Annotated in this window: 60 protein-coding genes, 2 riboswitches and 1 other annotated feature (1 of these 63 running past the window's edge); of the genes, 23 read left to right on the top strand and 37 right to left on the bottom strand. The window is 40.0% G+C overall.

Annotated features, from left to right (window positions below; all coding sequences use genetic code 11):
* The 5 genes from I6751_RS10180 to I6751_RS10160 all read left to right on the top strand — a co-directional run.
* Positions 1-540 carry the 3' portion of a BglG family transcription antiterminator gene (locus tag I6751_RS10180; protein ID WP_196591229.1) on the top strand. 1566 nt of this gene lie to the left of the window's left edge, so the window shows 540 of its 2106 coding nt (coding positions 1567-2106); its start codon lies beyond the left edge, outside the window; it ends in the stop codon at positions 538-540.
* 83 nt (positions 541-623) lie between these two features.
* Positions 624-2513, top strand: coding sequence for a PTS mannitol transporter subunit IICBA (locus tag I6751_RS10175; protein ID WP_196591230.1), 1890 nt, complete (start codon positions 624-626; stop codon positions 2511-2513).
* A gap of 77 nt (positions 2514-2590) precedes the next feature.
* Entirely contained in the window at positions 2591-3745 is a 1155-nt protein-coding gene (locus I6751_RS10170; protein WP_196591231.1) for a mannitol-1-phosphate 5-dehydrogenase, read from the top strand.
* Positions 3746-3910: 165 nt separating this feature from the next.
* Positions 3911-4213: a hypothetical protein gene (locus tag I6751_RS10165; protein ID WP_196591232.1), complete on the top strand. Its 303-nt coding sequence runs from the start codon at positions 3911-3913 to the stop codon at positions 4211-4213.
* A gap of 122 nt (positions 4214-4335) precedes the next feature.
* The gene (locus I6751_RS10160; protein ID WP_196591233.1) at positions 4336-5178 is read left to right on the top strand and encodes an aldo/keto reductase; all 843 of its coding nucleotides are present in this window, start codon (positions 4336-4338) and stop codon (positions 5176-5178) included.
* Between the two features lie 75 nt (positions 5179-5253).
* On the opposite strand, the gene queA is transcribed toward I6751_RS10160, so the two are convergent.
* From queA to tsaE, 6 genes are read right to left on the bottom strand one after another with little or no spacing between them, the layout of a single operon-like run.
* On the bottom strand, positions 5254-6276 hold the full coding sequence (gene queA / locus I6751_RS10155; RefSeq protein WP_182187642.1) for a tRNA preQ1(34) S-adenosylmethionine ribosyltransferase-isomerase QueA: 1023 nt from the start codon (positions 6274-6276) through the stop codon (positions 5254-5256).
* A gap of 22 nt (positions 6277-6298) precedes the next feature.
* Entirely contained in the window at positions 6299-7588 is a 1290-nt protein-coding gene (locus I6751_RS10150) for a SpoIID/LytB domain-containing protein (RefSeq protein ID WP_196591234.1), read from the bottom strand.
* A gap of 51 nt (positions 7589-7639) precedes the next feature.
* On the bottom strand, positions 7640-8461 hold the full coding sequence (gene lgt / locus I6751_RS10145; RefSeq protein WP_196591235.1) for a prolipoprotein diacylglyceryl transferase: 822 nt from the start codon (positions 8459-8461) through the stop codon (positions 7640-7642).
* Positions 8462-8502: 41 nt separating this feature from the next.
* On the bottom strand, positions 8503-8958 hold the full coding sequence (gene rimI, locus I6751_RS10140) for a ribosomal protein S18-alanine N-acetyltransferase (protein ID WP_196591236.1): 456 nt from the start codon (positions 8956-8958) through the stop codon (positions 8503-8505).
* A complete protein-coding gene (gene tsaB, locus I6751_RS10135; protein ID WP_196591237.1) occupies positions 8955-9662 on the bottom strand; it encodes a tRNA (adenosine(37)-N6)-threonylcarbamoyltransferase complex dimerization subunit type 1 TsaB in 708 nt (235 codons plus the stop codon). The genes rimI and tsaB overlap by 4 nt, the downstream gene beginning before the upstream one ends.
* Positions 9644-10129 carry a tRNA (adenosine(37)-N6)-threonylcarbamoyltransferase complex ATPase subunit type 1 TsaE gene (tsaE, locus tag I6751_RS10130; RefSeq protein WP_196591238.1) on the bottom strand — a complete coding sequence of 162 codons (486 nt, stop codon included), beginning with the start codon at positions 10127-10129 and terminating at the stop codon, positions 9644-9646. Before tsaE ends, tsaB begins: the two co-directional genes overlap by 19 nt.
* A 334-nt stretch (positions 10130-10463) precedes the next feature.
* Here tsaE and I6751_RS10125 point away from each other — a divergent pair, with 334 nt between their 5' ends.
* Positions 10464-11708 carry a pyridoxal phosphate-dependent aminotransferase gene (locus tag I6751_RS10125; protein ID WP_196599095.1) on the top strand — a complete coding sequence of 415 codons (1245 nt, stop codon included), beginning with the start codon at positions 10464-10466 and terminating at the stop codon, positions 11706-11708.
* Positions 11709-11760: 52 nt separating this feature from the next.
* Here the strand turns inward: I6751_RS10125 and I6751_RS10120 are convergent, their stop codons facing one another.
* From I6751_RS10120 to pyrF, 5 genes are all read right to left on the bottom strand, one after another.
* Positions 11761-12444 (bottom strand): hypothetical protein, encoded by a 684-nt coding sequence (locus I6751_RS10120; protein ID WP_196591239.1) that lies wholly within the window; start codon positions 12442-12444, stop codon positions 11761-11763.
* Between the two features lie 18 nt (positions 12445-12462).
* Entirely contained in the window at positions 12463-13038 is a 576-nt protein-coding gene (pyrE, locus tag I6751_RS10115; RefSeq protein WP_196591240.1) for an orotate phosphoribosyltransferase, read from the bottom strand.
* A 96-nt stretch (positions 13039-13134) separates the two neighbouring features.
* On the bottom strand, positions 13135-14454 hold the full coding sequence (locus tag I6751_RS10110; protein ID WP_196591241.1) for a PepSY-associated TM helix domain-containing protein: 1320 nt from the start codon (positions 14452-14454) through the stop codon (positions 13135-13137).
* Between the two features lie 106 nt (positions 14455-14560).
* Positions 14561-14729, bottom strand: a riboswitch (cobalamin riboswitch).
* Between the two features lie 19 nt (positions 14730-14748).
* Positions 14749-15312 carry a Maf family protein gene (locus I6751_RS10105; protein ID WP_196591242.1) on the bottom strand — a complete coding sequence of 188 codons (564 nt, stop codon included), beginning with the start codon at positions 15310-15312 and terminating at the stop codon, positions 14749-14751.
* A 39-nt stretch (positions 15313-15351) separates the two neighbouring features.
* On the bottom strand, positions 15352-16065 hold the full coding sequence (gene pyrF / locus I6751_RS10100; RefSeq protein WP_196591243.1) for an orotidine-5'-phosphate decarboxylase: 714 nt from the start codon (positions 16063-16065) through the stop codon (positions 15352-15354).
* Between the two features lie 133 nt (positions 16066-16198).
* Between pyrF and I6751_RS10095 the strand changes: the two genes are divergently transcribed.
* Both I6751_RS10095 and I6751_RS10090 read left to right on the top strand, forming a co-directional pair.
* Positions 16199-16666 carry a YbaK/EbsC family protein gene (locus tag I6751_RS10095; RefSeq protein WP_196591244.1) on the top strand — a complete coding sequence of 156 codons (468 nt, stop codon included), beginning with the start codon at positions 16199-16201 and terminating at the stop codon, positions 16664-16666.
* A 119-nt stretch (positions 16667-16785) separates the two neighbouring features.
* A complete protein-coding gene (locus tag I6751_RS10090; protein WP_196591245.1) occupies positions 16786-17541 on the top strand; it encodes a sulfite exporter TauE/SafE family protein in 756 nt (251 codons plus the stop codon).
* A gap of 179 nt (positions 17542-17720) precedes the next feature.
* On the opposite strand, the gene trpA is transcribed toward I6751_RS10090, so the two are convergent.
* Genes trpA through I6751_RS10060 form a run of 6 tightly spaced genes read right to left on the bottom strand, consistent with a single transcriptional unit; the run spans position 17721 to position 24153 of the window.
* The gene (gene trpA, locus I6751_RS10085) at positions 17721-18503 is read right to left on the bottom strand and encodes a tryptophan synthase subunit alpha (protein WP_196591246.1); all 783 of its coding nucleotides are present in this window, start codon (positions 18501-18503) and stop codon (positions 17721-17723) included.
* Entirely contained in the window at positions 18496-19683 is a 1188-nt protein-coding gene (gene trpB / locus I6751_RS10080; protein WP_196591247.1) for a tryptophan synthase subunit beta, read from the bottom strand. Before trpB ends, trpA begins: the two co-directional genes overlap by 8 nt.
* Positions 19684-21081, bottom strand: a complete 1398-nt coding sequence (gene trpCF / locus I6751_RS10075; protein ID WP_196591248.1) for a bifunctional indole-3-glycerol-phosphate synthase TrpC/phosphoribosylanthranilate isomerase TrpF — start codon at positions 21079-21081, stop codon at positions 19684-19686.
* Between the two features lie 5 nt (positions 21082-21086).
* Complete coding sequence (gene trpD / locus I6751_RS10070) at positions 21087-22097, bottom strand: anthranilate phosphoribosyltransferase (RefSeq protein ID WP_196591249.1); 1011 nt, start codon at positions 22095-22097, stop codon at positions 21087-21089.
* Positions 22097-22675 carry an anthranilate synthase component II gene (locus I6751_RS10065; RefSeq protein ID WP_196591250.1) on the bottom strand — a complete coding sequence of 193 codons (579 nt, stop codon included), beginning with the start codon at positions 22673-22675 and terminating at the stop codon, positions 22097-22099. The genes trpD and I6751_RS10065 overlap by 1 nt, the downstream gene beginning before the upstream one ends.
* Positions 22675-24153, bottom strand: coding sequence for an anthranilate synthase component I family protein (locus tag I6751_RS10060; RefSeq protein ID WP_196591251.1), 1479 nt, complete (start codon positions 24151-24153; stop codon positions 22675-22677). The genes I6751_RS10065 and I6751_RS10060 overlap by 1 nt, the downstream gene beginning before the upstream one ends.
* Before the next feature lie 62 nt (positions 24154-24215).
* Positions 24216-24462 (bottom strand) — a binding site (T-box leader).
* 208 nt (positions 24463-24670) lie between these two features.
* Here I6751_RS10060 and I6751_RS10055 point away from each other — a divergent pair.
* Both I6751_RS10055 and I6751_RS10050 read left to right on the top strand, forming a co-directional pair.
* Complete coding sequence (locus tag I6751_RS10055; RefSeq protein ID WP_414153175.1) at positions 24671-24982, top strand: ArsR/SmtB family transcription factor; 312 nt, start codon at positions 24671-24673, stop codon at positions 24980-24982.
* 19 nt (positions 24983-25001) lie between these two features.
* Positions 25002-25853 (top strand): C40 family peptidase, encoded by an 852-nt coding sequence (locus I6751_RS10050; RefSeq protein ID WP_196591253.1) that lies wholly within the window; start codon positions 25002-25004, stop codon positions 25851-25853.
* 135 nt (positions 25854-25988) lie between these two features.
* On the opposite strand, the gene I6751_RS10045 is transcribed toward I6751_RS10050, so the two are convergent.
* The 3 genes from I6751_RS10045 to I6751_RS10035 form a co-directional block, all read right to left on the bottom strand.
* Positions 25989-26225 (bottom strand): hypothetical protein, encoded by a 237-nt coding sequence (locus I6751_RS10045; protein ID WP_182187611.1) that lies wholly within the window; start codon positions 26223-26225, stop codon positions 25989-25991.
* 484 nt (positions 26226-26709) lie between these two features.
* A riboswitch (cobalamin riboswitch) is annotated at positions 26710-26885 on the bottom strand.
* A 151-nt stretch (positions 26886-27036) separates the two neighbouring features.
* Positions 27037-28218 carry an iron-containing alcohol dehydrogenase gene (locus I6751_RS10040; protein WP_196591254.1) on the bottom strand — a complete coding sequence of 394 codons (1182 nt, stop codon included), beginning with the start codon at positions 28216-28218 and terminating at the stop codon, positions 27037-27039.
* A 189-nt stretch (positions 28219-28407) separates the two neighbouring features.
* Positions 28408-29100: an SDR family NAD(P)-dependent oxidoreductase gene (locus I6751_RS10035; RefSeq protein WP_196591255.1), complete on the bottom strand. Its 693-nt coding sequence runs from the start codon at positions 29098-29100 to the stop codon at positions 28408-28410.
* A 277-nt stretch (positions 29101-29377) separates the two neighbouring features.
* Here I6751_RS10035 and I6751_RS10030 point away from each other — a divergent pair, with 277 nt between their 5' ends.
* Together I6751_RS10030 and I6751_RS10025 are read left to right on the top strand one after the other, a co-directional pair.
* Positions 29378-29800 carry a MerR family transcriptional regulator gene (locus tag I6751_RS10030; protein ID WP_196591256.1) on the top strand — a complete coding sequence of 141 codons (423 nt, stop codon included), beginning with the start codon at positions 29378-29380 and terminating at the stop codon, positions 29798-29800.
* The gene (locus I6751_RS10025) at positions 29781-30308 is read left to right on the top strand and encodes a nitroreductase family protein (protein WP_196591257.1); all 528 of its coding nucleotides are present in this window, start codon (positions 29781-29783) and stop codon (positions 30306-30308) included. Before I6751_RS10030 ends, I6751_RS10025 begins: the two co-directional genes overlap by 20 nt.
* Before the next feature lie 102 nt (positions 30309-30410).
* On the opposite strand, the gene hydF is transcribed toward I6751_RS10025, so the two are convergent.
* The 6 genes from hydF to ahpC all read right to left on the bottom strand — a co-directional run bounded on the left by hydF (position 30411) and on the right by ahpC (position 37533).
* A complete protein-coding gene (gene hydF, locus I6751_RS10020) occupies positions 30411-31622 on the bottom strand; it encodes a [FeFe] hydrogenase H-cluster maturation GTPase HydF (protein ID WP_196591258.1) in 1212 nt (403 codons plus the stop codon).
* Positions 31623-31634: 12 nt separating this feature from the next.
* Positions 31635-33053, bottom strand: coding sequence for a [FeFe] hydrogenase H-cluster radical SAM maturase HydG (gene hydG / locus I6751_RS10015; protein WP_196591259.1), 1419 nt, complete (start codon positions 33051-33053; stop codon positions 31635-31637).
* Positions 33054-33175: 122 nt separating this feature from the next.
* Positions 33176-34912: an NADH-dependent [FeFe] hydrogenase, group A6 gene (locus I6751_RS10010; protein WP_196591260.1), complete on the bottom strand. Its 1737-nt coding sequence runs from the start codon at positions 34910-34912 to the stop codon at positions 33176-33178.
* A 2-nt stretch (positions 34913-34914) separates the two neighbouring features.
* The gene (locus I6751_RS10005; RefSeq protein WP_196591261.1) at positions 34915-36168 is read right to left on the bottom strand and encodes a complex I 51 kDa subunit family protein; all 1254 of its coding nucleotides are present in this window, start codon (positions 36166-36168) and stop codon (positions 34915-34917) included.
* 13 nt (positions 36169-36181) lie between these two features.
* Positions 36182-36679, bottom strand: a complete 498-nt coding sequence (locus I6751_RS10000) for an NADH-quinone oxidoreductase subunit NuoE family protein (RefSeq protein WP_196591262.1) — start codon at positions 36677-36679, stop codon at positions 36182-36184.
* A gap of 290 nt (positions 36680-36969) precedes the next feature.
* Positions 36970-37533 carry an alkyl hydroperoxide reductase subunit C gene (gene ahpC / locus I6751_RS09995; RefSeq protein ID WP_196591263.1) on the bottom strand — a complete coding sequence of 188 codons (564 nt, stop codon included), beginning with the start codon at positions 37531-37533 and terminating at the stop codon, positions 36970-36972.
* Positions 37534-37858: 325 nt separating this feature from the next.
* Here ahpC and I6751_RS09990 point away from each other — a divergent pair, with 325 nt between their 5' ends.
* From I6751_RS09990 to I6751_RS09960, 7 genes are all read left to right on the top strand, one after another.
* Positions 37859-39076, top strand: coding sequence for an NRAMP family divalent metal transporter (locus I6751_RS09990; protein ID WP_182187601.1), 1218 nt, complete (start codon positions 37859-37861; stop codon positions 39074-39076).
* 203 nt (positions 39077-39279) lie between these two features.
* Positions 39280-40038: a LamB/YcsF family protein gene (locus tag I6751_RS09985; RefSeq protein WP_196591264.1), complete on the top strand. Its 759-nt coding sequence runs from the start codon at positions 39280-39282 to the stop codon at positions 40036-40038.
* Positions 40039-40063: 25 nt separating this feature from the next.
* Positions 40064-40792, top strand: coding sequence for a 5-oxoprolinase subunit PxpB (gene pxpB / locus I6751_RS09980; protein ID WP_231037896.1), 729 nt, complete (start codon positions 40064-40066; stop codon positions 40790-40792).
* On the top strand, positions 40789-41793 hold the full coding sequence (locus I6751_RS09975; protein WP_196591265.1) for a 5-oxoprolinase subunit C family protein: 1005 nt from the start codon (positions 40789-40791) through the stop codon (positions 41791-41793). The genes pxpB and I6751_RS09975 overlap by 4 nt, the downstream gene beginning before the upstream one ends.
* Before the next feature lie 15 nt (positions 41794-41808).
* Positions 41809-42240, top strand: a complete 432-nt coding sequence (accB, locus tag I6751_RS09970) for an acetyl-CoA carboxylase biotin carboxyl carrier protein (protein ID WP_229711390.1) — start codon at positions 41809-41811, stop codon at positions 42238-42240.
* A gap of 14 nt (positions 42241-42254) precedes the next feature.
* The gene (accC, locus tag I6751_RS09965; RefSeq protein WP_196591266.1) at positions 42255-43616 is read left to right on the top strand and encodes an acetyl-CoA carboxylase biotin carboxylase subunit; all 1362 of its coding nucleotides are present in this window, start codon (positions 42255-42257) and stop codon (positions 43614-43616) included.
* Between the two features lie 20 nt (positions 43617-43636).
* On the top strand, positions 43637-44425 hold the full coding sequence (locus I6751_RS09960) for a putative hydro-lyase (protein ID WP_196591267.1): 789 nt from the start codon (positions 43637-43639) through the stop codon (positions 44423-44425).
* A 229-nt stretch (positions 44426-44654) separates the two neighbouring features.
* Here I6751_RS09960 and I6751_RS09955 read toward each other — a convergent pair whose 3' ends face one another.
* The 8 genes from I6751_RS09955 to I6751_RS09920 all read right to left on the bottom strand — a co-directional run bounded on the left by I6751_RS09955 (position 44655) and on the right by I6751_RS09920 (position 50797).
* Complete coding sequence (locus tag I6751_RS09955; protein ID WP_182188576.1) at positions 44655-44831, bottom strand: M20/M25/M40 family metallo-hydrolase; 177 nt, start codon at positions 44829-44831, stop codon at positions 44655-44657.
* A gap of 98 nt (positions 44832-44929) precedes the next feature.
* Positions 44930-45868: an NAD(P)-dependent oxidoreductase gene (locus I6751_RS09950; protein WP_196591268.1), complete on the bottom strand. Its 939-nt coding sequence runs from the start codon at positions 45866-45868 to the stop codon at positions 44930-44932.
* An 11-nt stretch (positions 45869-45879) separates the two neighbouring features.
* Complete coding sequence (locus I6751_RS09945; RefSeq protein ID WP_231038036.1) at positions 45880-46116, bottom strand: hypothetical protein; 237 nt, start codon at positions 46114-46116, stop codon at positions 45880-45882.
* A gap of 2 nt (positions 46117-46118) precedes the next feature.
* On the bottom strand, positions 46119-46454 hold the full coding sequence (locus tag I6751_RS09940; protein WP_196591270.1) for a hypothetical protein: 336 nt from the start codon (positions 46452-46454) through the stop codon (positions 46119-46121).
* Positions 46455-46926: 472 nt separating this feature from the next.
* Entirely contained in the window at positions 46927-48270 is a 1344-nt protein-coding gene (bioA, locus tag I6751_RS09935) for an adenosylmethionine--8-amino-7-oxononanoate transaminase (protein WP_196591271.1), read from the bottom strand.
* Between the two features lie 33 nt (positions 48271-48303).
* Positions 48304-48981 (bottom strand): dethiobiotin synthase, encoded by a 678-nt coding sequence (gene bioD, locus I6751_RS09930; protein ID WP_196591272.1) that lies wholly within the window; start codon positions 48979-48981, stop codon positions 48304-48306.
* 23 nt (positions 48982-49004) lie between these two features.
* Entirely contained in the window at positions 49005-49562 is a 558-nt protein-coding gene (locus tag I6751_RS09925; protein WP_231037897.1) for a biotin transporter BioY, read from the bottom strand.
* A gap of 122 nt (positions 49563-49684) precedes the next feature.
* The gene (locus I6751_RS09920; RefSeq protein ID WP_196591273.1) at positions 49685-50797 is read right to left on the bottom strand and encodes an aminopeptidase; all 1113 of its coding nucleotides are present in this window, start codon (positions 50795-50797) and stop codon (positions 49685-49687) included.
* Between the two features lie 232 nt (positions 50798-51029).
* On the opposite strand from I6751_RS09920, the gene murA reads away from it, so the two are divergent.
* Positions 51030-52295 (top strand): UDP-N-acetylglucosamine 1-carboxyvinyltransferase, encoded by a 1266-nt coding sequence (gene murA / locus I6751_RS09915; protein WP_182187589.1) that lies wholly within the window; start codon positions 51030-51032, stop codon positions 52293-52295.
* A 120-nt stretch (positions 52296-52415) separates the two neighbouring features.
* Entirely contained in the window at positions 52416-53489 is a 1074-nt protein-coding gene (locus tag I6751_RS09910; protein ID WP_196591274.1) for an oxidoreductase, read from the top strand.
* Positions 53490-53558: 69 nt separating this feature from the next.
* Here I6751_RS09910 and I6751_RS09905 read toward each other — a convergent pair whose 3' ends face one another.
* Positions 53559-54659 carry a threonine synthase gene (locus I6751_RS09905; protein WP_196591275.1) on the bottom strand — a complete coding sequence of 367 codons (1101 nt, stop codon included), beginning with the start codon at positions 54657-54659 and terminating at the stop codon, positions 53559-53561.
* 197 nt (positions 54660-54856) lie between these two features.
* Here I6751_RS09905 and I6751_RS09900 point away from each other — a divergent pair, with 197 nt between their 5' ends.
* The gene (locus tag I6751_RS09900) at positions 54857-55516 is read left to right on the top strand and encodes an RsiV family protein (protein ID WP_196591276.1); all 660 of its coding nucleotides are present in this window, start codon (positions 54857-54859) and stop codon (positions 55514-55516) included.
* 103 nt (positions 55517-55619) lie between these two features.
* On the opposite strand, the gene I6751_RS09895 is transcribed toward I6751_RS09900, so the two are convergent.
* Together I6751_RS09895 and I6751_RS09890 are read right to left on the bottom strand one after the other, a co-directional pair.
* A complete protein-coding gene (locus I6751_RS09895) occupies positions 55620-55874 on the bottom strand; it encodes a methyl-accepting chemotaxis protein (protein WP_196591277.1) in 255 nt (84 codons plus the stop codon).
* Between the two features lie 235 nt (positions 55875-56109).
* The gene (locus I6751_RS09890) at positions 56110-56568 is read right to left on the bottom strand and encodes a PrpR N-terminal domain-containing protein (RefSeq protein WP_196591278.1); all 459 of its coding nucleotides are present in this window, start codon (positions 56566-56568) and stop codon (positions 56110-56112) included.
* A gap of 206 nt (positions 56569-56774) precedes the next feature.
* Between I6751_RS09890 and I6751_RS14040 the strand changes: the two genes are divergently transcribed.
* A complete protein-coding gene (locus I6751_RS14040) occupies positions 56775-57614 on the top strand; it encodes a methyl-accepting chemotaxis protein (protein ID WP_182187583.1) in 840 nt (279 codons plus the stop codon).
* The last annotated feature ends 57 nt before the right edge of the window (positions 57615-57671 follow it).

Here is a 57671-nt window from a genome sequence, read left to right as displayed (position 1 = left end):
ATAGGCTCCTGCAGTCGACAGTTTTCACTCACCGAAATTATAAATCACATGATGCATTATCAGCAGGCCATACTAAATATATTAAATACATTTGTTTTCCTTGATGATTTCACCAGTATCAATACTGCGCATATTATCAACCGAATAAGTTTTGCTATAAAAGACAGTAAAGCTACTCCACAGACGATTATGCAGGCACTTTTCGAGCGAGAAAAATACGGCAGCACTTATCTGCATGAACAAAAAATCATATTGCTGCATTGTCGTACTAATGTCAGTTATCCACATTTTGCTATCGTGAAAATAAAACCTGAACTCGTCAAGAATTCTGACCAATTTGTTGCTTCTATTATAATGATCATTCCCGATGATGATAAAAAAGAAAATGCTGAAACAATGGGAGCAATAACTGAGGCATTAGTTGAAAATTGGCTGTTTGCTTCTGTTATAACCAATAATAGCAAACCAGAAATCAAACTGACTTTGGAAAACATCCTTAAGAATTTCCTGCGGAAAAAAATCAATTCGTTACTGAAATAATCAATTTATGTTCATAAAAACTATATATAACTTATACATTTCCCGAAAATATCAGTTATATAATTAATACGGAGGTTTAAACTATGTCTGAAACTACAAACAGCAATCCCCTGCAAGAAAAAGTTCAGGTATTTGGCCGTTTTTTAAGTGGCATGGTAATGCCAAACATCGGCGCATTCATCGCCTGGGGGTTATTAACTGCATTATTCATTCCTACTGGTTGGACACCTAATGCTTACCTTGCCAAAGCCAGTGGTCCAATGGTACAATGGCTGATTCCACTATTGATCGGTTATAGCGGTGGTCGCGCCATTTATGGTCACCGTGGCGGTGTTGTCGGTGCAATAGCCACAGCCGGTGTAATAGCCGGTGCCGATATCCCAATGTTTTTAGGAGCCATGATAATGGGTCCCTTTGGCGGCTGGTGCATCAAAAAATTTGATGACGCCTTTGAAGAAAGTATTCCTGCCGGTTTTGAAATGCTTGTCAATAACTTCTCTGCCGGTATCCTGGGAGCTATATTAGCAGTAATTGCTTACATGGTCATCGGACCCGTAGTACTTGCCCTTAACAATGTTCTGCGGACTGCAGTAGAATTTCTTGTCAATGTCAATCTCATTCCTCTGGTTTCCATTCTTGTGGAACCGGGCAAAATACTATTTCTAAATAATGCTATCAATCACGGTATTTTCACTCCTATCGGAGTTCAGGAATCACAGACTTTTGGCAAATCATTATTCTTCCTGATTGAAGCCAATCCCGGTCCAGGTTTTGGCATGCTGCTTGCTTTTTGTTTATTTGGTAAGGGTGCAGCTAAAGGTTCCGCACCCGGTGCCATAATTATTCACTTTCTCGGTGGTATTCACGAAATATATTTTCCATATGTATTAATGAAGCCGCTTCTCCTTATCGCTTTGATTCCTGCTGGTATGACAGGAGTATTCACTCTTCATCTTTTAAATGGCGGCCTTATTGCTCCTGCATCTCCTGGAAGCATCTTTGCCGTATTGGCAATGACACCTAAAGGTGCCTACTTTGCTAATATAGCGGCTGTTACAGCTGCTACAGTCGTTTCTTTTATAATTTCATCAATAATCTTAAAATCATCCAAAGATACCGACAGCGAGGGTTCACTGGAAACTGCCCAAACCAGTATGCAGGCCATGAAAAATCGCGGCAAAGTATTCGAAAATGAAACTATTATCAATGGAGCCCAAATTAAAAAAATTATTTATGCCTGTGACGCCGGAATGGGTTCTTCCGCAATGGGTGCCAGCGCTTTGAGAAATAAATTTAAAAAGGCCGGCTATCCTCAAATCTCAATTACTAATTGTGCTATTGAAAACATACCGGCTGATGCCCAAATAGTAGTATCACACGAAAAACTTGCTGAACGCGCAAAAAAAGCCTCACCGCAAGCTGAACATATTTTTGTAACTGATTTTCTACAGAATAATGTTTTTGATATTTTAATCGACAGAATAAAAAGTGCCGGAATAACCCAAAGTAATATATCTGCCGACACTCCTAAATCCTCTAATTTTAATAAAAATTTGCTTAAACTCAGCAATATCAAAATTGGATTGACTAGCGTGTCACGCGATGAAGCTATAAAAATGGCCGGTCAAATTCTTGTCGATGGAGGATATGTAGATAAAGCATACGTCAAAGCTATGCTGCACCGTGAAGAACAAGTGAGCACATACATTGGCAAGGGTGTTGCCATTCCACATGGTGAAAACTCCGCTAAAAGTGATATAAAAGCTTCCGGCCTTTCTGTCCTGCAGTTTCCGCAGGGTGTCAAATTTGATGACGAAACAGCCTATATTGTCATTGGTATTGCCGGTATAGGTAATGAACATCTGACAATCCTTGCCAATATCGCCACAATGCTTGATGAAAATGAACACGCGGCCGACATGCTAAAAAATGCAAAAACCGCTCAAGAAATCTTTGATTTATTTACAAAATAATTAAACCGGTTTAAACTTAAATTCAGGCAGTATGTCCACCGCCTGAATTTAAGCATAACCATCAGGAGGAGTTCACAATGAAAGCAGTACATTTTGGTGCTGGTAATATTGGCCGCGGATTTATAGGAGAACTACTCCACAATTCCGGCTTTGACATCACTTTTATCGAAGTGGACAAGCATACAGTTGATTATATAAATAAGGCCCATACTTATGACATTTATATAATAAATGATAATTATCGTAAAGAAGTTATTGACAAAGTATGTGCCGTCTCACCTATAACCGATGAAGATAAAGCTATCGCCTCCATCGTTGATGCAGATATCATCACTACTTCTGTCTGTGTAGATAATTTACCAAAAATCGCCGGTACTTTAGCTAAAGGTCTCAAGCAGCGCATTATCCAGCACAAGGAAAAAGTAAACATTTTATCATGTGAAAATGCTTTTTATGCTACTGATATACTCAAAAAAGCTCTAATGGAATGTAAAACGCCTTTATCGGAACAAGCATTGGATTCCATTGGTTGTTTTCCCAATGTAGCTGTTGACCGCATCGCTCTCAGCACTGAACAGGACGGCATTCGCATTCCCCAAATAGAAACATCCTTTGAACTGGTCATCGAAAAAAATAAACTCAAGGATCCGTCCAGCCAGCCAATAAAGGGTGCTGAATACGCTGATAATCTAGGCATGTATTTAGAAAGAAAACTTTATGTGTTCAATTGCGGACATGCCACTGCAGCATATCTTGGCTATTATCATAAGCTGCCTACTATATATGATGCGTTAAATAATAAAGAAATTCACACCGATGTCTTAGCAGTAATGCGTGAATCAGCTTTGATGATGACTAAAAAGTTTCCTTTCAAGATGGATGAACTAGAATCATTTATCCAAAAAATCCTGAAACGTATTTCTCTTAAAGACTTACACGATGAAGTGACGCGTGTTGGCCGTTCACCGATAAGAAAACTCAGTAGGAATGACCGCCTAATAGGTCCGGCAATGCTGACTGAAAACTACGGCCTGAAAAACGACCATTTGGTAAAGGCTGTTGCTGCCGCTTATTTATTCGATTATGCTGAAGATGAACAAGCTGTCGAAATACAATCTTTTATTAAAAACAATGATATTAAACAAGCCATACAAAAATACTCTGAAATTACACCTAATGATACGCTGTTCAATAAAATAGTTATTGCTTATAATAAAATGAACAAAAACTAATAAAAAAAGCTGTTTTGCTGCTAACAGCAAAGCTGCTATTTTATTGTATTAAACTTTTGTCATGCAATAATTATCATCTGATGCAAAATCTAATAACTATTGCACCTGCAAAAATAGCGCAGTATAATTAATGTATTAAGTAATAAAGAGGAGTTTGATATAGCTATGATGAGTGATTCTATGCGTGAAATGCTCGATTTAAAGGAAACGGCAGCAATAGTAAACGGCGTTCACAATCCTAACGCTGATGCCTATCGTGATCGTTTGCACAAAAAAATGGATGCCATCCCTGAGTACGCTTATCTAAATTCATTGCGAATGGAAGATTTTAAAACACTTGATGATTTATATGCTGCCGTTCGTCCAATAAAAACTGCTGAAGAATTAGAAAAGAAAATCATACGCACGCCGGAAGCACAAAAAGGTGCCTTCCGCCGTCTTTGGAATCAATTACCCAAAACCGCGTAATATTTTATCTCATACGTCCTTACTCAACACTTGATACCCGCTGCTTTCAGGCTATTAACTTGAAATACAGCGGGTTTATTTAGACATCAGAAAAACACTAAAAAATGAAAGAGGTGTGCATTATGTCCAACACTGTTCCCACCATTCTTTTAAATGATGGCCTGCAGATACCGGCAATAGGTTTTGGTACCTATAAATTAGAAGGAGCCTCAGGTGTCACAGCCATAAAAGATGCCATTGACGTTGGTTATCGTCTGCTTGATTCTGCCTTTAATTATGAAAATGAAGGAACTCTTGGCCGCGCTGTCAGGGAAAGTTCTGTTCCCCGCGACCAATTATTTCTTTGTTCCAAACTACCCGGGCGCCACCATGAATATCATGAAGCCTTGTCAACCATCGAAGAATCACTATACCGCACCGGTGTTGATTACTATGATTTATATTTAATCCACTGGCCAAATCCCCGTGTCAATAAATATGTTGATGCTTGGCGTGCACTAATTGAAGCAAAAAAAAGAGGTTATATCCGCTCCATCGGTGTCTGCAATTTTTTACCGGAACATATTAATCAATTAATAGCCGAAACAGATGTATGCCCCAGCATCAATCAAATCGAACTACACCCTTATTTTAATCAGGCTCCCCAACGTACCTGGGATGAAACCCACAATATTGTGACACAATCCTGGAGTCCGCTTGGTCGGGGCATAGCATTAGTGAAGAATGATATCATCGCAGACATTGCACAAAACCATAACAAGTCAGCCTCACAAATTATCTTGCGCTGGCATATTCAGCTAAAGGCCCTGCCTATTCCCAAAGCCACAAGTCAGATTCACCAAATTGAAAATCTCACCATATTTGATTTTCAACTGACTGATGATGAAATGACGCGTATATCCAGCCTTACCAAACCCAATGGCCGCAATTTCAACCAAAATCCGGCAGTTTATGAAGAATTTTAAATACATAACCTGATATATACTAATGGCCGGTAATCAATAAATTACCGGCCATTAGTATTTTTATTTTTCAAATTTTCATAGAATCAACATTGCATCACCAAAGCTAAAAAAACGATACCGTTTCTGCACAGCAACATTATATGCCCTCAAAGTAAATTCTCTGCCGGCAAAAGCACTGATAAGCATTATAAGTGTGGATTTAGGCAAATGAAAATTCGTTATAATTCCATCCACTATTTTAAACTTATAACCTGGATAAATAAATATCCCCGTTTCTCCACTTTTAGCTGGTAATATACCGTCCGCCGAAGCCGCTGACTCCAATGTCCTAATAGAAGTAGTTCCTACTGCAATTATTCTGCCGCCAAGTTTTCTGGCTGCATTTATCCGTTCAGCAGTATCCTTGTCAATATGAAAATATTCCGTATGCATCACATGATCTTCAATATTTTCCTCATTGACCGGACGAAAAGTTCCTAATCCAACATGCAGTGTTATAAACTCAAGATTAACACCCATATCTTTAATTTCTCCCATCAGTTTCTTCGTAAAATGCAACCCTGCAGTGGGAGCCGCCGCCGAGCCGTTTTCCTTAGCATAAACTGTTTGATAACGTTCTTTATCAGCAAGTTTTTCATGTATATACGGAGGCAATGGTGTTTGTCCCAATCTGTCAAGTATTTCCTCCCATATGCCATCATAAAAAAATTCTACTACACGTCCGCCAAAATCCGTATGTTCCAATATTCTGCAGGTAAGTTCTGCACCAAATTTAATAACATCACCTATTTTAGCCTTTTTACCGGGTTTCACCAACACTTCCCATTTATTGCCTTCAGTGCGTCGTAATAGGAAAACTTCTACCTTACCACCAGTTTCATCGCGATGCCCAATAAGTCGTGCCGGTATTACCCGAGTATTATTAAACACCAGAGTATCCCCTGGTCTGAGATATTTCTTTACATCAAAAAAATACTCATGCTGAACAGCTCCATCATGTCTATCAAGTACCATTAAACGGGAATGATCGCGCTTTTCACATGGTGTCTGCGCTATAAGTTCTTCCGGTAAATCATAATCAAAATCTGTCAATAACATAAGCCAGTATCTGTCTCCTTTATCAGTACCAATTTTCTATTGATACTTCTGTATAGTACGTATATAAGATGCTTTGATAATCATAGCCTTGTTCAGCAAGAGCCTTAGCCCCCCACTGAGACATGCCGACACGATGTCCTGAACCATATCCCTCTACTTTAATTATCTCTTCATTACTATCGGTAATAAGATGAATATTTTTTGAACCAGTCATCATTTTTGGTACTTGATAATCCGGCAAATTCACATCAATAGACTTATTGTATCCTGAATTGCGGGCAATGGCAACATCGATCTTTTTAGGCAACGGTACAAACACGCCAATAGCAAATTTCGTACTCTTTAATCCCAAAATACTGCGCACCTTACTGCCGGTCAATTCCACTGTGTTTTGGGAACCGCTGAAAACCACTTCTTTTACTGCACCACCAACACTGCGATCTGACTGTCCACTGTTAAAATCCGATAATGTAATCGACTGCAGTGTTCCGATATTATAACCATACTGACTGAGCAATTGGCTTAAATCAGCTGGTGTGAACTGTACCATCCAGTGATAATCAGGCGAATTTTGATCATAATCAGTAACTGACCGCAGATATGGTATAAATGTTCCCCATACGTCCTCACTATTTTCCGTACTGCCGCCTGAGCTGGCATGAAATGCTGCAAATATTGGTTTATGATCATAAAGCAGTACCTGTCCTCTCGTCGCATCGACTGCTTTTGCAGCTATCTCATTTTCCACATTACTCCCGCCATAAACCTGGCAATGTGTCAACGCACAAACATCGTACCCCTCCGCTTCATGACGGTTCATACTATAAATGGCATAACTTCTCGCTGCAACCGCTTGTGCTTTCAATGCCTCTATCGGCCACGAAGAAGGCATTTCTTCAGGCACTACACTATATAAATATTGCTCTAATGGCAGATCATTTATCACAGTCATCCCATTGTCCATTTTTTTTATCAGTATCTTACCGCGATAAGCTTTATTATTCACTTCGACACGTCCATTTTCGTCAATTGCCTGCACAGATAATACAATACTTTTTACCGGAAGATCATTCACATACAAACGGTTATTTTTCTGTGTTATTAATACCCTCGTTCCTGTTGTGAATTTACCAAATCGATCATTTGTTCCCGGGTCTCTTATTTCAAAGACTTCGTTTGCTGAGACTGTCACATTGGTTTGCTGAGTCCATAAACCAACGCGGATATTCGGTTGAGCTGCAAATGTCCTTGACTGTATTCCCATCAGCAAAACCAGTATCAGCCCCATAATCAAATGCTTTTTCCAACCCATACTTTCGCCTCCCTTGCTTTATCATACCTGCATTATTATGCAAAATAATCTTTATTTTGCCTTTTTACCATGTTTACTGGACGATATTCTATTTTTCATGTTCACGGTCTTATCACGCCAGCCGAAATAAATAAAACCGGTAAAGGCCAGTAAAAATGCTATCACGCTGGTCATTTGAGCCGATGTACACAAGCCAAAAACCAATTGACTATAGTCACCACGCAAATATTCCAAGAAAAATCGCGCTGCTGAATAAAGCATTATATACAGTGTAAAGGCCTGTCCACGCCCATGTTTAAAAGAACGAAAAATTAATAATAACGCAAAAATGACAATATCCAATTGTCCTTCCCAAACTTCTGCCGGCCACAAAGGCTGACTGCCATATACGCGATGAGCCAGAGTGGTAACCGGATAAATAATTCCGTAGCTGGTACCAGTAGGAGCTCCGAAAGCATCACCATTAAGTAAATTGGCACACCTTCCCAGTGCCTGCCCCAAAATCATTGCCGGAGCAAGAATATCAGCCATTGCTAATACATCTATATTATGCTTTTTGGCGTATATTATACCGACAATAGTCCCTAAAAAAATACCACCTTGTATTGCCATTCCACCTTGCCAAACATTAAATATTTCTGTGATATGATTGCCATAATAATCCCAATCAAAGAAAAAAACATCCCATAACCGTGCCCCAATGATTCCTGCCATACCACAATAAATGCCCATGTCAACAACATATTTATGCCATCTGCCATCCTGCTTCGCCAGAAAATAACCAACCCCAACTGCCAGAATAATACTCAATGATAAAACCAATCCATAGGAACGTACCGGAAAACTTCCTATATAAAACAAATACTGATGCATTTATTGTCTCATCTCCACCCATTATCAAATATATTAGCTGCTTATTTAAATATCAACCACATTATCTCTGCATCCTCATTATTGTCGAGATAGTAATGCGGCCGCCGTCCCACACTTTTAAATCCAAATTTCTGATACAGTCTCAAAGCTTTGCTATTAGAAGGACGAACTTCCAATGTCATGGAATTTATTCCCATAGAACGTATAATCATAATTATTTTTTTTATCATCGCCGATGCTATTCCCCGACCTTGATAATGTGGCATCAAGGCAACATTGGTTATATGCCCCTCACCAAAGATAAGCCATACTCCAATGTAACCGATGACCACTTCTATATCAGTCGAGCAGTCAACTGCCAAAAGATAATATGCATCTTTTTTAACTGCCTCTTCCCAAAATGATTGTCTGGACCATGGCATAGAAAAACAACTTTTCTCCACCACTTCCACAGCGGCTGCATCTGACGGAAGCATCTTTCTATATTCCACTTTCATTTATTACAATCCTTCTGTCGCTTTTCCCAGAGTACTTCCGCCTCCGAACGTCTGATATAGAGTGGTTCCATAGTCATTATATTATCGGGTAAATTTCTGTCCAGTTTCGCCAAACCAGCAAAAGCAACGTTAGCTGCCCGCGGCATTATAAGATAAGGCGGTGCCAGATGAATATTGGCGCGTTCAGCAAATAACGATTGTTTTTTCTGTGCTATATCTCCCAAGGCAATAACAGGATAATCCATTTTTCTGCATATCTCCAGCGCCGCTTCCAATTTCATCACCGTCATCGACTTCACTGTAACAAGCTGCCTATTCTGCCAATTATAGACAGCAAAATACACATTTTCTTTCTGAGCATCAATAAATACTGCCGAATAGATGTTTTCCACAGGAAAATGATAAGCTAGTATCGTCCCTGCATCAATTCCAACTATAGGAATCTTCAACGCATACGCCATCATCTTTGCTGCTGCCATCCCGATCCTAAGACCTGTAAATGAACCAGGTCCGATATTAACAGCGATTGCTGTTAAATCATTTTTCCCCGTCTGAGCTATAGTCAAAGCATCTATTATATGATCCATAAGTACTTCTGATTGAGGCTTTTTTAACTGCATAGTAACCTCCGACAACAGTCTGTCATGTGTTGCTACCGCTGCGCTTGAAACCATAGTAGCTGTATCTATTGCCAGGATTGGCATATTTTTTTCAACTCCTCATAAATTCTGCTGTACTTCTCACCATTTAATTTTATCTGTATCATCCGTCTGCCATTTTCAGCAGGCTGCAAATACAGCTGTAAATTATCTTCTGGAACTGCCCGCCAAAATTTATCCGGCCATTCAATAACAATCATATCGCCATCTTCCTGTGCATATTCATAAAAACCCATTTCATAAAGTTCTTCTTCTGATTCCAATCGATACAAGTCAAAATGATATATTGTCACATCGCCTTTATAAACATTCATCAGATTAAATGTCGGACTTAGTGCCCCGCCGGCATGCAAAAACTCAACCAGCCCTTGTGTCAGTGTAGTCTTTCCGGCACCGAGGCCGCCTTGTAGGCAAATCACAACCCCTGTTCGACCGGTTTTACCTAAAAAAGCTCCCAGCTGCTTCGTTTGAGCGGGAGTATCCGTATATATAGTAAACTCTTTTTCATCCATAATAAGACACCTGTTATTTATAAATTTTACTTAACAATTCAATCCGGTTTAATTTACTAATTATATCATATTCTAGTTATAAAGTGAAAATCATCCGCTTGTGTCACGTTATACTTTTATCCTTTTATTATAGGATATTACATCATTATTAAGTATAAATTCCACATCGATATTCCCTTTTTTATCTGCATATAAATCAACCACTAAAATAATTTTATATGGCAGTATTATTCCAAGTATACATGAATACAGTCCATACAGCAGCAGGAAATTATTACTATATAGAGAAGTTTATAAAGTCATATTAATTTACATTGACCATTAGGGGGTATTTATTTTGGTAAGTATGGCTGCTTCCCATTCAGTGGGAAAGATAGCAAAAGACGTTATTTTTGGTGCAAGCGCTGCCTGCAAAGAAGCTGTAAACAAACATGGCAGTGAAAAAGTTACCAATGCGACAATTGGTGCCATTATGGATGATACCGGGGAATTAGCCTGCATTCCTATTGTAGAAAAAGTGCTGAGGACTTTGCCAACAAATGACTTGATTTCTTATGCACCGATTTCTGGTATACCGGAATATCTCGACATGGCAACTGAACTCACGTTTGGTAATCACCGTCCCGACGGATATACTTCTGCCGTAGCAACTGCCGGTGGTACAGGCGGTATTCATCATACCATCTGGAATTATACCGAAATGGGTGACAGTGTTCTGACTTCCGATTGGTTTTGGGGTACATATAACATGCTATGCCGTGAATCAGGCCGAAAACTTGTAACCTATCCTCTATTTGACGACAAACAGAATTTCAATACTGCTGCATTCGCCGTTAAAGTCGATGAACTCATGGCTAAGCAGGATTCACTTTTAATTATCATAAATACTCCTGCACATAATCCTACCGGCTACAGTCTCAGCGACTCCGATTGGTCTAACGTACTTGATGTATGCAGGAAACATGCCAAAACACCGGGGAAAAAACTTACCATTATGGTTGATATTGCCTATATTGATTATGCCGGAGAAAAAGATGAAACTCGCAAATTTATGGAGCAATTCACTAATCTGCCTGATAACATCCTGACAATTTTCACTTTCAGCATGTCAAAAGGTTACACCGTATACGGCCAACGCTGCGGTGCGATGATTGGTCTTTCTTCTTCCCAAGAGGTAATAACAGAATTTGCTGCTATAAATAAATACACCAGCCGTGCCACTTGGTCAAATGTCAATCACGGTGCCATGGCTCTGCTTGTTGCCATTAATAAGGATAAAAACTTACAGCAGCAGTTTGAATTTGAACGGGATGCACTTTACCAAATGATTCGCCGCCGTGGCAGCAAATTTATGCAGGAAGCGCGCGACTGCCAGCTCAATGCTCTTCCTTATAAGGCTGGTTTCTTTTTATCTATCCCTGCCAGAGATTCTGCCGCGGTGTGCAATAAGCTGCATGAAGATCTTATATTTGCCGTACCACTTAAAGCCGGTGTACGTATTGCTGTATGCTCCGTACCACTAAAAAAAATTACGGGAATAGCCCAAAAACTTCTAAAAGCATTAAAAGCTGTTGAATAGTCTGTCTAATGTAAAACAGGGCCGATGCATAATATGCATCGGCCCTGTTTTATTATTTCGCATCTATACGAGTCCGCATTTTTTGTAAATGCGGCAACAGCCGGATTTCCAACTTATTCATCAACTCCGACAGTTCATGTGAATCAAAATCATAACTAACTTCCGGAATATTAAACACTCGACTTTCCCCAAAAAATTCATCACGAAAAACATTATAATAAATTATAAAATTACTTTGATCGACAAAATCACTATAATCAAAAATGATATATGAACCGTTAATCACCCGTACCGGTTTATCAGGTGTAATAAAAAGGTGAAACCCAGCAAAACTTTCCGGTAGTTTTTCCCTGTAGTTCCACTGCATGATTTTCTTATCATGTATAATTGAAGTTATATGGTCCGGATTAAATACCGCCATATCAGCCAGCAAATTATCACAGCGCTCTTCCAGCATTTTTTGAAAATCAGCCAATTCCGCATAAATATACTCAATTACACAAAATTCAGTCAGCCCAATCCGCATACGCAGTTTATATTCCCTTGTTTCTTCATGATAATATGCTGTTATGCTGCGATGTGCCGCTTTATTTTCATAGCTGTATATATCAAGCATGTCACCATTTTCCCGCATTAATAATTCAAAAACAAACCCATGTGCTGTCTTAGGCAGCTTTTTCAAATACTCCCATGTCTCCACCTGCGCCGTGATTTTTTCTTTTATTGCTTCTTTCACATTATCACCGTTCTAACATTATTTACCGGTGCGGCCGCGCCTAGTCATCGGCACATTATTCTTACAAAGCGGACAATCTTCCGGTTTATATGTTTTCACTTCAAGGTTGAGCAACGCTTTATGAGGAACATCACCAAAATCAGCTTTACCGCCGCTTCTGTCCACCAGCAGACCCACACCGACCGGTACTGCGCCTTCACTTTTAACAACATCTATAACTTCTTTAACTGAACCACCGGTAGTAACTATATCTTCAACAACAAGTACACGTTCACCCTTTTGTAATGAAAATCCTCGGCGAAAAGCCATCCTGCCATCGACGCGTTCTGTAAAAATAGCTCGTGTTCCCAAAGCTTTGCCAACTTCATGCGCTAATAAAATTCCGCCTGTCATCGGTCCCACTACCGTTTGTATATTTTTATCAGCAAATTGCGCCGCAATCTCCCGGCATAAGGCTTCCGTATATTCAGGATGCTGCAATACATTGAACTTTTCTACATATATAGGACTATGCAGCCCCGATGTCAGCAAAAAATGCCCTTCCATTATGGCATTGGTTTTCAAAAGTAAATTTTTTACTTCCTGTTCAGTCATTAGCATATCTCTCCCATACTTCATTTATGCCATTATATCATTCTGCCCTATTTTTGTCATGCTATAAGCAGATGTTATCGCTGACCACCAAAAGTTTTAAAGATTATTTTGTTTATACCATTGATACAAGCAAAGTAATCCTGCAGCCAACCATGCAATTATACCAGGCATATCGTATTCAGACCCATATAATGGCAGCACCATTCCCATTGCACTCAAAACAAACAATGCTATCGGCATTTTCCAAACAATATATTTTGTCATATCTGTTCTTCTGCTTTTATTGTTTTTCTTTGACATTTTTCGTCTGCGTTTCCACCAACCGATAATTCCCGATATAATCACTATAATAGTTGCGATATCTAAAATTGCCCAAATTATTTTCAAATAAAAATTATCATGATTGTGAATATGAAGATCCAATGCTGCGGCAGCAACAGATAAATATATTGGCAGCGGTCTCGTAAAATATTGCAGTCTTCCTTGTTCATCAGTCCCAACAAAAACCATCTGTCCCATAAAATCAGCAGGCATCTTCTTAGCCTGTGTTAAATAAAAAACGTAGCGTGAATGATTTGTCAGCCAATCCGGAGTATCCACCGATAAAATATATTTTTGGGGAAACTGTTGCTGCACATAATTCACAGTTGCGGTAAATTCTACATTTTGTCCCTGCACCGTTTTTGGTAAATTCTGTAATGCTTCAGCTCGTGTATCACTTATATATGTCCCATATCCCAGCGAAAAAACTACTATCATGACACCACTGAAACAAAGCACTCCTGCCCACACACCAGTTACTATTCCCAAAAATTTATGCCAGCCGAACCACTTTACCGTAGCATTGTCGTCATCTATCCGGCCAAATTTTATTTTTTTCGTAAATGGTGCATAAATAATTACTCCCGATATAACCGAGAACAGGCTCATCAGACACATCATTCCCAAAAATATCATGCCGCCCTTGCCCAGTCCCATATACATATGAAGTCTATGCATTATATGCATGAATTTACTTATAAACGAATACCGTACCGACTCGCCATGCCAGTTTTGCAGTGATTTAGTATCGGGATAATAACTGATTTGTTCTCCACCCATACTAAGCCGTGCATCAACAACTTTAGTACTATTTTTATCTTGAATACGATACAATAACCGGCCTTTATCCGGCATAACTGAAACAGCTTTTATCGTCTTATCAGGATACTTATCCTTTACCAGTCGAAATCCATCTGCTGCATCATTCCATATTGACTGATATTCCAAAGTGCGATGTTCCATTGGTTTATGTAAAAGATTATAATTATATATTTCCGCCTTAAATAATAACGGCAATCCCGTCACACAAAGCAGCAGAAAAAATATCATGCAAATCAAACTTATCCATCGGTGCAGCTTATACCAATACCGCAATATTTCATCTCCCTTATTTTTATAAAAAACAAACCAATTCCCGAAAGAATTGGCTATTATCCCTTAATAAGCAAGACAATCCCCTCCCCATCGCTCGCGGGTAATAATGGTGATTTTTAAACAGGCAGTTCTCCTGACTCAGGTTCATAGCTACGACACTCCTTCCCGGTAAAACCAGTGGTATTTGTGCCAGCTCCCCTTACAGTGGCGGGACCGTGCCGGCTTTTACCGGCTTCTCTATTAAGTCTTGCAACACCTGTCCATAGATATGCATTTTTTGTTATCTGCTATTAATTAACCTTCACTTAATAATAACCCAGCCTTAGCACTCAATTCATACAATTTCTGCAAAGGCAACCCAACTACATTAGAATACGAACCATTTATGCCTTTAATGAAAACAGCACATTTACCTTGAATAGCATAAGCTCCTGCCTTATCCAACGGTTCGCCGGTCAACACATATTTATGTATTTCATTGTTTGTCATGGCCGCCATTTCCACTTGAGTAACCGCCATATCCTGCCAGCATTCATCATTATATACTAAAGCAATCCCAGTATAAACCTCATGCGTTCTGCCCGCTATTTTCCCAAGCATGGCAGCAGCTTCTTCAGTATCTGCCGGTTTGCCGTAAATTCTATTATCCAATGCAACGATCGTATCTGCCCCGATTATCCATGTGTCTTTATGTTTTGCCGCAATATTTGCAGCTTTCATTCTTGCATTTACCATTACCAATTCTTCTGGTGCACCGGTTTTCACTTCATCTGTATCAGAAGATTCACAAATAAATCTACAGCCTATCTGTTTTAATAATTCCCGCCGCCGCGGCGATTTTGATGCTAATATAATCATTTTTCCCTCTCAATCCTAAATTATTATACCAATAACCTGTTAAACAGCAGCTATTTCTGCCAAAATACTATCAACCGCTGCCTTGGGATTTGGTGCAGCATAAATAGGTCTGCCGATTACCAGCTGGCTGGCTCCATTTCTTAAAGCTTCAGCCGGAGCAGCGACACGGCTTTGATCATTATTTGCCGTTCCCCGCGGCCTGACTCCTGGTGTGACAATCATAAAATCCCTGCCACAAGCTTTTCGTATCATCGCCGCTTCCCGCGGTGAAGCTACAACGCCATCCAGTCCTGCCCGCTGCGATAATTTTGCCAGATTGACAACCTGTTCGGCAATTGGCATCGTCATGCCGAGGCTACGCCAGTCGGTCTCGTTCATACTCGTCAGAACAGTTATAGCTATCAGTTTTGGCGGCCTGACTCCCGCAGCATGGGCAGCTTCTTTTATCCGCTGCGCCGCCTGACTCAGCATTGTAAATCCTCCAGAGGCATGAACATTAAAAATATCGACTCCAAATTTCATTAAAGAAATCAATCCTTCAGCAACAGTGTTGGGAATATCATGCAATTTCAAATCAAGAAAAATCCGCTTATTTTTACTCTTCAAGTAAGTTATTACCTGCGGACCAACAGCATAAAAAAGTTCCATACCGACTTTATAAAAAATTATACTGTCCCCTAATTGCCCGACCAGCGCCTTAACTTCATCCAATGTACGCACATCAAGCGCTGCAATGATTCTTTCGTCAGCCATACTATTCTCCTTTAAAACAAATCCATTAATACCGTCATTTATTATAGCACAGCTGCACTACTCTGCCCAACCTTTACACTTAAACATTTTCGCACTATAATAGTTAACATATTTAATTTTAGGAGGCAGTATAATGTCTATTGATAAGGTAAAAAACTATTTTTCCCAATATGATAAAGAAAATGATATCAAAGAATTTCCCGTGTCAAGTGCAACCGTACCTGAAGCGGCTCAAGCATTAGCCTGTGAAGAAGCCCGCATCGCCAAAACCCTCTCGTTAAAATTAAATGACGCTGCTATATTAATCGTCATGGCTGGTGATGCTAAAATTGACAATCACAAATACAAACAAGCTTTCGGCAAAAAAGCCATCATGTTGAAATTTGATGAAGTAGAAACAATGACAGGCCATCCAGTCGGTGGTGTATGTCCATTTGCCGTCAATCCCGATGTAAAAACCTACCTTGACGAATCACTTAAACGGTTTTCTACTGTTTTTCCTGCCTGCGGCAGTGCCAACAGCGCAATTGAACTCACCATTGATGAATTGTCCAAGTATTCTAATGCCGTCCGCTGGGTCGATGTAGCAAAGATATTATAGCCCATAAATACATCACTTAACCACCAAATAGTTAAAATTTGCTTAAAAAGTAACTAAATTTACAAAATGCTATTAATTCAGTACAAAACATTACATATATTATATGAAGGGATTTATTTATGTTATTTATTGCGATGCTGCTTTTAGGAATGACGATTGGGTTCGTCGGTGCAGGTGGAGCCGGTGTCACTATTACTCTGCTCACTGTCGGATTCGGCGTACAAATTCACGCAGCTTTGGGGATAGCTCTATCAACAATGATGTTTACTACATTTTCCGGAGCCGTAAGTCATCTTCGCGAGGGCAATATCAACCTGAAAACAGGATGCACCGTCGGTATCGGCGGTGCAATCGGTGCTTTTATCGGAGCCAATATTTCCAATTATATGCCTTCAGCCGATCTAAAAACAGCGACAGCAGTAATGATGCTGCTATCGGCATTATTATTATACTTGCGGTTGTTCCACGCCCAATACATCAATATTTTTCATCTGCGCACAACTTTTTTAACCGGCTGGCACTTCTGGCTGCTGGCCATCATAACCGGCATATCCAATGGAGTTTTATCCGGAGCCTTCGGCATTGGTGCCGCAGCTTTTATCCAGCTTAGCTTGTTATTGATATTTGGGCTGTCTTTATATCAGTCGGTCGGTACAACAATGTTGGTAATCATTCCGATATCAGCTTTCGGCGGCCTTGGTTACTTAATTGCCGGCCATCTCGATTTCAATTTATTTATTCAGACACTGCTGGGATTAATGATTGGTTCTTTCATCGGTGCCAAGTTCACGCGCTTGGTTCCACCTTCCCTGTTAAAAATATTCATGGTCCTGATGCCGGTTCTCGGTGGACTTATTCTAATGCTTTGCAATTAATTTTTAAAAATATTTTACCATTAGAACCGAATTTATTCAATTCGGTTAATTTTACTATTTTTAGTCACAAATTTCTATACAGCTGGAAATGCGGATAAAAAGCCATTGCCAAACGGCGGTGTACCTTATAAAGTAAGGTACACCGCCGTTATGCCATTCTCCTATTCCATTCATAACAACTATTGAGCCGCTTTCACCACTGCTTTCTTCATCTTCCTTACATATTCCCCGACCGGTCCTGGTGCGTTCTTACCATACTTAGCAACAAGCTTGACAATTGCACTGCCAACAATGGCAGCATCGGCCGTTGCCGCTGCTTTTTGCGCCTGGTCAGGTGTAGAAATACCAAAACCAATACCGATTGGCAGATTTGTATTTTCCCTGATGATTTTTACAATATCATCAAGATTGGTCGTAATTTCACTCCTTACTCCAGTAACACCCAACGATGAAACCAGATAAATAAATCCTTGCGCTTTCCTTGCAATCATCCCGACCCTTTGTGCAGAAGTAGGTGCTATCAGTGAAATCACCTCTACCCCTTCCTTATTGGCATACTCGAAGAATTCATCCTTTTCTTCATATGGAATATCAGGAATTATTACTGCACTCACATTTACTTCATTACATCTGGCAAAAAATTTTTCTTTGCCATAAGCAAATAATAAATTAGCATATGTCATAAATGCGATCGGTGTATTGACCCGCTGGCGTACGGTTTTCAACATGGCAAAAATGCCATCTGTTGTCGTTCCATTATCCAAAGAACGCTTGCTGGCCTGTTGTATAACCGGACCTTCAGCCACCGGATCGGAAAAAGGAATTCCCACTTCTATAAGGTCAGCACCATTTTGTGCCATTGCTGCAATCAATTTTTCTGTTGTTGCTAAATCAGGATCTCCCGCTGTTATAAAAGCAATAAATGCTTTTTCATTTTTGAATGCATCTTGTATTTTAGTCATGTATATCGATCCCCCTATAACGTGCTATTGCTGCCACATCTTTATCCCCGCGTCCCGACAGACAAACAATGACTATTTTATCTTTGTCAAGCTGCGGCGCCAACTTGATTGCATGAGCTACGGCGTGAGCGCTCTCAATTGCCGGAATTATTCCTTCAACCTGTGACAGATACTCAAAAGCCTCTACGGCTTCATCATCAGTCACCGCAACATATTCAGCACGTCCGGTATCATGCAGGTATGCATGTTCCGGCCCTATGCCCGGATAATCAAGTCCTGCCGAAATGGAATAAACCGGTGCTATCTGTCCATATTCATCCTGACAGAAATATGATTTCATTCCATGGAAAATACCTTCAGTTCCTGTTGTCAGTGTTGCGGCATGTTTTCCGGTTTCTATGCCCCGACCGGCAGCCTCACAGCCGATAAGCCGTACACTTTTATCGTTGATAAAATTATAAAACATTCCCATGGCATTGCTGCCGCCGCCTACACAAGCCATGACCACATCCGGCAGACGTCCTGCCGCTTCTAATATCTGCTGTCTGGCTTCTTTACTTATCACACTTTGAAAATCTCTTACAATAGTCGGAAAAGGATGCGGTCCCATCACCGACCCCAGCACATAATGAGTATCATCAATGCGCCTGGTCCATTCCCGCATCGTTTCATTGACAGCATCCTTAAGTGTTTGAGTGCCGCTTGTCACCGCATGGACTTTAGCCCCCAAAAGCTTCATGCGGTAGACGTTAAGCCGCTGTCGGTCAGTATCTTCTTTACCCATGAATATCTCGCATTCCATCCCCATGAAAGCTGCTGCCGTGGCTGTGGCTACACCATGTTGTCCGGCTCCGGTTTCGGCAATAACCCTTTTTTTGCCCATTTTTTTTGCCAACAATATTTGTCCCAGTGCGTTATTTATTTTATGCGAACCTGTATGATTGAGATCTTCACGTTTAAGATAAATTTGTGCACCGCCAAGATCTTTTGTCATGCGTTCAGCATAGTATAACAGTGATGGTCGGCCGGCATAAGTTTTCAGCAGGTCATCCAATTCCTCTATAAACGCTGGATCGTTCTTATATTTTTTATAGGTTTCTTCCAATTCTATTACAGCATTCATCAGGGTTTCCGGTATATACTGGCCGCCGTGGATGCCAAATCTTCCTTTTGTTCCCATTTATTTCAATCTCCTTATAATCGCCATTATTTCTTTGATCTTTGCAGTGTCCTTAATGCCATCTATCTCTACGCCGCTGTTTATATCCACTCCCCATGGATCAACACCTCTTATTGCCCGCACGATATTGATGCTCTTCAATCCGCCTGATAAAACAAACGGCCTGTTTAATCCCTTGAGTACCGACCAATCAAAACTTCTGCCGGTTCCTCCGGCCAGTTTATCGCAAAAGGTATCAAACAACAGCATATCAGCTGATGAATTCCGCCATTTTTCAATATCTCCACTGTTTTTCACCCGAACAACTTTCCAAACATCGCAACCAGAAGCCTGCTTTATCTGATTGATATCCTCCTCCGTCTCATCCCCATGCAGCTGTATGACATCAAGTGCCAGCACATGCGCTATATCAACTATAGTTTTGGGTACTTCATTGACAAAAACTCCCACCGTATCAATTGACGATGCAAGCACTTTTTTTATTGACTGAGCCAAGGGCGGTGTTATCCGCCTTTTACTGGGGGCAAATATAAAACCGGCATAATCCGGTTGCACCATATTTAAAATATCTGCATCTTCCATACGTGTTATCCCGCAAAATTTAACACGAGGCATTTTTACAGAGCCATATAACCGGGTCAGTTCTTTTACCTTATCTTGACTACGCATTAAAGCCTCACCGATCAAAGCTGCCTGCACGTTATTTTTACGCAGGTGCTCAATATCTTCAGCTGTTTTTATACCGCTTTCCGATATAAAAATAATGTCGTCCGGCACTTTATGACGCAGTTTTATACTATTATTTATATCTACACTAAAATCACGCAAATCACGATTATTAACACCAATCACCCGTGCTCCCGCTGCCAGTGCTTTATCCACTTCAGCAACATCATGCGCTTCTATCAAACAAGAAAGACCCAGTATATCTGCTATTTTGCGAAAATGCTGCAACTGTTCTAAAGAAAGCAAAGCACAAATCAGCAGCACTGCACCGGCGCCCAGCAGTGCCGCTTCATATATTTGATATTCATCAATAGTAAAATCCTTGCGCAATACCGGAATATCAACTGCTGCCGCAATTTCCTGTAAATAACTGTCACTACCCATAAAAAATTCTGGTTCCGTCAATACCGATACAGCTGCCGCACCCGCTTTTTCATAATCGACGGCAATTTGCAAATAGGGAAAATCACGGGCTATTATACCTTTGGAAGGCGACGCTTTCTTTACCTCACAAATGAATGATAAATCATCACTGCTTAATACCTGTTCAAAAAGAAACGGCCGTGCATTTTTTTTGCTAAGCGCTGCTGTTTTAATTTCTTCTAATGGTTTTTGCATTTTGCATTTTTCCACTCTCAATCGCGTTTTAGCAGCTATCTCTTGCAAAATCATCAACATCACACCTCATTAGTATTTTTTATGAACTGCTGCATTTTTTGATAAGCAGCACCACTGTCTATTATGTCAGCAGCTTTCTTCACACCAGCGGTTATATCATTAACCTGCCCGGCAAGATATAATGACATTCCTGCATTGAGCAATACAGTGTCACGCTTAGCACCCTTTTCCCCTTGCAGCACAGTCCGGCTTATCCTGGCATTTTCGACTCCGACACCACCGATCAACGCATCGCGGGCAGCATACACCATCCCATATTCAACCGGATCTATCTGATAATCGGAAAACTTGCCATTATTGACCTCACACACCATGGTCTTGCCGCAGGCAGTTATTTCATCAAGTCCGTCACCATACACAACTGCCCCTCTTTTTACCCCCAATTTGTTTAATACTTTAGCCATTGGATGCACGAGAGCCGCATCGTATACTCCCATAAGCTGGATATTAGCGGCCGCCGGATTACTCAACGGTCCTAAAATATTAAATATCGTCCGTACTCCCAATTCCTTCCGTACCGGTGCCGCATATTTCATTGAAGCATGATAAACCGGTGCATACATAAAGCACATCCCTATTGTGTCCAGCATCTTTTCATTTTGCACGGCATCGAGTTCAATCCGTGCTCCCAATGATTCCAGACAATCAGCCGCACCGCATTTGCTCGACACACTACGGTTACCGTGCTTGGCCACAGTGACTCCGTCGGCCGCAATGACAAAAGACGCTGTAGTAGAAATATTAAATGTATTGGCTTCATCACCGCCTGTACCGACTATTTCCAATACGTCGGATGCGCTATGCTTAACAGGATGGCATTTTGCCCGCATTGCTGCTGCACAGGCAGCAATTTCATCAACAGTTTCTCCCTTTAACCGCAGTGACGTCAAAAAACCGCCAATCTGCGCATTTGTTGCCTTGCCTTCCATTATTTCCAGCATGGCATCATTAGCCATTTTATAATCAAGATTATTGCCGTTTACCACTTCATATATAGCTTCTTTTATCATTACATTGCACCGCCTATCTGTAAAAAATTTTCCAAAATACGTTTCCCATTAAAAGTAAGAATTGACTCAGGATGGAACTGCAGGCCAAATATTGGATACTGCCGGTGCCGCATTGCCATCACTTCACCGTCATCCGTCTGTGCCGTTACTATCAATTCTTCAGGCATAGTGTCTTTCTCAACAGCCAGCGAATGATAACGTGCCGCCTCAAATTGCCGTGGCAGTCCGTTAAATATCGGCATATCATTGGTAATTGTAACCATGCTTTTTTTACCATGCATAATCTTTTTTGCATAACCTATCTTCGCCTTAAATGTTTCTCCAATTGCCTGATGACCCAGACATACCCCCAGTATTGGTATATACTTTCCCAATGTGCGTACCACGGCTTCGCATATACCAGCATTGGCCGGGCGACCCGGCCCTGGAGACAAAACTATCTGCTGCGGCGCCATTTTTTTTATCTCATCCAAGCTTAATTCATCATTGCGTATAACCTTAATATCAGCACCAATCTCACCAAGCAGCTGATAAAGGTTATAAGAAAAGCTGTCGTAATTATCAATTAGCAATAACATTATTCACACACCTCCTGTGCTTTCTCAATTGCTTCAATCATCGCTCTGGCTTTATTAAGCGTTTCTGTGTATTCTGTCTCAGGGACACTGTCAAATACCACCCCGCCGCCAGAGCGGACATAAACATTTCCGTCATAGGCTGCCGCCATTCGTATACCGATACATATATCCATATTACCGGTAAAATCTATATAGCCGACAGCACCGCCATAAATGCCACGCACACTTTTTTCTGTTTCATGCAATATCTGCACAGCCCTTACTTTAGGCGCCCCTGATAATGTTCCTGCCGGCAATGTAGCCGCGATGGCATCAAGTGCATCCTTATCCGAACGTATTTTCCCCGTGACAGTGGAAGTTATATGCATCACATGGGAAAATCTTTCAATTTTATGGAAATTGCTTACTTTTACCGAACCAAATTCACTTATTTTCCCCAAATCATTTCTGCCAAGGTCGACCAGCATATTGTGCTCGGCCAGTTCCTTTTCATCTACGCACAGCTTTTTTTCCAACGCTGCATCCTCTGCCTTGTCTTTTCCTCGCGGCATTGTTCCGGCTATCGGGAAAGTAGCCAGCCGTCCGTCTTTCAACTTGACCAACGTTTCCGGTGAAGCTCCGGTCAATTCTATCTGCCGGCCGCTCAAATAAAACATATATGGTGACGGATTAGTCGTGCGCAATACTCTGTAAGCATTCAATAAACTGCCGCTGAATCCGGCCATACGGCAATTGGAGGGAACCGCCTGAAAAATATCACCTTCTTTTATATACGTTTTAATTTTTCCCACCAATTTTTCATATTCCGCAGCTGGCATTTCACTGGTAAATCCTGTAGTCAATCTACCAGCTTTACCTTTATACGGCTGGCCATTTTCTACCAAATCAGCCAATTTATCAAGCTGCTGCCCAGCTTTTTCATAATTTGCCACGATATCATCAGTACGAATATTAACAATCAGAAATATCTTCTGCCGCAGATTGTCAAAAGCTATAATTTTATCAAATAGCATCAGATCAACATCATTTAAATCCTGCCGCTTATCAGTAAAATCAAGCTTTTTTTCGCTGTAGCGTATATATTCATAGGCAAAATAACCGATAAGGCCACCGGTCAACGGTGGTAAAAAAGAAAAATGCGGACTTTTGTAATTATGCAATATCTTGCGTATTACCCCCGCAGGGTCATCAGTGTGAAACCGCTGTTCATTGATACCTTTTTTAATAGTCATTTGATGATTTTTGCATTTTATCTCCATGGAGGGATCAAAACCCAAAAATGAATAACGCCCCCATTTTTCACCACTCTCCACACTCTCCAGCAAAAAACAGCAGTCACTGACATTTTTCATTGCCTGAAGCACCGCTATCGGAGTTTTAATATCGGCAAACAATTCCCGGCTGACCGGCATAATATCATATGAGCCAGTCTGGGCAGCCGCCTGCAATTCTGCTAAACCAGGTCGATAATCAATCATCAGCAAACATCTCCTCAAAGTAAAAACAATAAAAAAATACCCGCCCAAAGACAAATTATTTTGTCAAGGACGAGTATGTATTTACTCGCGGTGCCACCTTGCTTGGAAAGAATTTTCCCTCTCATGCAGAATACCAACATATTCCTCACAAATAACGCATGTGCTGCGTCATAGAATACTCGATAAATTTCTTTATCTTTGACTATGCCCTCTGCGGTCCATTTAATACTCTGCGTCCTGCCATTTCTCAGCAACAATGGCTCTCTGTAAGTGCACGATGTATTTTTATCTCCGCATCAGTGGTTTATTTAAGGCGAATATTAATTTTGAAATTCATTCTACTATCTTGTTGTAATATTGTCAAGTATATTTTGCAAATTTTATTTTGTCGCCACTGGAAAATTCTGTTATACTATATTCAAATACATTAACTTTTCAATAACGGAGCGTCACCATGTCAAACGAACAGAATAACAAAGACTGTGATATGTGCGATATTTACCACGTACATCAAGACATGGTAAATAAATCAAAATTACATCTTTTGGATAATGCCACCACCGTACGCTTATCCGAAACTTTTAAGTTGCTGGGAGATCCTACCCGCATAAAAATACTGACCATCTTATCCAATGATGAAATGTGTGTCTGTGATATAGCTGCAACACTACAAATGGGCCAATCGGCCATTTCCCATCAGCTGCGTCTTCTGCGCGGTGCCCGGCTGGTAAAATTTCGTCGGGAAGGCAAAGAAGCCTGGTACTCACTTGATGATAACCATGTTGTCGTCCTCTTAAATCAAGGTTTACAGCATATATTGCATAACTGATTAAGCGAGGTTTTCTGCCATGAGTAAATCAATCAATCTTATCGCCGGCATTTTTATTGCAGTTTCTTTTTTCTCTTCCACTGCCAATGTCGTATCGGCAGCTCCTATCTTAAAACTTCATGCCGAAGGACATGATGTACGGCTTTTACAGCAATTACTGCAAAAGCGTGATTATACTGTCAACGTAACCGGTATTTTTGATGAAACCACTCAATCTGCAATCAAGGCCTTTCAAACCGATAATCATTTGCCTGCTACCGGCATTGTCGACCACCAGACCTGGTGGTCTTTAAATGGAACCAGACCATCCACCAACATCCCGGCTGTTACTCCTACACCCAGACCGGCATCGCCGCTTGTTGCAGGTATTCCAGTGAGAAAACCAGCCATTCTACCCGCCAGCCGGCCGGCTGAAAATTCTCAAGTTCCACAATCGGAAGAAAGTGCCATAGCGACTATACGAAACCAACGCGTTACTGAAACAGCTCCATTTTTACCCGGTAATAAGGCAGCCGCCATAGTCTCAACCGCTAAAAAATACATAGGCGTTCCATATATATATGGTGGTGCCACGCCCAAGGGGTTCGACTGTTCCGGCTACCTGCAGTATGTCTTTAAACAAAATAATTTTATAATTCCCCGGACTGCCGATGCCCAATACGAAATAGGCAGAAAGTTGCCCGTCAGCCAGCTGCAGGCCGGCGACCTGGTATTTTTCTCTACTGATGCCAAGGAAGTCAGCCACTGCGGCATATATCTTGGTGACGGACAGTTCATCCATGCCTCAACCAGTAAAGGGGTACGCATTGACCGCCTTGATAACACTTATTGGCAAAAATACTTTATCGGCGGTAAACATATCGTAAAATAAATATTATATATTAACTACCGTCTTATGAAAAGCGCAATATAGTCAATGATTTTAAACAAAATATGCCGGATGATATATTTGCAAATTCTGCAAACATATCATCCGGCATATTAATATTATCCATAACCATCAAAATCAAGTATTTTTAGCTATTATAGCACCGACCACCGCACCGACTATGGCAGCCGTTGTCACTTCACCAGTAGAATGACCTTCATTATTTTGGGGCGGCGGATCGCGCCGCGGTTCTTCATGACGATGCGGCGGCCATTCATGAGGATGGGCCTCCGCCAAGGTAGTTCCCAGTAAGCCTACTGACATGAACGAAATAAGCACGAACGCTGCTAATTTTTTTATCTTTGTCTTGAACATTTTCCTCACTCTTTCTGTAAATATTTGCTTACTATCTATAAAAAGATTATAGCACTGCTGCTATTGGAAAATGTGACAACATTGTAACATTTTTATGATATTTTACATAATATCTTTCTGCATGTGACCTATTATCATACAGGACCGTTTTTCACAACTCTCCGACATATTGCATAAACCGTATCTGCTACTATATCTGCCGGCACAGGCAAATTTTTACGGTTCGCTTTTCATCATCCAGCACCGCTTTTTTTGCTATAAAGCGTATGTTCTTCTATTGCATATTCATGTTCATTTAATTTAAAAACCATATGTATCTCACTATAATGTATCTGGTCATTATTTCCCAGTTTATCATTGTAATAGGTATCATATTTTTGAGCCGTTCAGCCAATTTAATGAACGCAACTTAAATAGACCTCTTTATACACATTTTATAATATGTCGGCCTTGCTGTATCTATCCATCTGTCTCTCGCAAATTTACATGGATGCTGAAAACAGTCGGTGCTCCGTCTCAGTACCAAAACTCACTGCCCCTTTGCAAGAGGTTCCCCTTAAGGATTGGCAGACAAGCTACGCCTCACGGCTGCGGGACAGCTCCGGCTTTATACCAGATTCCCTATTAGTCCTTGCGGACACCGGCTTCATCTGATATTAAATTGCAATGGACTGCCGGAAAGATCGATTCTCCGGCAACCACTATTTTAATCATGGTAATACTATATATATCAGTATTACATTACATAAAATCAAGTTCAATATAAAGTGTTTATTTTTAATGAATATTACATATTGCCTAATTGATTTTATCAAAAGTCAATTATTGTTCCATAATAGACTGCCTTCAGCAGTTTTTTCATCTGTTCTTCGTCAATATGCCGTGGGTTACTGGGTGTACAGGCATCTTTCACAGCTGCTTTAGCCACATAATCAAGCTTTTGCAAAAATTCTGATTCATTAACCCCGAATTCTTTTAAAGTATGTGGTATATTTAGTTTCTTATTATATTCACGCAATTTAGTACAAAGTGCTGTTATGCTCGCCTGATCATTGCTTTTGCCGATGCCGAGCCGTCCGGCAATTTCGGCATAACGTACAGCAGCAGCTTTTTCTTTGGCGTTATAAGCAATAACATACGGCAAATAAACCGCATTGGCACAACCGTGTGGAATATGCCCGGTACTGTATGCCGGACCGGTCTTGTGCGCCATTGAATGAGTGATTCCCAGTAGGGCATTACTAAAAGCCATACCAGCCATACACTGTGCATAATGCATTTGTTCGCGCGCTTTTTTATCTCCGGCATAAGAAGCCTCGAGGTATTTATCCACAGTTACGACAGCCTGCATTGCCAACGTATCTGTAAATGGCCCATTCATCAACGACACATATGCTTCAATGGCATGTGTAAGTGCATCCATGCCCGTATATGCGACTAACTTAGGCGGCATTGTTTCGGCCAATGCCGGATCAACTATAGCAATATCCGGTGTAATATTAAAATCCGCCAATGGATATTTTATCCCTTTTTCATTATCGGTAATCACAGAAAAAGCCGTGACCTCAGTTCCTGTTCCCGAAGTAGACGGAATGGCAAGGAATTTAGCCTTTTTACGCAGCACAGGAAAAGAAAATGGCTTAATTATATCTTCAAATTTAACATCCGGATATTCATAAAATACCCACATTGCCTTGGCCGCATCAATAGGCGAACCACCCCCCATAGCAATAATCCAATCCGGACCAAAATCCAGCATTTTTTGGGCTCCGTTCATAACAGTTTCTACAGAAGGATCCGGTTCCACTTTTTCAATAAGGGTCGTTTCTATATTTGCTTCTTCTAAATAGTCCAACACTTTATCAACAAAGCCAAAACGTCGCATCGAGCCGCCGCCCAAAACCAACACAGCTTTTTTCCCTTCAAGGTTTTTCAGTTTCGACAGGGAATTTTCTCCCCAGTAAATATCTCTTGGTAATGTAAATCTCCTCATGTTCAACCTTCCCTTACTAAAAACATTATATTGTTAAAAATTGCATATTTAAATTTATAATATTTATTATATAATATTTTTAGTTTATCTACAAGGAATTTTCATATTTTTAATACAATAGTAAAGCATCTGTAAATTATAACAATAATTTACAAAATACTCTAATCATACGTATGTGATTTCCAAGCTTTACCACCTTACTGTCTTGTCAAATCGGTCAAGATAACGTAAACCGCGTCTGCCTTCCTGCACAACTATCGTATCAACAATATCGGTGATTACCTCATCAATGGTAAATGTTGCACAGGTTCCTCCCATATCAGTTTTTACCCAGCCAGGAGCCAGCAGTAGCAGTGCATAATCTTCGCCCCGGCGGGTGGCAAAACTGCGCATTGCCATATTTAATGCCGCTTTACTGGCCCGATATACTTCAAATTCACCTGTCTCATTGTTACCAATACTGCCCTGTCCTGATGACATAACCCCTATAGTTCCGCCCGGTCGGACTTTTCCTCTGAGTTGCTCTACTGTCCGCATCACACATAAAACATTGGTTATCATAATCTTGATAAATTTCTCTGCAGACACTTCACCCATGGTTTCATAACGCTCATTTGTAATACCTGCACTTACAAAAAGAACATCAAACTGTTCATCAATGGTATTATCTTTGATAGCCGCTATCTGTTCTGGTAAAGTAATATCAAGATATTTAATTTCAAGCCGTTTTTTATATTGCCCGATTAACGCCTGCAATCCCGCACCGCTTTTGCTGCGCACCGTCCCAGTCACCTGCCAGCCGCGTTCTAAAAGTTCTTTTGCTATTGCCAGTCCCAGCCCGCGCGATGCCCCGACAATCAACGCTGATTTTTGTTTCTCCATGTCACATTCCTGCTTTCCTTTTTACAACATTCATTCCATCATTTTCCGTTGTCTAAGTTCGTATAACTGTATTTTCTCGTTATAAAACTAATAATATCCCATTTTGTTTACAATATCTTGATATATAAAATACTCTTTAAATGCTATAATGCCACAAAGTCACTCCTTTATGATTGATTTTTCAATAACCGCTATGTCTTTACAATACCTCCTTTTTATGATACGCTCATTTTAGAACATTCGAGCAACACGAAGTCAAGCATTTTTAAGGAGAATTATGTATACTATTAAAGAAGTATCACAAAAAACCCATTTGACTCCTTATACCATTAGATTCTATACCGATAAAGGTCTCGTACCGAATATACAACGTAATAAAAACAACACCCGCCTGTTTAATGAAGAATCTATTGGATGGTTAATCAGGGTAAAGTATCTTAAAGACTGCGGTATGCCAATAAAAGTCATCAAACACTATGTTGATTTGTATCTGGAGGGAACTGACTCCCTGCTGCCGCGATATAAAATTATTTTAGAATACACCCATCTGGCTCAAAAGCAGCTTGAAGATGCTAAAAAACGAGTCAAATTCATGCAGCATAAGGTGAAGCACTATACCGAACTCATAAATAAAACTAATGGCAATACATCAGATATCATTAATACAAAGGAGTGTCTTCATGACAACTTTATCCGATAATATATTGACCCGCAGGAGCATTAGATCTTATGAACCTAAGGCAGTCAGTTCCGAAGCCATCAAAACAATGTTAAATGCGGCAATCTGGGCTCCTTCCGGTAACAACCTCCAACCTTGGAAATTTTCTGTGATTATGGAAAATAAAAAATTGCTGGATAAAATTGCTTCCCTATCAATATATCAAAACTGGATAAAAACGGCTCCCTGCCTGATTGCTGTTTTTCTTGATCACGCCAGTATCATGACTAACATCACAATTCCCAAGTTATATATAAAACACGTGCAGGCTATCGGTGCCGCTTTGCAGAATATGCTGCTGACAGCCAATGATCTGGGTCTGGGGACTTGCTGGATCGGTGAAATATTAAAAAACGAAGAAGAAATAAAAATTCTTTTAAATGTACCAGCCGGGTATGAATTGATGGCTGTCGTCTCTGTCGGTTATCCTAAAATTGTTTCCAAAGGACAACGCAAACCGCTGGATCAGGCAATCATTGATTGGCAATAATTCTTAAAATATATTCATATTCGTCTTAAATAAAACAATACGCCGGCGGGAAATTATTAAACTTCCCGTCGGCGTATTGTTTTTACTATTATCTTATAAAAATCAGCAAAAAATATTATATTTTTTATCGACATCAGCAAAAATCTGTACTGAACGCTTCAATATTCCATTCATATACGCTATGGCTGTACCGTAATTAGTCATGGATATATTCTGCTGCCCGGCACATTTCAAACGATACTGCATTTCTTTTTCATTAAGCATGCAGCCACCGCAATGTATTATTAGTTTATATGATGTTAGATCTTGAGGAAACTGCGTACCGCTGGAAAAAATAAACTGTGGTGTTTTTCCACTATATTTTTTTATCCAATGTGGCAGTTTCACCGTTCCAATATCATCACACTGACGATGGTGTGTACAACCTTCCGAAATCAATATTTTATCATCATCCTGCAGCCCATCAAGTAATTTTACGGCCTGCATCTGTGTCAGCAGATTTCCTTTATAACGGGAAAATAAAATAGAAAATGATGTCAACGATACATTATCCGGTGTCTGCCTCGCAACATTTGCAAAAGCCTGACTATCGGTAATTACCATTTTGGGCTTTTCCCTGAGTCCGGCAATTACCCTGCCCAATTGGCTGTCCTGTGTCATTACTGCTGTGGCTCCAATATCCAGCAATTCCCTTATGGTCTGCTGCTGCGGCAGTATCAGCCGTCCTTTAGGTGCTGCCTTATCAATCGGTATCACTAAAATAACTGTGTCACCGGCAGCCACTATATCTTTAAGCAGTGTTTTCCCATCATCACATCGTATTAAATGTGCCAGCCGTTCCTTTAATTCAAATATGCCGTCATTGTTTTTAGCACTGATAAGTACGCCATGCTGTGAATCAATGGTTCTAGCCGGTGTACCTAAATCACTTTTATTATATGCTATAACGTAAGGTATCTGCTGTGCCTTAAACAATTCCAGCATATCTTTGTCAGCCGTCGTTAAGGGATCCACAGCGTTTACGACCAGCACCGCTATATCGGTTTTGTGCAGCACTTGTTTCGTTTTTTCCACACGCAGTCTGCCAAGTGTTCCCTTGTCATCAATTCCCGGTGTATCAATAATCGTCACCGGACCGAGTGGTAAAAGTTCCATTGCTTTATACACCGGATCAGTCGTTGTTCCTTTTACCTCGGAAACTATAGCTATATTTTGATTGGTGACAGCATTCATAACACTGGACTTACCGGCATTTCTCACGCCAAAGAAGGCAATATGTGTACGATTTGCTGAAGGTACAGCATTCAAATCCATAAAAAACTCCTTTTAAAAACGAAAATCTCTTGCCCCATTTTCAATGAGCTGCAATTCATCTACGACCTTATTGCGAACACTATCGTTGCCGATATTGTTTATTTGCCTGGTGATAACGCTTAATCCCAAGTCTTTAGTCGCCGGTGACGCATAATCGCACAGATACTCCTTAAGCGTCAATAAAGCATTAGGCAGACAGCAATTCAAAATCTGTTCACTTTTGCAGATGCTCATAAATCTGTCACCAACCCGGCCGGCACGATAACATGCCGTACAAAAGCTAGGTACATAATCAAGCTGCATGAGCCAGTCAACAACTTCGTCCAAAGAACGATTGTCACTGACATCAAACTGCTTAGAGTTATCCTCTGCCTTTTCTTCTTCTGCGTAGCCACCTACACTTGTTCTCGAACCACCGCTTATCTGTGAGATACCAAGATCAAGCACCTTTTCACGACATTGTTGGTTTTCTCTGGTTGAAACTATCATACCGGTATAAGGCACAGCTATCCTGATACAAGCTACTATTTTGGCAAAAGTATCATCCGATATCCCATTATCAAATGCAGCCGGATCAATGTCATCAGCTTTTCTAATACGTGGCACGCTTATTGTATGTGGTCCTACACCAAAGCGTGCTTCCAAATGTTCGGCATGCATCAGCAGACCGGCAAATTCATATCTGTAAGTTGATAGTCCAAACAGCACACCACAGCCGACATCGTCTATGTCGCCCTGCATCGCCCGATCCATTGCTTCAGTATGATAATCATAATTATGCTTTGGGCCGGTCGGATGCAGCTTTTCATAATTTTTCTTGTGATATGTTTCCTGGAAAAGTATATATGTCCCTATTTCCGCTTCTTTGAGCATACGGTACTCTTCCACAGTAGTCGCTGCGATATTTACATTAACTCGGCGAATAGCACCATTCTTATGTTTTATATTATATATGGTATTAATACTGTCCAATATATACTCGATTGGATTATTCACCGGATCTTCACCACATTCGATTGCCAGTCTTTTATGCCCCATATCCTGCAATGCGATTACTTCTTCTTCTATTTCTTTTTGCGTCAGTTTGCGTCGACAGATATGTTTGTTTTTGGCATGATATGGACAATATACACAACCGTTCACACAGTAGTTTGACAAATAAAGCGGCGCAAATAAAACAATACGATCTCCATAAAAATCTTCTTTTATTCTCTTAGCCAATTTGAATATCTGCTGATTGAGTTCAGGTATATCACAAGCCAGCAGTACTGAAGCTTCCCGATGGGAAAGGCCTTTATTTTTATGTGCTTTTTCCAAAATTATTTCTATCAGCACCCGATTATGTTTATTTTTCTCTGCATAATCCAAAGTTTCCATAATTTCTTCATCATTGATAAAATCATCAGCATGTTCTGATTTGGGATTGTACAAAAAATCGTCTTCTTTCTTAAAATTACTATATTATCTCTCACTGCGGCAGAAAAGATATATACAGATTACTACAATGTTTACTCCCATTTATCGCTATTTCAAAATATTACTGCACAATGCCCTCAAAAATCAAACTCTTTTGTCCTTGCCTGATAGCACGTATGCAAAAGCTGATGTGCCTTGTCACTGCCGGGGCTTACCAAAAATTCAGCATACAGTTTTTTCAAATATGGATTTTCATGTGACCGGCGTAGTTTACTGCTACGGTCAATTTCATATAGAGCGCTCATTCGTTTCTTAGTAGCAGCGAAAGTCGTGGTGACTGGCTGACCGCCGCCTCCCACACACCCACCGGGACAGGCCATTATTTCTATAAAATCATAATCACACTGTCCGACCTGCAGTTTATTCATAACCAATGCTGCGTTTTTCAATGTGTGTACGACCGCTATTTTCAAATTGTATTTATCTATTTTCACCTGGGCTTCTTTTATTCCTTCAAATCCACGTACCGGAGTATACTCCAGCGTCGGCATTTCCCGTCCTGTCAGCCATTCATAAGCTGTGCGCAATGCAGCTTCCATAACACCACCGGTAGTACCGAAAATAGCACCGGCTCCTGTTGATTCCCCCATCGGATCATCAAATTCATCTTCTTGTAAATTAACAAAATCTATGCCTATATATTTTATTAATTTTATCAAACCACGAGTCGTTATAACCGCATCTGTATCAAAATTTCCATTTTTCCCCAGCTCCGGCCGCCTTGCCTCGTATTTTTTAGCAATACACGGCATAACTGCTACTGAAAAAATATTTTCCGGCGCAATTTTCTCCTGCCTGGCATATTGTGTTTTCAATACTGCAGAAAAAATCGACATAGGTGATTTGGTACTCGATAAATGTTCAATTTCACCCGGGTAATGCTTTTCAACAAAATTTACCCATGCCGGACAGCACGATGTTGTCATTGGCATTTTTCTATTATTTTTCAATCTGTCAATAAGTTCACATGCTTCCTCAGTTATAGTCAAATCAGCCCCATAGTTTGTATCGAACACTTTATCAAAACCAATCATCCGCAATGCAGCCACCATCTTTTTAGTGACTATGCTTCCATCGGGCAGGCCAAATGCATCTCCGAGTGCTACACGAACTGACGGCGCCGTCTGCACAATAACTTTTTTTGCAGGATCAAATATCGCATCCAGCACCTTATCAGTGTCATCTCTTTCCACTAACGCACCGACAGGGCAGACAACTGTACATTGTCCACACAAAACACAATCCGTTTTGGCAAAATCATCTTCATACGGCGTGGTAACTTTTAATCCCGTACTTCTCCCGGCAAAACCGATTGCTTCTATCCCTTGGACATCCTTACAGACACGTATACAGCGTCCGCATTTTACACATTTTTCCGGATCATGCACAAGGCTGGGATTGCCTGTTCGCACCGTCAGATGTTCAGCAACATGTGTCAGATTAGGACGCAGTATATTAAACCGACTGCACAGCTGCTGTAAAACACAATTACCATTGCGTGGACAGGTCAGACAGTTTTCTTCATGATCAGCCATAATTAACTGCAAAATTCCTCTTTGTGTATCACGCACTACTTTCGTGTCCGTAAATACTTCCATGCCCTCCCAACATTCTGTTGCGCAAGCTGCCAGAAGGCGCTTTTTACCAACCACTTCCACTGAGCAAATGCGGCAGCGTGCTTTAATCCGTTGGTCGGGATGATAACATAAATGAGGAATATCAATATGCAGCAGCCGGGCTGCTTCAAGTATCTTCGTGCCCTTGTGTACTCTTACCGGCATACCGTTTATTTTTAAATTAATCATATCTTCCATTATCATATGCCCCCTGCTGATTTTTTCACTGTAAAAACTTCAGGGAAAATAGTAAATGCTGATTTCAAGGCATTTTGCGCCGTTTCTCCCAATCCGCACAGAGATGACATCGGCATTACTGTGGCAAATGTTTTCATCGTTCTTATATCTTCATCAGTATGTATCCCATTCTTTATCTTTTCCAAAAATATTCTTATATGCCTGTTGCCTTCGCGGCAGGGTGTACACTGTCCGCAGCTTTCATGCAGAAAAAAATCCTGCGTATAACGTAAAAAATCAATTACACTCGTACGCTCATCTATCACTAAAACAGACCCTGAACCAATTATCAAATTATTTGCCGCAAATGATTCATAACTATACGGAATATCGAGAATCCTGTCATCAGAAATCTTCCCTGACGCTCCGCCAAACTGGATCAGCCGTATATTGCGTCCTTCCTGAACCCCGCCTGCCAAATCATAAATTATATCACGAATACTTATCCCAAAAGGTATTTCATATACTCCCGGCTTATTGACATTACCGCCCACACTAATGAGTTTAGTCCCAACGGATTCTTTCGTTCCCGCCTGCATATATGGCAGTGCGTTACGTAAAAGATGTGGTACGATTGATAAACTTTCCACATTATTGATGCAAGTTGGCCGTGCAAAAAGTCCGCTTTGCTTCATGAAGGGCGGTTTCATTCTCGGCCTGCCCGCTTTGCCTTCAATTGATCGTATCAATGCTGTTCCCTCACCGCAAACATAAGCTCCGGCCCCGCTATATAAGTGAATATTATAACTCCAGCCTGTACCCAAAATGTTTTTTCCCAAGAAGTCATGTTCTTCGGCCTGTTGTATTGCATTGATAATTCGTGGCCGCAGACAAGCATATTCGGCCCGCAAGTAAATGTATGCATCTTCCGCATTCACTGTCCATCCAGCAATTATTATCGCTTCTATCAAATTGAACGGATCATTTTTTATAAGTTCCCGATCCTTAAATGTGCAGGTTTCACCTTCATCGGCATTGCAGACAACGCAATGATGCGGCCGTTTTACAACCCGCGCTTGGGACCACTTTCTTCCCATGGGATATTCAGCCCCGCCGCGCCCCTTTATCTTAGCTTCAGACAACACAGCAGCAACGGCATCACCATCCATCGCAACAGCTTTTCTCAGTGCCTCAAACCCACCAATACTCATATAAGAATCTATTGATGAAATATCGTATTTACCAAAATTTTCCGTTATGTACTTAATATTTTCCATTGATATCCCTCGCTTAAACAAACTGTTTCAATAAATCCCGTACCTGCTCCCTGGTTTTCAAGGGCCCATACACAATCTTATTTATCTTCACAGCCGGTGCCCGATCACAGGCACCAAAACAAGATACCTTTTCTATAGTAAATCTTCCATCATAAGTCACCGTACCAAAATCAATCCCCAAAAGCTCCTTAAGTGTTTCCAGCAAAAATCCATTATCATTTACTTTACAAGCCACACTGTCACATACCTCTATTGGATAACGTCCGCGCGGCTTATCACTTAATGCATCATAAAAAGTTATGCAATCATAAATGGCAGATAATTTAATCGGCAATTTATCAGCTATATAAAAAGCCGCTATCTTAGGAATATAATGCTGGGAAATTTGCTCCTGCACATCCAAAAGTATGCCGACGATCTGGGTAAAATCATGGCAATGATTATCTAAAATCGTCTCTATCTGAGTTTTCAATTCGTCATTCAAATCAAACTTGCCGCTATCTTCAATCATGCTCCGGACCAGCTTTCAATTTATCTGTTATGGCAATTTATCATATTTATTAATAGAATTAAGTATACATTAGGATTAATAAAAATAAAAGTTTTTCAACAAATTAAAACTTTCACTAAGTGAAACAATTTATTATATTTATTTTCTGTTAAAATTATTGCCACCCATACCACCCGTACGCGGGACTTTCACTCCCACACTGTACCCATCCGGGTGCACTGCAAAAAAATGTACGGCAGCGAATGGTACTCTGCCGTACATCTTTTACGATAATTATCGGTGTATTTGAATTAAATTTTTCCTACCAGATCAATTCCCGGTTTCAACGTTCTTGCACCTGGATGCCAATTAGCCGGACATACTTCGCTGCCATGTTCTGCCACAAACTGGGCCGCTTCAACACGACGCAGCAATTCAGCTGCGTTGCGTCCAACGCTTCCCTCGATAACTTCATAGGCAACTATTTTTCCCTGCGGGTTAATAATAAATGAACCCCGTTCCGCCGTACCGGCCGCCTCGATCAAAACATCAAAATCGCGAGCAATCGCTCCGGTCGTATCACCGAGCATCGGAAATCTTATCTTTTTTATAGTATCGGACGCATCATGCCATGCTTTATGCACAAAGTGAGTATCACAAGAAACTGAATAAATTTCACAGCCAATCTTTTTAAAAGCTTCGTAAGAATTTGCCAAATCCTCAAGTTCAGTGGGACAGACAAAAGTAAAATCAGCCGGATAAAAGAAAAACACAGCCCATTTTCCCAAAATATCTTTTTTACTTATAGTTTTAAAAGCATCACCGATATAAGCATCAGTTGAAAAATCACTGATTTCTTTATTAATTAATGACATACCCATCCTCCTTTTAATAATGTTGCCTTATAGATAATGATAATCTTTATCATTATCTATAAGGTAGTATAACAAATAATCCGTCATTTAGCAAATAAAAATTTATCTTTCAAGAGTCCATTATCAGCTGTCATCCTGATATATCCCACATCAAGATATTCTATAAATATTTTCATACATAAGAACTGTTCATAAACCTTACTACTATTTACAAAACAATACTTTGATGCTATATTTTATATATAGCAATGACGCTTAAGGTAATATTATTTTACTTTAAGCGCTTTTTATTTATAAAAATAAAGTTTTTAAAGGAGAAAATACAATGGACGAAAATAAGATTCAAAAAGAGGCCGACCGGTTCAAAGTAAAAACAACACTTCGTTCTTACATCGGTGCAATATTTCTGATGGCGATAACGGCCATTGGGCCCGGTTTTCTCATGCAGACAACAGTATTCACACAAAAAACCGGTGCCAGTTTTGGTTTTGTAATTCTGGCTTCAGTTATCATTGATATAATTGTCCAAATAAACGTCTGGCGTATCATCGTTGCTTCCGGTAAACGCGGTCAGGAAATCGGTAATGCTGTTCTTCCCGGACTTGGTTATTTCATCTCTGTCCTAATTATCATCGGCGGACTATGTTTTAATATCGGCAATATAGCCGGTGCTGCGTTGGGTTTGAACGTTTTGTTCGGACTTTCAATAAAACCGGCCGCCTTCATTTGCGGTATTATCGCATTATCGATTTTTTGCTTCAAACAAATCGGAGATATTATGGACAAATTTGTCAGTACCTTTGGTATTGTTCGCCTCTTGCTGGCATTGTTTGTTGCCGTTGCCGCTCTTCCACCGGTTGGCGATGCTGTAGTCAAGACATTTATGCCTGATAAAATTGACATAATGGCTTTGGTAACTTTAATCGGCGGCAGCGTCGGTGGTTATATAACCTTTGCCGGAGGTCACAGATTGCTTGATTCCGGAATAAAAGGGATAAATTTTGTACCGCAGGCGACCCGCAGTGCCGTCAGCGGCATATTAATAACAGGTGTCATGCGCATAGTTTTATTTCTGGGTGCACTGGGTGTCATTACACACGGCTACGCCATTGATCCGTCTAATCCTGCCGCTTCCGTATTTCAGGCTGCCGCCGGAGATATTGGCTATAAGCTGTTTGGTATTGTAATCTGGTCTGCCGGCACCACTTCAGTAATAGGCTGCGCCTACACCTCTGTATCCTTTCTCAAATCTTTCAGTGCAAAAATTGATGCTTATTACAGCAAAATAATTATCGGCTTTATCATTTTTTCTACACTTGTATTTATCCTTATCGGCCAGCCGGTTAAAGTGCTGATTATCGTCGGAACAATAAATGGCTTTATTCTTCCATTGGCATTGGCATCTATTTTAGTAGGTGCTTATAATAAAAAAATCGTAGGAAATTACAGGCACCCCGTATGGATGACTTTAACAGGATTACTGGTGGTTCTTCTGATGGGTTACATGAGCATCCATACTTTTATAAATCAATTTCTCAGCTGACTAATTTCGTTAAATTATTCCTTAACTGCTGTTTTTACAGTATTTCCACGTTCCCCAATATATTTATTAAACAGTGCCATGCTTATCCTGATTTGAGTTAATCGGATAAAATAATATATAATATACATGTTTACATGTTTTTATTACATTAATAATTACAATATTTTATTTTTATAGTTATGCAAAAGGAGGTCTGATTTCTCATGCAAACCATAGACTTAAACAGTGACCTTGGTGAAAGTTACGGAGCTTATACACTTGGTAATGACTCCCAAGTGTTGAAATACGTTTCTTCAGCTAATATTGCCTGCGGCTTCCATGCCGGCGATCCACGGGTAATGCACAAAACAATTGCCCTTGCTATAAAAAACAGTACCGCCATCGGTGCGCATCCCGGGTTAATGGATTTAAACGGTTTTGGCCGCCGCAAAATTGCAATATCCGCGCAAGAAGCATATGACATCACAGTATATCAAATAGGCGCTCTACAAGGATTTATAAAATCCACCGGAGGTCACATGCAGCACGTAAAACCACATGGGGCACTTTATAACATGGCTGCTAAAGATAAATCTTTAGCAGAGGCCATCGCTCAAGCCGTTTTTGCGGTAGACAATTCACTTATTTTATTTGGTCTTGCCGGCAGTGAGCTCATTACTGCCGGTGACAAAATCGGATTAAAAACAGCCAGTGAAGTATTCGCTGATAGGACCTATCTTGCAGATGGCAGCTTAATGCCGAGGAATCAACCCGGTGCGGTTTTATCAGATGAACAAAAAGCAATCCGGCAGGTTCTGCACATGGTTAAGGACGGAAAAGTCACTGCGGCCGACGGCCAGGAACTGAATGTAAAAGCTGACACGATCTGCATTCACGGTGACAGCGCCAAAGCATTGCTTTTTGCTGAAAAAATAAACAAAGCATTAAAAACCGCCGGTATAGCAATAAAAGCGTTTATTTAAGACATATTCACTAAGGAGAAAAATTTTGGATAAACTTGCCTATACTATAAAACCACTTGGTGAAACCGGACTTATTATTATTTTCGGCGATGAAATAAATCCGCAAATTCACAAAAATGTTAAAAACTTATCTGACTACATAGATAAGCATCCTTTTCCCGGTTTATGTGAATATACTATATCCTATACCAGTGTTGCCGTTTTTTATAATCCATTCACAGTAAAAAACCACTGTGTAATCTCTAAAGAAAAAACTGCTTTCACTATTGTAACCGGGCTCATTAAAAATTATATAGCTGCAGCTGTCAAGATGCCCCAGGCAAAGCCGCATACAGTGGAAATTCCTGTATGTTATGGTGATGAATATGGCCCGGATATTGAATTTGTTGCCAACTACAATAATTTAAGTTGTACAGATGTAATCAATATTCATTCCCAGAGTACTTATCTGGTTTATATGATCGGGTTTTGTCCTGGATTTCCTTATCTCGGTGGAATGGATGAGCGGATTGCCACACCGCGGCGCAAGGAACCTCGACTGGTCATTCCTGCCGGCAGTATTGGTATTGCCGGTAAACAAACTGGTGGCTATCCGATAAGCACACCTGGTGGCTGGCAGCTTATTGGCCGCACTCCGCTTAATTTATTTGATCTGAAAGCATCCAGTCCCAGTCTGCTGCATTCCGGCGATTTAGTAAAATTCGTACCTATTTCACCAGAAGAATACCAACGGCTGAAGGAGGATAAAGTATGAGTCTGAAAATAATCCGACCCGGTTTATTGACCAGCATACAGGATGCCGGCCGTTACGGCTATCAAAAAATAGGCGTTTTAATATCCGGTGCCATGGATACCTACTCAATGCGTCTTGCCAATATGCTTGTCGGTAATGACGAAAATGAAGGGACACTGGAGATTACACTTTTAGGTCCGACTATAGAATTTACTGCCGACACTTTGATTGCTGTCACCGGCGGTAACTTTAACCCGATAATCGATGGCATGCCTGTCCCATATATGCGTCCCGTTGCCGTAAAGACAGGGGCCATAATGAAATTCGACAGCTGCCATACAGGCTGCCGCGCTTATTTAGCCGCAGCTGGTGGCTTTGATGTCAACCCGGTCATGGGCAGCAAGAGCACTTACCTAAGAGCCAATTTTGGTGGTTTTAAAGGCCGTTCCCTGCAAAAAAATGATTTACTCAATACTGGCACGCCGCACTCTTTCGGAAGGCAAATGCTATCAGCTCTGCTTTCCCGCGGTGCACAGTCATTTGCTGAAGCCAAATGGTATATAGGAAAGACCCATCTCTCCGGCAAGATATTACGCAAACCTATACGTGTGACTGCCGGAATACATTATAAATATTTTGATCAACAATCAAAATACAATTTTTTTTCATCTGAATACACTGTCACCAACAACGCCGATCGTATGGGATATCGTTTAAAAGGTGACCTCCTGCGAACAGAAAATCCTCTGGAAATAATATCCGAAGCAGTGGGGCTTGGTACCATTCAGGTTCCGCCTCAGGGGCTGCCCATTATTCTAATGGCCGACCATCAATCGGTAGCCGGCTATCCGATCATTGCTCAGGCAATTGCTGTTGACGTTGCCCGCATAGCACAGATGAAACCCAATGATCACATCCATTTCAAGTTGATAAGCAACGAAGAGGGTGAGCAGTTGTTCATTGAGATGGAAAAGTTCATGGAAAATATAAAGATTGCCATAAATGCTAAATTACAAAATTAACAGGAGGAATCCATCTTGTTGGAATTATCGGAAATAAAAGATTTAATGCAGGCATTGGAGCATTCCACTTTAAATAGATTAAAATTAAAATACAGTGACGGAGAAATCGTCCTGGAAAAAAATTCCTGTGTCCCGATTGCAGCAGGACAGTCCTTTGACAAAGTCAAATCAATTTCTCCCGCTTTGATTGAACATACCCAAGAAAAAACAGAAGAAATAACGGCTCCAATGGTAGGCACTTTTTACAGTTCATCTGAACCGGATATTCCTTCTTTCGTAAAAATTGGCACAAAAGTTCACCCTAATACTATTGTTTGCATTTTAGAAGCAATGAAACTTTTTTCCGAAATTGAAGCACAGGTTGAAGGCGAAATAGTTGACATTCTTGTAAAAGACGGTGATTTTGTCGAATACGGGCAGCCGTTATTTAGAATAAAAACCTATTAAGGACAGGGATGCTTATGTTTAGAAAAATTCTTATTGCCAATCGTGGTGAAATTGCTGTCCGAATAATTAAAGCATGCCACGAAATGGGCATTCTGTCGGTGGCTGTATATTCAAAAACCGATAAAGATTCACTACATGTTAAATTAGCTGACGAAGCTTACTGCATCGGTGCCTCACAAGCTAAAAAAAGCTATCTGGATATTTCAAGAATAATCACTATCGCTTTACACACCAAGGCAGACGCAATCCATCCCGGTTATGGTTTTCTGGCTGAAAATGCCGACTTTGCCAAAGCCTGTATAAACGCCAATATAAACTTTATTGGCCCATCAAGCAGTGCAATAGCCAGTATGGGCGATAAGGCTATTGCCAGACAAACTATGTCCAAAGCCGCCGTTCCTATTATTCCAGGAACAAAAAACCTTATTGTAAACAGTGCCGATGCTAAGAAAACCGCCGAAAAAATTGGATATCCGGTGCTTATAAAGGCAACTGCCGGTGGCGGCGGCAAGGGAATGCGTGTCGTCGACAGCAGTTCAGAACTCGAAAAAGCACTGCATCAGGCTGCGCAAGAAGCCGAACGATCTTTTGGTAATGCCGGTGTCTATCTGGAGAAATACCTCACACATTCTCGACATGTAGAAATACAAATAATGGCCGATAATTACGGTAATGTCGTTTATCTGGGAGAACGTGACTGTTCCGTACAGCGCCGCCACCAAAAACTGCTTGAAGAGGCCCCGTCTCCTATAATAACCGATGTTCTGCGGAAAAGAATGGGAACTGCAGCTGTTTGCGCTGCTAAAGCCGTTAATTACAGTGGTGCCGGAACCATTGAATTTATAGTTGATGAACAAAAAAATTTTTATTTTATGGAAATGAACACCCGTATCCAGGTAGAACATCCAGTCACTGAGATGATAACCGGAACTGATCTTATCAAGGCACAGATTATCGTTGCTGCCGGAGAAGTTCTTCCCTGGACACAAGATGATATTCATATTAATGGCTGGGCCATAGAATGCCGCATTAATGCTGAAGATCCTTATAACAATTTTATGCCCTGTCCAGGCATACTGACCGCCTATAGTCCTCCCGCCGGCAGCGGTATCCGCATTGACAGTGCTATGTATACCGGCAATATCATAACACCATTTTATGATTCAATGATCGCCAAGGTAATTGTCTGGGCCCCCACGCGTGACAAAGCCATAGAAAAAATGGCCTATGCGTTAAATAATTTTACAATAACCGGCGTCAAAACTACCATAGATATGCATCGCCGGCTACTAGCCAATAAAATATTTCTCGCAGGAAGAATCGATACTAATTATCTGGAAGATCATTTAGAAGAAATCTTGAATAAACCCTTGTAATTTTCCATAGGAGAATAAACATGAATTATGCAGATTTTACACCTAAACAAGTACGTCAGTTGGTTCGTGATGGGAAAATATCTGTGCCGACCAGCGGCATGTGCAATGGCTATGCCCAGGCAAATATGGTAATATTGCCGAAAGAACTTGCTTTTGATTTTTTGCTATTTTGCCAGCGCAATAAAAAACCTTGTCCACTGCTTGATGTCACTGAAGCAGGCAGTCCCATACCGCGCCTTACGGCACCAACAGCTGATCTTCGCTATGACATTCCGCGTTATCGCATCTATCGTCATGGGGAATTAACCGATGAGGTTGATAATATTGCTCCATATTGGTCCAATGACTTGGTTGCCTTTCTCTTAGGCTGCAGTTTTTCCTTTGAAAGTCCGATGCTTGAAGCTGGTCTGGAAATACGCCACATTACCGATAATCACAATGTGCCAATGTATTTAACCAATATCGAATGTATCCCTGCCGGAGTTTTCCATGGGCCAATGGTCGTATCTATGCGTCCAATGAAACCAGCCGACGCTATCCGTGCTATTCAAATAACAACACGAATGCCCTTTGTGCATGGCGCTCCCATTCATCTCGGCAATCCTGAAATGATTGGTATTAAAGATATTAATAAACCTGATTTCGGTGAACCTTCCAAGATATACGATGGGGAAATTCCTGTATTTTGGGCTTGCGGTGTAACACCGCAGTCTATAGCAATGACTGTAAAACCAGCCTTTATGATAACTCACGCACCCGGTTATATGTTTATTACCGATATTCCCAATGCCCAGTTAGCTATAATGTAAATAATCACATCATTTTGGACTGTCGCATTTCGAAGATGCGGCAGTCACTTTTTTCTGATTATTGTAATTACTTTTAAAAGGTTATATCATTAGTATTATTTTTATAATAGCAAAAAAGTGTGTAAATTCGTTACTAATGACGAGTTACACACTTTTTGCATTATCAATATACAGGAATAATAACTGGAAAATACAGCTGTTATCTTTAGCTAATTTATAATGGATAAAATCATAATCCTTTTAGATTCGCCAATGCACATAAAGTATTTTTCAATACATTCGTACCTTTATCAATAGCTGCAAAATCTGTCCATTCTTCTGGACTATGACTTATGCCCGCTCTGCCCGGCACAAAAATCATACCTGATGATGCGAATTTTTGTGAAAAGTATCCATCGTCCCAAATTCCGGTGTGGAATTAAATCGATTTATTTTTCTAAACCATTTTTCTATATTTTCAGCCTTTGCATAAACATTTCTTTTCCCTCATGGTCCATTTAAATCTTACATCACATTCTGCGGCATGCCATCGAGCCATTTGGCAACATTCATGAAAGCAATTATAGCTCTTTTTTCCAATGCTTCCTTGGTATCAAAGCCAATATGCGGCGTCAAAATAATATTAGGCGCCGTAAGCAACGGATTTTCCTTTGAAACAGGCGGTTCAACATCGAATACATCTACGCCGGCACCGGCAATACTGCCGCTTTGCAGTGCCGCAGCCAAGGCCTGCGTTTCTACTACCGGTCCTCTTGCTGTATTTATTAAAATAGCATTTTTTTTCATTAATTTTATCTTATCACTATTAATCAATCCCTTAGTACTATCATTCAAAGGAACATGTAGAGAAATAATATCACAGGTCTTCAAAATTGTATCCATGTCTGTAAAAGTATACCCACTATTTTCAGGTTTATTACGCTTATAGCAGTAGACTTCACAACCAAACGCCTTGGCCAAAGCGGCTGTTTTCAATCCTATGGCACCAGCACCAATCACCCCGAACTTTTTCCCGCAAAGCTCCATTCCCAGCAGACCGGCACTCGTCTTTCCCGTATGGACAGCGCTGCTGCATTCGGACAGTTTTCTATATAGTCCAATACACATTCCCATGACCAATTCACTCACGGCCTCATTTGCATATCCTGAACAATTAGATACCACAATACCCTTTTTGCGGCAATAACCCATCCCCACATGATCGACACCAGTGAATGCCACTGAAAGCATTTTAATATCCGGGCACTGCATAAGGATATTATCTTTATATGGTTTATTGGCAATCATCACTGCCTGTGCTCCCTGGGAACGTTTTATTTTTTCTTCATCATCAGCCGGTGTATTATAATAACTCACTTCCACCCGATTTTTCAATATTTTTTCTGTTAATTCATTACATTTAGCCTCGTTAATGCCTATAGGTTCCACAATCGCCAGTTTCATAAAACTACCTCCTAAATCTGTGCATCTTTGTTACAATCACTGAAATAAATATATGCAAACGGCTCCCGTCCTACCCCATATGAACACTGCGGTACATATGGGCCAAAGCACATAAAATCATCTTTTTTATTGGCAGCCATTGCTGTTCCATGAGATATAACCCTTCGCCCGACAAAATATACGCGCTCTTGTACATGTGTTTCAGCAAATGCGTGACTGCCACCTAGATTAAACGATAAAATATGCATATTCACATCAAATTCCCAATCTCTGTTGGCAGTAAATCTCTAATGAACACATTCGCCATATCATTATAAATATTATACTTCATGTCATTGGCGTTGCCAATTACCACATAACTCTGGTAACCCGCCAATGGCACATACCGTTGCTTATAAAAAATAAATTTGGCTTTTCCTTCTACCATACTGCGAATACCCAATTCAAACACAATACGACCAGATATCGTATTTACTTTATTGGGAGCTATTTTACAATATCCCGCGGCCGGCACCGCATCTATCCTGCCTATACAAAGATCAGGTACAGCAGCAATCATTACTTGCTCCCAGCAAAAAAGCATCATACCACATATCCATCAGCGTTGTCCCGGTATGATCAGCACGACCTCCAACAATTATCTAATATCACTGCATTCTGATTATAGCGATATTGCAGAAAAAAGCATTTGCAATTTTTATGTTTTATGTGTTTTATATGTTTTAATTGTAAAAAATCATAAATCTGCACAACATATTTACTCCAGCTGTAACCCTCCAAAGAAAAAACCATATAACTATTAAAAGATACCATTAAACAAATTTTACCCCCGGATATCAGTACACAATTTCCCTTTATATCCAATTTTACACATTCACTGGTCAGACTAAAAAAGCGCAAACTATAACACGTTTGCGCCTTTGCAATAAATAGAATCAACTTATGCTGTTATTATATACAAGGTTTTCTCATTATACAATATTCACTATGCTCATTTTCTATAATTTCTATTATGCACTTTACTACTATCTAATTGAATAGTACTATTTTGTGGTATTTTATGACAGCACTGCCTCCATTGCTGCTGCACATTTTTCTACTGCTTTATCAAGTGTACCCTTATCAATATTAAGCGGTGGATTAAAATACAGTATATCCCCCAGCGGCCTTAGCAAAAGTCCATTTTTTAAGGCTGTTTTATATATCTGATAACCTATGCGCAGCTGCGGTGCAAAAGGTTTCTTATCGACCTTATCAGCAACAATTTCTATTGCGTTAATCAATCCGATATGGCGTATTTCCCCAACATTTTTATGTTCTGCTATTCTTTCACGAATTTTATTGTTAAGATATTTAGCCATTGGCTGCGCTTTTTCCAATATCTTGTCTTCGCGCAATATTTTCTGCACCGCAAGTGCCGCACTGCAGCCAAGTGGATTGCCGCTATATGTGTGACTATGCATAAAGGCCCTTCCTTCACTATAATCGGCATAAAAAGCATCATATATTTTCTTGGTGGTGATACTTATCGACATAGGCATGTAACCGCCAGTCAGCCCCTTGGAAACACACATTAAGTCTGGTGATATCTGTGCATAGTCACAGGCAAACATCTTACCGGTACGGCCAAATCCTGTAGCTATCTCATCAACTATGAGCAATACACCTGCACTGTCACAAAGTTTGCGCAATTTTTTTAAATACAGCGGCGGATAAATACGCATTCCTGCACTGCCCTGTAATAACGGCTCGACAATTATTGCTGCTGTTACCTTACTATAATGAGTAAAATTCTTCTCAGCATATTCAAAACATTCACACTGACAATCATCCCGCTGCAATCCATATGAACAACGATAACAATCCGGTGCCTGTATATGAATGGTATCCATCAGCATCGGCTTGTAAATTTTAGCATAAAGATCCATGCTGCCAACTGATAAAGCCCCTATTGTTTCACCGTGATACCCTCCGGATAAACACATGAATCTGGTCCGTTTAGTCTGTCCGATCTGTGCCTGATATTGAAATGCCATTTTTAGTGCGCACTCTACGGCAGATGAACCGTTATCCATAAAATTGAATTTACTTAAACCTGGCGGCAAAACCTTTACCAACTCTTGACAAAGTTTGATCGCTGGTTCATGCGATAAATTAGCAAAAATAACATGTTCCAATTTGTCGAGCTGCTCTTTTACGGCAGCATTTATGACCGGATTACAGTGTCCCAGCAAATTACACCACCACGAACTTATAATATCTATATATTCGTTTCCGTCAATATCATAAAGATAACTGCCTTTACCATGATCAATAACTATTGGCGGTAAAGTTTCATAGTCTTTCATCTGGGAACATGGATGCCAAATATATTTTAAGTCTTCTTCCACAAGTTTATTCATATTAATGAACCTGACCTCTCCTGATATCTTATCTCAATTATAAAATGACGCTAATTTTTCTGGGGTAATTGATAATTCTTTATCACCGTGTTTTATTAATGCCAGTACCTCCAGCCCAGTTATAGCTTCAATCATTTTTATATTGTCGTTTTGCATAATACCCCCGGCATAATTATTCAAAATAATCCCTTTAATTGGCAATAAATGATTTTTCATATATGCAGCCGTCAATACCACTGTATTTATTGTTCCAAGTCCGGCATCAGCAACAATTATCGACGGTAAATTGAACCGCTTTATAATATCTTGTAAAAATATTTTTGTCGAGCTATCGTAGCGAATCGGGCAGATTATTCCACCGCTTCCCTCCATCGTCAAATAATCAAATTCTTGTGCATTTTTATTAAAACCATTTTCTACTACGGACATTTCCACCGGATTATTTTCTATCCGGGCTGCTAAATGCGGGGACACCGCTTCTTTATAAAGATACGGCACAAGACTTTCATCGCTTTGACCAATATCGGCAAATTTATTCACATAACCGGCATCACTTTCCTTGATACTGTCTGCCCCACTGATTGCTGCTTTGTAATAACCGCAGTTCAATCCGGCCATGCGCATCTTTTTTACGATAAGTCCTGTTACATACGTTTTACCCACATCAGTCCCTGTAGCTGTAATAAACAGCCCTTTTGCCCTTCCATTCATAACAATACCCTCTTAATATATATTCATCTAATCATTGGCAGTATTTTTTTACCAATTGCCGCCGCCAATATACATAATGCAGCATCTCCCGGAGCCGCCAATATAAAACCATATAAAAATACCATCCATACCGAAACGACCTTACCCAGATAAAAATTACTGATAAAATAACAATATAGCAACCCCAAAGCATAAACTATAGCCATTCCTGCAAAATCAGCAGCCAACAATCGTTTGAATGATGGCATTGTACCCGCTGCATTGGCAATTTGTCCAGTTACCCAGCTGGCAATAATAAATCCTATAAGATAGCCAAATGTAGGTTGAAAAATATAAGCGGGGCCACCGCCTTCAGTAAAAACCGGCAGCCCAATCAGTCCCAACAATACATAAACGGCAACACTTAAGGACCCCAGTCTACCACCAAGTAAAATACCAGCCAGCATCGTGAATAAAAACTGCAGGGTAAATGGTACAACGGGGACAGGTATTCTTATAAAGGCACCAATAGCAGTAAGTGCCGTAAATAAACCACATAATACAAGTTCCCGGACAGTCATTTTCTTTACCAGACTTTGCAAATATATCATCCTTCCTTTATTGTTTCATCTTTGACTATTAAAACATAAAAAGCGGTTATCGTCAACTTAATAATTAATTAAGTTGACGATAACCGCTTTTATACATTTTTATACTTTGCTTATTATTTTAAATTTCCCGGGTTGAGACACTGCAAGTCCTTAGTGACAAATAATCCATCTTCTCTTATCAATTCACCATCCATATATATTTTCCCACCACCGTATGCCTTGGTTTGATTTAATACAAGATCCCAATGCACCGACGAGCGATTAGTATTGTCGGCATCATCATAAGCACATCCTGGTGTAAAATGAATACTACCGCTTATCTTTTCATCAAATAATGTGTCTTTCATGGGAAATGTTATATACGGGTTCAACCCAAAAGAAAACTCACCGATATAACGTGACCCATCATCCGTATCCAAAATTTTATTTAACTCTTCTGTCTTATTAGCTGAAGCCGTTATTATTTTTCCATCCTTAAAAGTAAAAGATATATTTTCGAAAGTGACACCCTGATATACTGCCGGTGTATTGTAAGTTATTGTCCCATTCACTGAAGTTTTCACCGGAGCGGTGTACAATTCCCCATCCGGAATATTACAAGCACCTGAGCATTTCACTGCCGGTATATCTTTTATTGAAAAAATTATATCAGTACCCGGTCCTTTAATGTGAATTTTATCAGCATGCTCCATGCGCTCCTTCAAAGGTGTCATCGCATTGTCCATCTTGGCATAATCAAGATTGCAGACAGCAAAGTAATAGTCGGTAAATTCATCTGTACTCATATTGGCAAGCTGAGCCATTGCCCCGTTAGGATAACGCAGCACACACCACTTTGTATCCGGCACCCGTATATCGCTGTGTACCGGCTTCATCCAATACATCTGGTACAATTTCATCTTATCCTGAGGTACATCTCCCAATTCACTCACATTATCACTGCCACGTATTGCAATATAAGCATCCATACCTTTCATACGCATAGATTCATATTCCGCAATAAACTGTATTTGTTCTTCTGTAGCGCCTAATAATAATTGACGCTGCAGCTGCTGTATTTTATATGTCAAAAAAGGAATTGCCCCTATTTTATAAACTTCTTTTACTAAAGCTTTTCCCAATTCTATGCCATCATCCGTGATTTCAATAAGTATTTTTTCGTTTTTTTGCAGATGTGTGGAATAATTGATTAAATTATGTGCTAATATTTCTATACGTTTATCCATTTATTTACCTCCAAATATTTCACTACTGAAAGTGTAATCCTTTATATTGCTTTTTTCAATATGTCTTCTATGCAAAATAACAATATATATCATTTTTTATGGTCGATTTTAAATGCATAAAACCTTTTTTATTACTTTTTCTGCAATATATTTACTAATAATATTACGCTTGCCAGATGTATCTTTAAATGTTACACTATATGGGATATAAGCATTTTTCGGGGGATGTAAATTGGAAAAACTCGTCATAAACGGCGGTGTAAAACTTAACGGTCACGTTAAAATAAGCGGTGCAAAAAATGCCGTTTTACCTATAATAGCCGCTACATTATTAGGTCAAGATCAAGCTTGCGTATTGGAAGAAGTTCCTTGTTTAGATGACGTCGAAACAATTTCCGAAGTTTTAAGTGAACTTGGCGTCAAGGTAAATTTTGAAAAAGAAAAAAATATACTGTCCGTTGACAGTACAAATATAGCATCATGTGAAGCACCATATGAATTGATTCGTAAAATGCGGGCCTCTTTTCTTATCATGGGGCCCTTGCTGTCTCGTTGCGGCCACTCAAAGATTTCCTTGCCCGGCGGCTGTGCCATCGGTACACGGCCTATAGATCTGCATCTTAAAGGTTTTGAGGCACTTGGCGCACAAATAGAAATAGGTCACGGTTTTATCAACGCAACTGTTCCTGATAAACTGAGAGGTGCTAAAATTTATTTGGATTTTCCCAGTGTAGGTGCCACAGAAAATATTATGATGGCAGCTTGCATGGCTGAAGGAAAAACTCTCTTGGAAAATCCTGCCCAAGAACCGGAAATAATTGACTTGGCTAATTTTCTCAACATGATGGGGGCCAATATCCGTGGTGCCGGAACTAATGTCATAAAAATAGAGGGTGTAAAAAAATTAACCGGCCGCAACTATACTATTATCCCTGATCGTATTGAAGCCGGTACTTATATGGTCGCTGCTGCGATGACCAGAGGAGACATCTATATTGAAAATGCCATTAGCGAACATCTAAAACCAGTTATTGCCAAATTGACTGAAGCCGGTGCCGAAATAATTGAAGATGTAAAGGGCATTCGTGTCAAAAATAACAAAAGGCTCAAGGCTGTGGATATAAAAACGATGCCATATCCTGGCTTTCCTACCGATATGCAGGCTCAATTCATGGCCATGCTCACTGTTGCTGAGGGAACGGGACTCGTCACCGAAACAGTCTTTGAGAACAGATTTATGCACGTTGATGAGTTAAAACGCATGGGTGCCAACATAAAAATTGAAGGACGCACATCCGTAATTGAAGGCGTAGATCATCTTCTAGGCTGCCAGGTTAAGGCTACCGATTTAAGAGCTGGTGCCGCTATGGTTTTAGCCGGACTTATCGCCGAAGGTGAAACACAAATCGGGTACATTCACCATATTGACCGGGGGTATGATAATCTTGTCGGCAAGCTTTGCCAACTTGGTGCTAATATCCGCCGTATAAACAGCTGAACTAATAATAACATCCAAAAATTATCCGCTGCCAAAATTTTTATGGCAGCGGATAATCTTAATTAGGTACTTAATTCTATTCTACAAACAACAAAAATATTTTATAAAGGAGCCGTTGTAATGATTTCTCTTGACACTCCTGTCCAGTTATCTCATTTAAGATTAAAGAATTGCTTCATCCGTTCTGCCGTCCACAGTTTTCTTGGATCAACCGACGGATTCATGACTGATGCCGAATACCAAATGTACAATACATTGAGTCAAAATAATATTGCTCTCATAATAAGTGGGCATTGCTGCGTTCTTGCCGGTGGATTAGCAAATGAAGAACAAATCCGTATTGACGATGATAAATATATTGCTCAATTCCACCGCGCAGCTAAACTCATCCATCAACATAACAGTCTGTTTATGCCGCAAATAAGCCACGCCGGTCCACGAGCCATTGATACCGACAATCTTTTCGATGTCTCTGCCCGTGAATTAAAGAAAAACCATCATGCTGCTCAATTGTCCTGCGAACAAATTACAGTGATAAAAAAAGCTTTTATAACTGCTGCTTATCGTCTTAAGCAAGCCGGTGTCGATGGTATTCAGCTACACGCTGCCCACAGCTATTTATTATCACGTTTTATTGACAAAACATTTAACAATCGCCAAGATAAATACGGCGGTGATATTAAAAACCGCTTTCGTCTCTGCTCTGAAATCATTTCAGGCATAAAAGAAAAATGCGGCGATGGTTTTCCTATCGCCATAAAAATAAACAGCGATTCCCAAACCGATGATGAAACATATGCTGCAGACATGGATTATGTAATTGACAAATGCCAGCAGTTAGGCATTGAATTCATCGAATGGAGCGGAGTTGATTTTATCAATCAGCCTCGCAGTGATTCACTTTATTATTTCAAACGAATTAATACTTTTGCACAAAATCACTCTATTCCAATGAGTATTGTTGGGGGAGTAAAAAGTGTCAATGATATAAATACCATTTTGGCAAGTAAAATAAAATTAATTTCTTTAGCCCGCACACTGATTTGCGAGCCAGATATACTAACCAAATTTGCATCCGGTCAGACACAAAAATCAAGCTGTCTTTCTTGCAATCGCTGTTTTGCCATTCCACATATCCATCCGGGAATACGCTGCATATTGCATTGGAAAAAAATGCGCCAACAACATAAATAATGCAAAAAAGCCATTCATTGCCGGCAAAGCTTTGAATGGCCTTTTTTAAAAAACTTGACATTATTATATTTACCATGGTTCGGACTTTAATCCAGCCCCGCACATCGGAATCAGACATTCCTTCATCCTGCCGTATTGTTTACAATACAGCTTATATGCCGCATAGCTTGCCGCCGTAGTATGCTCGCAGAAAATTCCCCTGGCTGCCAGCCTGCCGCGTGTGGGTAAAATCATTTCTTCAGGAACAGCTATGGTTCTAACATCATATTTATAAATATACTCCAATATTTCTTTGCCTCGCATCGGCACACCTACGGCTATTCCTTCAGCTAAAGTAGGTTTTACTTCAACTTTGCTGGGAATCTTAGCATGTTTTTCAACAGCTTTTACAAAAGGTGCACATTGTGCACTCTGTGCTATAATGATCTGTGGCATTTTATCAATTATCCCAGCTGCTAATAATTCTTCTAACCCTTTTATAACACCAAGGAATAATGTGCCGTTTCCAACCGGAATAATGATATTTTCCGGAATTCTTCCAATCTGTTCATAGACTTCATAAACATAAGTTTTTGTACCTTCGTAAAAAAGCGGATTATATACATGATTTGCATAATATACGCCTTCTTTTTTCACTTTTGCCCTACAAACATCAGCACAATTATCACGTGATCCCTGCACTACGTTACAAACTGCCCCATGGGCTCTGATCATACCAATTTTCTTTGGTGAAGTGCTTTGCGGCACAAATATTTCACATTTTATTCCAGCCCGCCCGGCATAGGCAGCCACACTATCACCGGCATTACCGCTGGAATCCTGTACCACGTTCTTTACTCCAATACTATGGCAATGTGACATCAGCATTGCCGCTCCACGATCTTTGAATGACAACGTTGGCATGTAATATTCCATTTTAAATAAAATCCCATCATCAAAATCAATGATCGGCGTCATCCCTTCTCCCAAAGAAATATTACGCCACGAATCATCATCTACCGGCATAAATCTCCGATACCGAAAGATGCTCCACGTGCCCTTATCAACTTCGTCTAAATCAAATTTGGGTGGTTCAAAATCCAGTTTCCATAGGCCGCCGCACTTATCACATCTGGGTTTATAAGTATCTGCGCTTTCCCTATTCCCGCACTCAGAACAAACAAAATCCATAACAAACTCCTCCATTTGATAACCACTGATCGTGCATTTATTATAGCATAAAACATCCGGCAAAAATTCAATAATACTCAAGTGTAATACAATCTATGATTTTCTATCATAACTAATAATTCAAAAAATTACATCATTGACTAATATAATGCACTGATGTTATCTTTATTATAACAAATTAAAGGAGGTTTGGAACAATGACGCACCGAAAAATCAAACTGATATTTACTCTACTTACCATGACAATGCTTTTTTGCACTCATCTGTCACCGACTGAAAGTGCGCCCTCATCAACTAATGAAATTACCAACAAGATTTTTTACCTTAATGGTGAAAAATCCGAATATCCCATAATCAATGTAAATAATGATGGTGTAAACTTTATCATTAACCGTGACATCCAAAGTTATATTGCTGACATGCGTGCAGCCATAGATAGTATGCCAAAAACAACAGCCAGTTTTCATTACAAGATTTATTACAATGATTCTTCTGTACTGTCCGTCGGATTTAGAGAATACCGCTATTATTATCACGCTGCACATGGTAATTACTTTATTCATAACATTGTCTATGACAAAAAAACCGGCAAAAAAATTTCTTCATCAGATTATATTAATTTAACTGTTACCGACCTTCAAAAAGCAATCAATAATGGATCTGCATCAATTTGGGGCGGTGATGGACAGGCTGAACTCACACCTGAACAAATAACTTCCCCAACATATGTTTCCCAGAATTATTACCTTGAAAAAAAATCAGGTAAATTATTTATAGGTTTTGTATATCCGCCATATGATCTTGCTCCCTGGTCAACGGGTATAATTCATATTGTTTTGCCTATTTCCAAAGGTTGATAACACGACAAAAAACCGCTGCTTATTTTAATTACATCCAAACGTCAGATTTTTGAGTGTATATTTTAAGCAGCAGTTTTTATATAAAATTATTTGGCCCAGATCACAATTTAAACTGGCGCACTGCTTCCTGTAATTCCTGTGCCATTTTATTTAATTTTTCGCTGGAAGAATTAATCTCTTCCATTGAAGCCGCCTGTTCCTCGGTGGCTGCAGAAACAGTCTGCGTTTCATCAGTAGATTTTTTCATCAAACTATCTATTTGGGACATTGATGCCGCAACATTCTGTCCATCATCAGCCAAGCCTTTTATAACGGAAGAAACATTTGCAACTTCACCTGAAAGATCAGTAACCATTAGGGTTGCATACTTTTTCCCATTCTTTACCTTTTATTACTGCTGCTACGCCTTCGGCCTGCATCGTTGCAACACCTGTGATGCCGCTTCCCTTGTCTGACCCACCATATGTGGCATAACAATGATATTTTCACATTTAAACAACGGATCAGCTGCGCTGATGGGTTCGTGTGCAAGCACATCGCTGCACTATGAATCCAATTTTCTTGCAAAGCCTTATACAATGCATGTTCATTCACAATTGTACAAGATATTTTACTGCCTCTTCAATTATCCCAATAATACACGGATTTTTATCATGCATGCTATTTAAAAGAATTTCTGTAAAATTTACATGTAGTATCTTACCTAATTCATCACAACCGTATATCATATTACCAAATCCTGCAACTGCAATATTTTCAGGATACTTACCGACTTTTAAAAGTGCCTGTAAAATATCCGTAACTGTTACTTGAATGTAGACAATAGGCAAATCCACCTTTTTTTCTATTATTGACGCTGTGCCTCCTCTGCTCACAATAACTTCAATCCCGTTGTCTTCAGCATTTTTGACTAATGTCTCCGCCTCTTGCAAATTTGCCTTAACAACATGAAATAATTTCTTTTTTTGTGAAAATTTTTCCTCAACTACAGTTACTGCCAATTCCGCCAGATCTGAAAGCGGCGCTACAAATAGTATCTGTGCTTGCAATATATTTTCCTCCTTCTATCTGTCATAATAACACAATTTAAAAACATTAATTAATTCTTTCTAACAAAAATATAGAAATAAATACATCATATTATCTGATTTTATGAACAATTATCATTTTATATTGACAAACCCACCCCCATACACTAGTATGAAATTTGAGTAATTGTGCGTTTTATTATAAAAATTAGAAAGAGGAGCTGCACATGGATAATTTAAACTCTAAAACCAATGAAGAGATTTTAGAAGCATTTAAAATTGTCATGCCTTATATCAAGCATATAGTCAGAGAGGACCTTGTCATAGGTTTAACTGATCTGCATAAGTATATCGGGTATGAAAAAGGGAAAAATTTCGAAATTGATCTCGAAACTGGTAAAATAATAACAGACACAATAAAAAAATGTATTAATGAAAAGAAAAATATTTCGGAAGATGCCCCTGCCGATGTCTATGGTATTCCTATAAAGGCTATATTCACACCTATTTACGGAAGGGATAACGAAGTCATTGGTACATTAAGCTCAGGAATCGACATGGAATCTAATGATCTTTTGATAAAATCTGTTGAAAAAATATCTGAATCAATCCAGACAGCTCATCATGCAATCAACCAAGTTGCTAACAGTGCCAGTGAATTGGCAAAGACAGGCCAGGATTCTATAACACAAGCTATTGATCTAAAAGAAAAAAAGAACGAAACCATCAAAGTAATCGAATTTATCAACAGTATAGCTCAGCAAACCAATCTATTAGGATTAAATGCCGCTATTGAGGCCGCACGTGCAGGAGAACATGGCCGTGGATTTGCGGTAGTCGCCGAAGAAGTACGCAAACTTGCTGATCAATCAAGAAGTGCAACCGAACAGATACATCTTATCCTCGACAAAATGAATAATGCCGTAGAACAAATATTTAAGTCGATTGAGGCCGTCGGCGCCATAAGCGAAGAACAAGCTGCTTCAACAGAAGAAATCAGTGCTACACTTTCCCACGTAAGCACAGCTGCTGAAAAACTAAAAACTTTTACAGCAAATTATACTTAATGTAGAAGATAAGGAACATCTGTGTCTGACACCATTGGGCATGAAATTCGGCAATAC

This window comes from Pectinatus frisingensis, assembly GCF_015732285.1.
Lineage (GTDB): Bacteria > Bacillota > Negativicutes > Selenomonadales > Selenomonadaceae > Pectinatus > Pectinatus frisingensis.
The sequence above is the reverse complement of the archived record's forward strand: the minus strand, read 5'-3'. Positions and strand labels throughout refer to the sequence as shown.

What these genes read in the sequence shown, in the direction of transcription:
- I6751_RS10175 (WP_196591230.1), top strand. Translation starts at nt 624, where the DNA reads ATGTCTGAAACTACAAACAGCAATCCCCTGCAAGAAAAAGTTCAGGTA.
- I6751_RS10170 (WP_196591231.1), top strand. Translation starts at nt 2,591, where the DNA reads ATGAAAGCAGTACATTTTGGTGCTGGTAATATTGGCCGCGGATTTATA.
- I6751_RS10165 (WP_196591232.1), top strand. Translation starts at nt 3,911, where the DNA reads ATGATGAGTGATTCTATGCGTGAAATGCTCGATTTAAAGGAAACGGCA.
- I6751_RS10160 (WP_196591233.1), top strand. Translation starts at nt 4,336, where the DNA reads ATGTCCAACACTGTTCCCACCATTCTTTTAAATGATGGCCTGCAGATA.
- queA (WP_182187642.1), bottom strand. Translation starts at nt 6,276, where the DNA reads ATGTTATTGACAGATTTTGATTATGATTTACCGGAAGAACTTATAGCG.
- I6751_RS10150 (WP_196591234.1), bottom strand. Translation starts at nt 7,588, where the DNA reads ATGGGTTGGAAAAAGCATTTGATTATGGGGCTGATACTGGTTTTGCTG.
- lgt (WP_196591235.1), bottom strand. Translation starts at nt 8,461, where the DNA reads ATGCATCAGTATTTGTTTTATATAGGAAGTTTTCCGGTACGTTCCTAT.
- rimI (WP_196591236.1), bottom strand. Translation starts at nt 8,958, where the DNA reads ATGAAAGTGGAATATAGAAAGATGCTTCCGTCAGATGCAGCCGCTGTG.
- tsaB (WP_196591237.1), bottom strand. Translation starts at nt 9,662, where the DNA reads ATGCCAATCCTGGCAATAGATACAGCTACTATGGTTTCAAGCGCAGCG.
- tsaE (WP_196591238.1), bottom strand. Translation starts at nt 10,129, where the DNA reads ATGGATGAAAAAGAGTTTACTATATATACGGATACTCCCGCTCAAACG.
- pyrE (WP_196591240.1), bottom strand. Translation starts at nt 13,038, where the DNA reads ATGACTGAACAGGAAGTAAAAAATTTACTTTTGAAAACCAATGCCATA.
- I6751_RS10105 (WP_196591242.1), bottom strand. Translation starts at nt 15,312, where the DNA reads ATGATTATATTAGCATCAAAATCGCCGCGGCGGCGGGAATTATTAAAA.
- pyrF (WP_196591243.1), bottom strand. Translation starts at nt 16,065, where the DNA reads ATGGCTGACGAAAGAATCATTGCAGCGCTTGATGTGCGTACATTGGAT.
- I6751_RS10095 (WP_196591244.1), top strand. Translation starts at nt 16,199, where the DNA reads ATGTCTATTGATAAGGTAAAAAACTATTTTTCCCAATATGATAAAGAA.
- I6751_RS10090 (WP_196591245.1), top strand. Translation starts at nt 16,786, where the DNA reads ATGTTATTTATTGCGATGCTGCTTTTAGGAATGACGATTGGGTTCGTC.
- trpA (WP_196591246.1), bottom strand. Translation starts at nt 18,503, where the DNA reads ATGACTAAAATACAAGATGCATTCAAAAATGAAAAAGCATTTATTGCT.
- trpB (WP_196591247.1), bottom strand. Translation starts at nt 19,683, where the DNA reads ATGGGAACAAAAGGAAGATTTGGCATCCACGGCGGCCAGTATATACCG.
- trpCF (WP_196591248.1), bottom strand. Translation starts at nt 21,081, where the DNA reads ATGATTTTGCAAGAGATAGCTGCTAAAACGCGATTGAGAGTGGAAAAA.
- trpD (WP_196591249.1), bottom strand. Translation starts at nt 22,097, where the DNA reads ATGATAAAAGAAGCTATATATGAAGTGGTAAACGGCAATAATCTTGAT.
- I6751_RS10065 (WP_196591250.1), bottom strand. Translation starts at nt 22,675, where the DNA reads ATGTTATTGCTAATTGATAATTACGACAGCTTTTCTTATAACCTTTAT.
- I6751_RS10060 (WP_196591251.1), bottom strand. Translation starts at nt 24,153, where the DNA reads ATGATTGATTATCGACCTGGTTTAGCAGAATTGCAGGCGGCTGCCCAG.
- I6751_RS10055 (WP_414153175.1), top strand. Translation starts at nt 24,671, where the DNA reads ATGGTAAATAAATCAAAATTACATCTTTTGGATAATGCCACCACCGTA.
- I6751_RS10050 (WP_196591253.1), top strand. Translation starts at nt 25,002, where the DNA reads ATGAGTAAATCAATCAATCTTATCGCCGGCATTTTTATTGCAGTTTCT.
- I6751_RS10045 (WP_182187611.1), bottom strand. Translation starts at nt 26,225, where the DNA reads ATGTTCAAGACAAAGATAAAAAAATTAGCAGCGTTCGTGCTTATTTCG.
- I6751_RS10040 (WP_196591254.1), bottom strand. Translation starts at nt 28,218, where the DNA reads ATGAGGAGATTTACATTACCAAGAGATATTTACTGGGGAGAAAATTCC.
- I6751_RS10035 (WP_196591255.1), bottom strand. Translation starts at nt 29,100, where the DNA reads ATGGAGAAACAAAAATCAGCGTTGATTGTCGGGGCATCGCGCGGGCTG.
- I6751_RS10030 (WP_196591256.1), top strand. Translation starts at nt 29,378, where the DNA reads ATGTATACTATTAAAGAAGTATCACAAAAAACCCATTTGACTCCTTAT.
- I6751_RS10025 (WP_196591257.1), top strand. Translation starts at nt 29,781, where the DNA reads ATGACAACTTTATCCGATAATATATTGACCCGCAGGAGCATTAGATCT.
- hydF (WP_196591258.1), bottom strand. Translation starts at nt 31,622, where the DNA reads ATGGATTTGAATGCTGTACCTTCAGCAAATCGTACACATATTGCCTTC.
- I6751_RS10010 (WP_196591260.1), bottom strand. Translation starts at nt 34,912, where the DNA reads ATGGAAGATATGATTAATTTAAAAATAAACGGTATGCCGGTAAGAGTA.
- I6751_RS10005 (WP_196591261.1), bottom strand. Translation starts at nt 36,168, where the DNA reads ATGGAAAATATTAAGTACATAACGGAAAATTTTGGTAAATACGATATT.
- I6751_RS10000 (WP_196591262.1), bottom strand. Translation starts at nt 36,679, where the DNA reads ATGATTGAAGATAGCGGCAAGTTTGATTTGAATGACGAATTGAAAACT.
- ahpC (WP_196591263.1), bottom strand. Translation starts at nt 37,533, where the DNA reads ATGTCATTAATTAATAAAGAAATCAGTGATTTTTCAACTGATGCTTAT.
- I6751_RS09990 (WP_182187601.1), top strand. Translation starts at nt 37,859, where the DNA reads ATGGACGAAAATAAGATTCAAAAAGAGGCCGACCGGTTCAAAGTAAAA.
- I6751_RS09985 (WP_196591264.1), top strand. Translation starts at nt 39,280, where the DNA reads ATGCAAACCATAGACTTAAACAGTGACCTTGGTGAAAGTTACGGAGCT.
- I6751_RS09975 (WP_196591265.1), top strand. Translation starts at nt 40,789, where the DNA reads ATGAGTCTGAAAATAATCCGACCCGGTTTATTGACCAGCATACAGGAT.
- accC (WP_196591266.1), top strand. Translation starts at nt 42,255, where the DNA reads ATGTTTAGAAAAATTCTTATTGCCAATCGTGGTGAAATTGCTGTCCGA.
- I6751_RS09960 (WP_196591267.1), top strand. Translation starts at nt 43,637, where the DNA reads ATGAATTATGCAGATTTTACACCTAAACAAGTACGTCAGTTGGTTCGT.
- I6751_RS09950 (WP_196591268.1), bottom strand. Translation starts at nt 45,868, where the DNA reads ATGAAACTGGCGATTGTGGAACCTATAGGCATTAACGAGGCTAAATGT.
- I6751_RS09945 (WP_231038036.1), bottom strand. Translation starts at nt 46,116, where the DNA reads ATGCATATTTTATCGTTTAATCTAGGTGGCAGTCACGCATTTGCTGAA.
- I6751_RS09940 (WP_196591270.1), bottom strand. Translation starts at nt 46,454, where the DNA reads ATGATGCTTTTTTGCTGGGAGCAAGTAATGATTGCTGCTGTACCTGAT.
- bioA (WP_196591271.1), bottom strand. Translation starts at nt 48,270, where the DNA reads ATGAATAAACTTGTGGAAGAAGACTTAAAATATATTTGGCATCCATGT.
- bioD (WP_196591272.1), bottom strand. Translation starts at nt 48,981, where the DNA reads ATGAATGGAAGGGCAAAAGGGCTGTTTATTACAGCTACAGGGACTGAT.
- I6751_RS09920 (WP_196591273.1), bottom strand. Translation starts at nt 50,797, where the DNA reads ATGGATAAACGTATAGAAATATTAGCACATAATTTAATCAATTATTCC.
- I6751_RS09910 (WP_196591274.1), top strand. Translation starts at nt 52,416, where the DNA reads ATGATTTCTCTTGACACTCCTGTCCAGTTATCTCATTTAAGATTAAAG.
- I6751_RS09905 (WP_196591275.1), bottom strand. Translation starts at nt 54,659, where the DNA reads ATGGATTTTGTTTGTTCTGAGTGCGGGAATAGGGAAAGCGCAGATACT.
- I6751_RS09900 (WP_196591276.1), top strand. Translation starts at nt 54,857, where the DNA reads ATGACGCACCGAAAAATCAAACTGATATTTACTCTACTTACCATGACA.
- I6751_RS09895 (WP_196591277.1), bottom strand. Translation starts at nt 55,874, where the DNA reads ATGGTTACTGATCTTTCAGGTGAAGTTGCAAATGTTTCTTCCGTTATA.
- I6751_RS14040 (WP_182187583.1), top strand. Translation starts at nt 56,775, where the DNA reads ATGGATAATTTAAACTCTAAAACCAATGAAGAGATTTTAGAAGCATTT.